General features: G+C 65.2%; 49 protein-coding genes and 1 pseudogene (2 of these 50 only partly in view). 27 read left to right on the top strand and 23 right to left on the bottom strand.

What is annotated here, in order from left to right:
* The 5 genes from BRAD3257_RS29660 to BRAD3257_RS29640 all read right to left on the bottom strand — a co-directional run.
* A protein-coding gene (locus tag BRAD3257_RS29660; RefSeq protein ID WP_122406825.1) for a LemA family protein crosses the window boundary here: on the bottom strand, window positions 1-267 show its start. It extends 294 nt beyond the left edge of the window; 267 of the gene's 561 nt are visible here — the first part of the coding sequence; it begins with the start codon at window positions 265-267; its stop codon lies beyond the left edge, outside the window.
* 138 nt (window positions 268-405) lie between these two features.
* Entirely contained in the window at window positions 406-1,383 is a 978-nt protein-coding gene (locus BRAD3257_RS29655) for a small ribosomal subunit Rsm22 family protein (protein ID WP_122404821.1), read from the bottom strand.
* 110 nt (window positions 1,384-1,493) lie between these two features.
* A complete protein-coding gene (smc, locus tag BRAD3257_RS29650; protein WP_122404820.1) occupies window positions 1,494-4,958 on the bottom strand; it encodes a chromosome segregation protein SMC in 3,465 nt (1,154 codons plus the stop codon).
* A gap of 217 nt (window positions 4,959-5,175) precedes the next feature.
* Entirely contained in the window at window positions 5,176-5,832 is a 657-nt protein-coding gene (locus BRAD3257_RS29645; RefSeq protein ID WP_122404819.1) for a DsbA family protein, read from the bottom strand.
* 127 nt (window positions 5,833-5,959) lie between these two features.
* Window positions 5,960-6,457, bottom strand: a complete 498-nt coding sequence (locus BRAD3257_RS29640) for a DUF721 domain-containing protein (RefSeq protein WP_122404818.1) — start codon at window positions 6,455-6,457, stop codon at window positions 5,960-5,962.
* A gap of 110 nt (window positions 6,458-6,567) precedes the next feature.
* Here BRAD3257_RS29640 and mutY point away from each other — a divergent pair, with 110 nt between their 5' ends.
* Both mutY and BRAD3257_RS29630 read left to right on the top strand, forming a co-directional pair.
* Window positions 6,568-7,668 carry an A/G-specific adenine glycosylase gene (gene mutY, locus BRAD3257_RS29635; RefSeq protein WP_122404817.1) on the top strand — a complete coding sequence of 367 codons (1,101 nt, stop codon included), beginning with the start codon at window positions 6,568-6,570 and terminating at the stop codon, window positions 7,666-7,668.
* Window positions 7,669-7,734: 66 nt separating this feature from the next.
* Window positions 7,735-8,154 (top strand): PaaI family thioesterase, encoded by a 420-nt coding sequence (locus BRAD3257_RS29630; protein WP_122404816.1) that lies wholly within the window; start codon window positions 7,735-7,737, stop codon window positions 8,152-8,154.
* A gap of 245 nt (window positions 8,155-8,399) precedes the next feature.
* On the opposite strand, the gene BRAD3257_RS29625 is transcribed toward BRAD3257_RS29630, so the two are convergent.
* Window positions 8,400-9,677, bottom strand: a complete 1,278-nt coding sequence (locus tag BRAD3257_RS29625) for a flavin-dependent oxidoreductase (RefSeq protein ID WP_122404815.1) — start codon at window positions 9,675-9,677, stop codon at window positions 8,400-8,402.
* Window positions 9,678-9,804: 127 nt separating this feature from the next.
* Here BRAD3257_RS29625 and BRAD3257_RS29620 point away from each other — a divergent pair, with 127 nt between their 5' ends.
* Window positions 9,805-10,425 carry a glutathione S-transferase family protein gene (locus tag BRAD3257_RS29620; protein ID WP_122406824.1) on the top strand — a complete coding sequence of 207 codons (621 nt, stop codon included), beginning with the start codon at window positions 9,805-9,807 and terminating at the stop codon, window positions 10,423-10,425.
* Window positions 10,426-10,530: 105 nt separating this feature from the next.
* Here the strand turns inward: BRAD3257_RS29620 and BRAD3257_RS29615 are convergent, their stop codons facing one another.
* Window positions 10,531-11,454 (bottom strand): LysR family transcriptional regulator, encoded by a 924-nt coding sequence (locus tag BRAD3257_RS29615; RefSeq protein WP_122406823.1) that lies wholly within the window; start codon window positions 11,452-11,454, stop codon window positions 10,531-10,533.
* Between the two features lie 91 nt (window positions 11,455-11,545).
* Here BRAD3257_RS29615 and BRAD3257_RS29610 point away from each other — a divergent pair, with 91 nt between their 5' ends.
* Both BRAD3257_RS29610 and BRAD3257_RS29600 read left to right on the top strand, forming a co-directional pair.
* Entirely contained in the window at window positions 11,546-11,989 is a 444-nt protein-coding gene (locus BRAD3257_RS29610) for a nuclear transport factor 2 family protein (protein ID WP_122406822.1), read from the top strand.
* 531 nt (window positions 11,990-12,520) lie between these two features.
* Window positions 12,521-14,530: a methyl-accepting chemotaxis protein gene (locus tag BRAD3257_RS29600; protein ID WP_162500404.1), complete on the top strand. Its 2,010-nt coding sequence runs from the start codon at window positions 12,521-12,523 to the stop codon at window positions 14,528-14,530.
* 54 nt (window positions 14,531-14,584) lie between these two features.
* Here BRAD3257_RS29600 and BRAD3257_RS29595 read toward each other — a convergent pair whose 3' ends face one another.
* The 3 genes from BRAD3257_RS29595 to BRAD3257_RS29585 form a co-directional block, all read right to left on the bottom strand.
* On the bottom strand, window positions 14,585-15,265 hold the full coding sequence (locus tag BRAD3257_RS29595; protein ID WP_162500403.1) for a glutathione S-transferase family protein: 681 nt from the start codon (window positions 15,263-15,265) through the stop codon (window positions 14,585-14,587).
* Between the two features lie 127 nt (window positions 15,266-15,392).
* Complete coding sequence (locus BRAD3257_RS29590; RefSeq protein ID WP_122404812.1) at window positions 15,393-15,719, bottom strand: hypothetical protein; 327 nt, start codon at window positions 15,717-15,719, stop codon at window positions 15,393-15,395.
* Between the two features lie 189 nt (window positions 15,720-15,908).
* Complete coding sequence (locus tag BRAD3257_RS29585; RefSeq protein ID WP_122404811.1) at window positions 15,909-17,039, bottom strand: site-specific DNA-methyltransferase; 1,131 nt, start codon at window positions 17,037-17,039, stop codon at window positions 15,909-15,911.
* 417 nt (window positions 17,040-17,456) lie between these two features.
* Here BRAD3257_RS29585 and ypfJ point away from each other — a divergent pair, with 417 nt between their 5' ends.
* On the top strand, window positions 17,457-18,398 hold the full coding sequence (gene ypfJ / locus BRAD3257_RS29580; protein WP_122404810.1) for a KPN_02809 family neutral zinc metallopeptidase: 942 nt from the start codon (window positions 17,457-17,459) through the stop codon (window positions 18,396-18,398).
* A 160-nt stretch (window positions 18,399-18,558) separates the two neighbouring features.
* Window positions 18,559-19,122, top strand: coding sequence for a molybdenum cofactor biosynthesis protein B (moaB, locus tag BRAD3257_RS29575; protein ID WP_122404809.1), 564 nt, complete (start codon window positions 18,559-18,561; stop codon window positions 19,120-19,122).
* A 319-nt stretch (window positions 19,123-19,441) separates the two neighbouring features.
* On the opposite strand, the gene BRAD3257_RS29570 is transcribed toward moaB, so the two are convergent.
* Window positions 19,442-20,383, bottom strand: coding sequence for a bifunctional helix-turn-helix transcriptional regulator/GNAT family N-acetyltransferase (locus BRAD3257_RS29570; RefSeq protein ID WP_122404808.1), 942 nt, complete (start codon window positions 20,381-20,383; stop codon window positions 19,442-19,444).
* 55 nt (window positions 20,384-20,438) lie between these two features.
* Window positions 20,439-21,014: a glycosyltransferase family protein gene (locus tag BRAD3257_RS29565; protein ID WP_122404807.1), complete on the bottom strand. Its 576-nt coding sequence runs from the start codon at window positions 21,012-21,014 to the stop codon at window positions 20,439-20,441.
* Between the two features lie 326 nt (window positions 21,015-21,340).
* Here BRAD3257_RS29565 and BRAD3257_RS29560 point away from each other — a divergent pair, with 326 nt between their 5' ends.
* Entirely contained in the window at window positions 21,341-22,180 is an 840-nt protein-coding gene (locus tag BRAD3257_RS29560; protein WP_122404806.1) for an RMD1 family protein, read from the top strand.
* Window positions 22,181-22,307: 127 nt separating this feature from the next.
* On the opposite strand, the gene BRAD3257_RS29555 is transcribed toward BRAD3257_RS29560, so the two are convergent.
* Together BRAD3257_RS29555 and BRAD3257_RS29550 are read right to left on the bottom strand one after the other, a co-directional pair.
* A complete protein-coding gene (locus BRAD3257_RS29555; RefSeq protein WP_122404805.1) occupies window positions 22,308-23,528 on the bottom strand; it encodes an acetate/propionate family kinase in 1,221 nt (406 codons plus the stop codon).
* Between the two features lie 2 nt (window positions 23,529-23,530).
* On the bottom strand, window positions 23,531-25,945 hold the full coding sequence (locus BRAD3257_RS29550; protein WP_162500402.1) for a phosphoketolase family protein: 2,415 nt from the start codon (window positions 25,943-25,945) through the stop codon (window positions 23,531-23,533).
* 210 nt (window positions 25,946-26,155) lie between these two features.
* Here BRAD3257_RS29550 and BRAD3257_RS29545 point away from each other — a divergent pair, with 210 nt between their 5' ends.
* From BRAD3257_RS29545 to BRAD3257_RS29530, 4 genes are all read left to right on the top strand, one after another.
* Window positions 26,156-27,319: a PA0069 family radical SAM protein gene (locus BRAD3257_RS29545; protein WP_122404803.1), complete on the top strand. Its 1,164-nt coding sequence runs from the start codon at window positions 26,156-26,158 to the stop codon at window positions 27,317-27,319.
* Window positions 27,320-27,343: 24 nt separating this feature from the next.
* Window positions 27,344-27,799 (top strand): VOC family protein, encoded by a 456-nt coding sequence (locus BRAD3257_RS29540; protein ID WP_122404802.1) that lies wholly within the window; start codon window positions 27,344-27,346, stop codon window positions 27,797-27,799.
* Between the two features lie 78 nt (window positions 27,800-27,877).
* Window positions 27,878-28,735, top strand: a complete 858-nt coding sequence (rnhB, locus tag BRAD3257_RS29535; RefSeq protein ID WP_122406820.1) for a ribonuclease HII — start codon at window positions 27,878-27,880, stop codon at window positions 28,733-28,735.
* Between the two features lie 219 nt (window positions 28,736-28,954).
* A complete protein-coding gene (locus BRAD3257_RS29530) occupies window positions 28,955-30,463 on the top strand; it encodes a glycosyltransferase family 39 protein (RefSeq protein WP_122404801.1) in 1,509 nt (502 codons plus the stop codon).
* Between the two features lie 125 nt (window positions 30,464-30,588).
* Here BRAD3257_RS29530 and BRAD3257_RS29525 read toward each other — a convergent pair whose 3' ends face one another.
* On the bottom strand, window positions 30,589-31,392 hold the full coding sequence (locus BRAD3257_RS29525) for a uracil-DNA glycosylase (protein ID WP_122404800.1): 804 nt from the start codon (window positions 31,390-31,392) through the stop codon (window positions 30,589-30,591).
* 135 nt (window positions 31,393-31,527) lie between these two features.
* On the opposite strand from BRAD3257_RS29525, the gene BRAD3257_RS29520 reads away from it, so the two are divergent.
* The 5 genes and pseudogenes from BRAD3257_RS29520 (at window position 31,528) to BRAD3257_RS29510 (ending at window position 36,170) form a co-directional block, all read left to right on the top strand.
* Window positions 31,528-33,189, top strand: coding sequence for an electron transfer flavoprotein-ubiquinone oxidoreductase (locus BRAD3257_RS29520; protein ID WP_122404799.1), 1,662 nt, complete (start codon window positions 31,528-31,530; stop codon window positions 33,187-33,189).
* Window positions 33,190-33,465: 276 nt separating this feature from the next.
* Window positions 33,466-34,821 (top strand): annotated as a pseudogene (locus tag BRAD3257_RS29515) (tetratricopeptide repeat protein); the annotation flags it as partial.
* Window positions 34,782-34,994 (top strand): hypothetical protein, encoded by a 213-nt coding sequence (locus BRAD3257_RS42310; protein WP_376707277.1) that lies wholly within the window; start codon window positions 34,782-34,784, stop codon window positions 34,992-34,994. The pseudogene BRAD3257_RS29515 and the gene BRAD3257_RS42310, both read left to right, overlap by 40 nt.
* Window positions 34,900-35,256, top strand: a complete 357-nt coding sequence (locus tag BRAD3257_RS42305) for a tetratricopeptide repeat protein (protein ID WP_407194488.1) — start codon at window positions 34,900-34,902, stop codon at window positions 35,254-35,256. The genes BRAD3257_RS42310 and BRAD3257_RS42305 overlap by 95 nt, the downstream gene beginning before the upstream one ends.
* 29 nt (window positions 35,257-35,285) lie before the next feature.
* On the top strand, window positions 35,286-36,170 hold the full coding sequence (locus tag BRAD3257_RS29510; protein ID WP_162500401.1) for a 4-(cytidine 5'-diphospho)-2-C-methyl-D-erythritol kinase: 885 nt from the start codon (window positions 35,286-35,288) through the stop codon (window positions 36,168-36,170).
* A 100-nt stretch (window positions 36,171-36,270) separates the two neighbouring features.
* Here BRAD3257_RS29510 and BRAD3257_RS29505 read toward each other — a convergent pair whose 3' ends face one another.
* From BRAD3257_RS29505 to BRAD3257_RS29490, 4 genes are read right to left on the bottom strand one after another with little or no spacing between them, the layout of a single operon-like run.
* Complete coding sequence (locus BRAD3257_RS29505; RefSeq protein WP_122404796.1) at window positions 36,271-37,149, bottom strand: alpha/beta fold hydrolase; 879 nt, start codon at window positions 37,147-37,149, stop codon at window positions 36,271-36,273.
* Window positions 37,142-37,774: a LysE family translocator gene (locus BRAD3257_RS29500; protein WP_122404795.1), complete on the bottom strand. Its 633-nt coding sequence runs from the start codon at window positions 37,772-37,774 to the stop codon at window positions 37,142-37,144. Before BRAD3257_RS29500 ends, BRAD3257_RS29505 begins: the two co-directional genes overlap by 8 nt.
* A 44-nt stretch (window positions 37,775-37,818) precedes the next feature.
* On the bottom strand, window positions 37,819-39,081 hold the full coding sequence (gene fabF / locus BRAD3257_RS29495) for a beta-ketoacyl-ACP synthase II (RefSeq protein WP_122404794.1): 1,263 nt from the start codon (window positions 39,079-39,081) through the stop codon (window positions 37,819-37,821).
* A gap of 1 nt (window position 39,082) precedes the next feature.
* On the bottom strand, window positions 39,083-39,598 hold the full coding sequence (locus BRAD3257_RS29490) for a winged helix-turn-helix transcriptional regulator (RefSeq protein ID WP_122404793.1): 516 nt from the start codon (window positions 39,596-39,598) through the stop codon (window positions 39,083-39,085).
* Between the two features lie 326 nt (window positions 39,599-39,924).
* On the opposite strand from BRAD3257_RS29490, the gene BRAD3257_RS29485 reads away from it, so the two are divergent.
* Entirely contained in the window at window positions 39,925-41,091 is a 1,167-nt protein-coding gene (locus tag BRAD3257_RS29485; protein WP_122406819.1) for an IS110 family RNA-guided transposase, read from the top strand.
* A 519-nt stretch (window positions 41,092-41,610) separates the two neighbouring features.
* Here BRAD3257_RS29485 and BRAD3257_RS29480 read toward each other — a convergent pair.
* Window positions 41,611-42,600: an integrase core domain-containing protein gene (locus BRAD3257_RS29480; protein ID WP_160118749.1), complete on the bottom strand. Its 990-nt coding sequence runs from the start codon at window positions 42,598-42,600 to the stop codon at window positions 41,611-41,613.
* A gap of 180 nt (window positions 42,601-42,780) precedes the next feature.
* Window positions 42,781-43,788, bottom strand: coding sequence for a polyprenyl synthetase family protein (locus BRAD3257_RS29475; protein ID WP_122406818.1), 1,008 nt, complete (start codon window positions 43,786-43,788; stop codon window positions 42,781-42,783).
* A 133-nt stretch (window positions 43,789-43,921) separates the two neighbouring features.
* On the opposite strand from BRAD3257_RS29475, the gene BRAD3257_RS29470 reads away from it, so the two are divergent.
* From BRAD3257_RS29470 to glyS, 6 genes are all read left to right on the top strand, one after another.
* Entirely contained in the window at window positions 43,922-44,149 is a 228-nt protein-coding gene (locus BRAD3257_RS29470) for a putative signal transducing protein (protein WP_122404792.1), read from the top strand.
* Window positions 44,142-44,906 carry a tRNA1(Val) (adenine(37)-N6)-methyltransferase gene (locus BRAD3257_RS29465; protein WP_122404791.1) on the top strand — a complete coding sequence of 255 codons (765 nt, stop codon included), beginning with the start codon at window positions 44,142-44,144 and terminating at the stop codon, window positions 44,904-44,906. The genes BRAD3257_RS29470 and BRAD3257_RS29465 overlap by 8 nt, the downstream gene beginning before the upstream one ends.
* A gap of 214 nt (window positions 44,907-45,120) precedes the next feature.
* Window positions 45,121-46,029: a S49 family peptidase gene (locus BRAD3257_RS29460; RefSeq protein WP_122404790.1), complete on the top strand. Its 909-nt coding sequence runs from the start codon at window positions 45,121-45,123 to the stop codon at window positions 46,027-46,029.
* A 105-nt stretch (window positions 46,030-46,134) separates the two neighbouring features.
* Window positions 46,135-46,326, top strand: a complete 192-nt coding sequence (locus BRAD3257_RS29455) for a hypothetical protein (protein WP_028178670.1) — start codon at window positions 46,135-46,137, stop codon at window positions 46,324-46,326.
* 228 nt (window positions 46,327-46,554) lie between these two features.
* Complete coding sequence (locus BRAD3257_RS29450; RefSeq protein ID WP_122404789.1) at window positions 46,555-47,493, top strand: glycine--tRNA ligase subunit alpha; 939 nt, start codon at window positions 46,555-46,557, stop codon at window positions 47,491-47,493.
* Entirely contained in the window at window positions 47,493-49,592 is a 2,100-nt protein-coding gene (gene glyS / locus BRAD3257_RS29445) for a glycine--tRNA ligase subunit beta (RefSeq protein WP_122404788.1), read from the top strand. The genes BRAD3257_RS29450 and glyS overlap by 1 nt, the downstream gene beginning before the upstream one ends.
* A gap of 246 nt (window positions 49,593-49,838) precedes the next feature.
* On the opposite strand, the gene BRAD3257_RS29440 is transcribed toward glyS, so the two are convergent.
* Complete coding sequence (locus BRAD3257_RS29440) at window positions 49,839-50,192, bottom strand: DUF1236 domain-containing protein (protein WP_122404787.1); 354 nt, start codon at window positions 50,190-50,192, stop codon at window positions 49,839-49,841.
* A 226-nt stretch (window positions 50,193-50,418) separates the two neighbouring features.
* Between BRAD3257_RS29440 and BRAD3257_RS29435 the strand changes: the two genes are divergently transcribed.
* From BRAD3257_RS29435 to BRAD3257_RS29425, 3 genes are all read left to right on the top strand, one after another.
* The gene (locus BRAD3257_RS29435) at window positions 50,419-50,574 is read left to right on the top strand and encodes a DUF3096 domain-containing protein (RefSeq protein ID WP_008562090.1); all 156 of its coding nucleotides are present in this window, start codon (window positions 50,419-50,421) and stop codon (window positions 50,572-50,574) included.
* 96 nt (window positions 50,575-50,670) lie between these two features.
* Window positions 50,671-53,610 (top strand): pyruvate, phosphate dikinase, encoded by a 2,940-nt coding sequence (gene ppdK, locus BRAD3257_RS29430; RefSeq protein WP_162500400.1) that lies wholly within the window; start codon window positions 50,671-50,673, stop codon window positions 53,608-53,610.
* Window positions 53,611-54,153: 543 nt separating this feature from the next.
* Window positions 54,154-55,602, top strand: a complete 1,449-nt coding sequence (locus BRAD3257_RS29425) for a cell wall hydrolase (RefSeq protein WP_162500399.1) — start codon at window positions 54,154-54,156, stop codon at window positions 55,600-55,602.
* Window positions 55,603-55,668: 66 nt separating this feature from the next.
* On the opposite strand, the gene nadC is transcribed toward BRAD3257_RS29425, so the two are convergent.
* Window positions 55,669-56,306, bottom strand: partial view of a carboxylating nicotinate-nucleotide diphosphorylase gene (gene nadC / locus BRAD3257_RS29420; protein WP_122404784.1) — the 3' portion only. It continues 241 nt past the right edge of the window; only the last 638 of its 879 coding nucleotides appear in the window; its start codon lies off the right edge, out of view; the stop codon is at window positions 55,669-55,671.

Below are 56,306 nucleotides of genomic sequence, written 5' to 3'. Positions count from 1 at the left end.
CGCGGACACCTGAGCCGGTCCCTGCGCCGCCATCGCCGAATTGCGCGCCTTGATGACATCGTCGAGCGTGCCGCGCTCGTGCGAGGCATAGCCCTTCACGGTCTCGACCAGGTTCGGGACCAGGTCGTGGCGCTGCTTGAGCTGCACGTCGATATCGGCAAAGGCCTGGCCGACGCGCTGGCTCAGCGCCACCAGGCGGTTGTAGGCGCTGAAGGCGAACAGCACGAGGACGACGATGACGCCGAGAACGATCCAGCCGGTCGACATGAAGAACTCCTGAAGCGGGAAGAAGCAGGCGCTAGGGTAGACCAAATTGGCGCAGGGCGAGAGCCCCGGCATGGAGGGAAGGTAAGGCTTGGTCGGACGAGGAACCGTCCGAGTTCAAGGGAAGCACGGCCGGCGGAATTAACTTTCGGACATGATCGCATCGCCCCAGCGCCAGCGCCGGGCGTCGGCATAGGCCGTCTTGTCGCGCCGCGGGACTTTCGTCAGCGCGACCCCAGCCTCGGTGCAGAGCTTGGCCGTGATCTCGGCCTTGCCGACATCCGGCGGCGCCAGCACGCGCGCGGCGCGCGTCGCCGGCGGCGCGCGTGTCAGGGCGACGTAGATGAAGCGCTCGTCCTCGAACGGCACCTCGGCGCCCTTGATCTGGCGATGCGCCTGGGAGCGCGGCAGGCGTTGGGAGAAATGGCACCAGTCGGGCGGGATGAGCGGGCAGGGTCTGTCGTGAGGGCAGGGGGCGGCGACGTGGGCTCCGGCCGAGATCAGTTGTTGCCGGAGCGCGAGGATGCGGGCATAGCCCGCGGGCGTGCCGGGCTCGATCACGACCAACGCATGGCGCGCTTTCGCCCACATCGCTTCCGCAAGCTTGCGCTGGTCGCCTTCGTTGAGCTCGCCAATGACGTAGCTGGCGACGACGAGGTCGGCTTGCGAGACCTCGGCGAGGTTGCCGCCGGCATCGCCGGGAAGATGGCGACACTCCGCGAGGCGCGTGCTGTTGCGCGCCAGTTCCAGCGCGAGCCGGCTCAGCGTGGCGTTGGCGTCGAGCAGCGTGAAATCGCGCAGCGACGGAAAGGCTTCCGCGGCGGCCCAGCTCGCGGTGCCCGGACCTGCGCCGACGTCGAGCAGCGTTTCAGGCGCAAGGCCAGGCGCGATCTCGGTCAGCGCATTCAGGCTGGCGGCCACGGCCGCGTAGGTCGCCGGCATCCGCGCCAGCGCATAGGCGAGCGCATCGGCCTCCGATTTGATGGTGCCGGAGCCGCCGCCGGCGCGATAGGCGGTCGAGATCTTTTGCGATCGCTGTGCGGCGTCGGTCCGCGAGAAGCCCTGGAGCTTGCCGTCGAGGGCGGCCTTGAGTTCAGCGGGGAGAATGGGCGAGATCATGTTTGCCCACCGTCATTCCGGGGCGCGCGCAGCGCGAACCCGGAAGTTCGAGATTGTAGCGCGAGATTCCGGACTCTCGCCCCGCGAGCCCCGGAATGACGCCGGAGATATCACGCCACGTTCTGGTCGAGGATCTCCACGGCCTCTTGCAGGCTCACCGAGACGAGCTGCGAGACGCCGCGCTCGGCCATGGTGACGCCGAACAGCCGGTTCATCCGCGCCATCGTGATCGGGTTGTGCGTGATGATGATGAAGCGCGTGTCGGTCGAGCCGGTCATCTCATGCAAGAGGTTGCAGTACCGTTCGACGTTGTGGTCGTCGAGCGGTGCGTCGACTTCGTCCAGCACGCAGATCGGCGAGGGATTGGTGAGGAACACCGCGAAGATCAGCGCCATCGCGGTCAGCGCCTGCTCGCCGCCCGAGAGCAGCGACAGCGTCTGCGGTTTCTTGCCCGGCGGCTTGGCGATGATTTCGAGACCGGCTTCCAGCGGGTCGTCGCTCTCGATCAAATGCAGCGCGGCCTCGCCGCCGCCGAACAGCTCGACGAACAGGCGCTTGAAGTGGTTGTTGACGACGTCGAACGAGGTCAGGAGCCGCTCCCGCGCTTCCTTGTTCAGGCTCTGGATACCCTGGCGCAGCCGCTTGATGGCTTCGACCAGGTCGTCGCGCTCGGTGACGAGGCCGGTGTGCTGGGTCTCGACCTCGCGCAGCTCTTCCTCGGCGCGCAAATTGACCGCGCCGAGGCGCTCGCGGTCGCGGCGCATCTTTTCGAGGTCTTCCTCGATGTCGTGCAGCGGCGGCAGCTCCGCGCCCGGCTCGATCTCGGCAAGGCCGGCGACGGCCTGCGGCTCGACTTCGAGCATGTCGCGGATCTCGCGCTCGATGTCCTCGAGCCGGCGCCGCGCGCCTTCCATGCGCTCCTCGGCGCGCGCCGTGGCCTCGCGAGCGCTGGAGAGCGCTTCGAGCGTCAGCTTGGCGACGCGATCGGTCTCCGCCATCGCGCTTTCCGCGGCGGCGAGCGCGTCGGCGGCCATGCGGCGGTCGTTCTCGGCGTATTCGATCTCGGTGATCAGCGCGCTGCGCTTCTCGGCGAACACTTGCGGTGCGTTTTCGAGTTCGCTGCGCTCGATCGTGAGTTCGGCGATACGGGCCTGGATGGTGTCGATGTGGGAGGCCGCGCTCTCCTTGCGGTTCTGCCACTCGGTGCGTTCGGCGAGGATCGCCTGCACGCGCCTGTCGGCGAGCTCGGCCTCGCGTGCCAGCGCCTGCGCCTCGGCGCGGACCTGGGCGGCCATGCGGCGGTGGCCCTCGATGTCGCTGCGGACGGCGGCGAGCTGGGTCTCGGTGTCCTCGCTCGACGGCAGCTCGCTGATGCCGGCCGCGGCATATTCGTAGGCGGCCTCGGCCTCGGCGCGATCGGCGGCGAGACGGCTGTGCGCTTCCGACAGCGTCGCCTTGCGGGCGGCGTGGCGGCTGATCTCGCGCTCGGCATTGGCGTGGCGCTCGCGCGCGACGTTGAGCTCGCGCTGCGCGGCGCGCCAAGCTTCGCGGCTGGCACCTTCGGTGCTCGCGGCCATCTGCAGCTCGGACTCGGCGTTTTCCAGCGCCTGGCGCTTGATCTGCGCGTCGATGCGGGCCTGCTCCAGCTCGTTCTCGATATCAACGAGGCGGGCGCGCTCGGCAAGACGCCGTGCGGCGCCGGTCGGGGCGTGCGCCGCGGCGACAAAGCCGTCCCAGCGCCAGACGTCGCCTTCGGGTGAGACCAGCCGCTGGCCAGTCTTGAGCTGCGAGACCAGCTCGGCGCCGCGCTCGCGCGGCACCACGCCGATCTGGGCCAGGCGGCGCGCCAGCTCGGCCGGCGCCTGCACGTGATTGGAAAGCGGCACGGCGCCCTCGGGCAGCTCCGGATCGCCCTCGGTGTGTCCGACATTGGTCCAGCGCATCGGCGCTGACGGATCGATCGGCGCGTCGAGATCGTCGCCGAGCGCGGCGCCGATCGCCTTTTCAAATCCCTTGTCGACAGTGATGCCGTCGATGATCGGCGGCCACAGGTTCTTGGTCTCGCCGTTGACGATCTTGGAGATGGTGCGCGCTTCGGTCTCGAGCCGCTGCACGCGCTTGTCGGCTTCGACCAGCGGCGCGCGCGAGGATTCCAGCGTCTGACGCGCGGCAACGTGCGCGGCTTCGCTCGCCTGCGCCGCGGCTTCGGAAGCTGCCAGCGTCTGCTCCGCGGTCTCGACCAGTGCGGTCAGCTCATCGAGATCGCCGAAGCCGCCGGTCGCCTCAGTGAGCTTCTGCTCTTCCGCGGCGACGTTCGCGATCTCCTGGTCGAGCCGGGCGAGCTTGTCGCGGTGGGTGCGGACGTTGGCTTCCAACTGGTTGCGCTTGGCGGTGAGGTCGGCGAGCGCGGTGGTCAGCTCGGCGAAGCGCTGCTCGGTTTCGGTCAGCACCGCCTCGGCTTCGGCGACGCGCTCGTCGACGCCGGAGCGCTTCTCGACGCGCGACTTGATCTCTTCCTTCAGCTCGGCGTCTTCGGTGTCGAGCCGCTGCAGCGCGACGTCGGCATCCATGGTCTGCTGCTGGGCGCGCGAGATGTCGCCTTCGAACTGGGCGAGGCGGCGCTCGAGCTCGGCGACGCGCTCCTTGGCGCGCTCTTCCTCGCGGTCGAGCTGTTCGCGGGCATTGGTGAGGCGTTGCAGTCCGGCGGCGGCGCGCGCTTCGGCATCGCGCAGCGCCGGCATCTCGGCGGCGCGGATCGCCTGAATGCGGGCGGCTTCGGCCTGGTGCTGGGTGCGCTCGGCCATCTCGCGGACGGCGAGATCATGGGTCTGGCCGGATTCGTTGACGTCGGCATGGGCGCCGATCCAGCGCAGATGGAACAGGGTGGCCTCGGCCTTGCGAACCTTGGCCGCGACCTCGCGGTAGCGCACGGCCTGGCGGGCCTGCTTCTTCAGGCCTTCCATCTGCCCGGAGAGCTGGCCGATCACGTCCTCGACGCGGGTGAGGTTGGTCTCGGCCGCCTTCAGCCGCAGCTCGGCCTCGTGACGGCGGGCGTGCAGGCCGGCGACGCCGGCAGCATCTTCCAGCACGCGGCGGCGCTGCTCGGGCTTGGCCTGGATGATCTCGCCGATCTTGCCCTGGTGGACGAGGGCCGGCGAACGCGCGCCGGTGGCTGCGTCCGCGAACAGGATCTGCACGTCGCGCGCGCGCACGTCGCGGCCGTTGATGCGATAGACCGAGCCAGCCTCGCGCTCGATGCGACGGGAGATCTCGAGAATCTGGCTGTCGTTCATCGCCGCAGGCGCGGTGCGATCGGCATTGTCGATCGTCATCGTCACTTCGGCATGGTTGCGCGCCGGACGGTTGCCGGAGCCGGCGAAGATCACCGCGTCCATGTCGGCGGCGCGCAGCGACTTGTACGAGGTCTCACCCATCGCCCAGCGCAGCGCTTCGACGAGATTCGACTTGCCGCAGCCGTTGGGACCGACCACGCCGGTCAGACCGGGCTCGATGACGAAGTCCGTAGGCTCAACGAAGGACTTGAAACCGTGAAGGCGCAGGCGGGTGATTTTCATAAGCACGCATCTCTGTTGGCAGGCACGAATCCCCCTGCCGGGACAATACCATGGAAGGCAATGTCGCTATCCGGGCGAGTCGCGCGAGGCGCCTCATGCGGCTGGACAATGGCCGCGGTGCGCCGCGAGGGCAACCGGCGAAAGCCGCTTTTCCCAAGGGATTTATGCCGGGAAAGATACGGCTTTCGAGATGCGAATCAGGATCTTGACGAGCGAATCAGCTCTTCAGGAGCGGATTGATCTTCTTGGCGAACTCCTCGAACGAGGCTTCGCCCTTGATCTTCTCGCCGTTGATGAAGAAGGTCGGTGTCGAATCCACCTTCAACACGTCGCTGGCATATTTCTGGTCGGCGGCGATCTTGTCGAGCAGCGCCTGGTCCTTCAGGCAGGACTCGACCTGCGGCTGGGTGAGGCCGGCCTGCTTGCCGATCCGCGTCAGGGTCTCGGTGGTGTTCTTCACCACCCAGTCGTTCTGCTGGCGGAACAGCATGTCGGTGACCGCGAAGTATTTCGGCGCGTCGTCCTTGGCGATGCAGCGCGACAGCATGGAGCCGGCGGCGGCTTTGATGTCGAGCGGGAACTCGCGGAAGATGTAACGCACCTTGCCGGTGTCGATGTATTCCTTCTTGATCTTCGGGAACACCTGCTCGTTGAAGGCGGCGCAGTGCGGGCAGGTCATCGAGGCGTATTCGGTGATGGTGACGGCGGCGTCCTTCGGGCCGAGCGCCATGTCGGGCAGCGACACCGGCTTGGCCACATCGGCGGCGGACTGCGCCATCGCGTCGGAAATGAACCGCAGCGGCGAGATCCCGGCGAGCGCGGCAAGCCCGGTCAGCGACAGCATCGTGGTGAAGGCGCGGCGGGTGATGATCAAGGTCGGCTCCCGGGATTGGCAAGGTTCGCCCGAGGTTCCCCTTCGGGCGGCCTGTCGCTAGCTTGAAACGTCGCCTGAGGCAATGGCAGGCCGCAGGCACGGGTTCAGTTTGGGCGCGGAATGAGGCTCAATTTCGCTTGATGGCGGCCCCGAGCCGCGCCAGCGCCGTCTTCAATTGCTCATCTTCGATGTCGGTGAGGCTCTCCGCCACCTTGGCGACCGCCTTGGGGTCTGGCGGGCCGGGCCGCTTCCGGCCCCTCGGCCGCGACAGGGGGGCCTGGCGGAAGGCCAGCTTGCCGACCGCGCTCCAGCCGAAGAAGCGGTTGACCCGTTCCAGGATCACGTCGGCCGAGTGCTGGATCTCCAGCGCCATCGGCCCCTCGACCCGCAGCACCAGGGTTGCCGGCTCCTGCGGCTGACCCTCGACCGGGCGTGGCCATTGCATCTTGAGTGGCTCGGCATGGGCCGCGATCTCGGGCCCCGCAATCTGCGCCCACCGCGTCACCAGTTCGCGTGCGGCGAAGCCCTGCTTGGCATAGGCCTCGGCAAAGACGTCATTGAGCAGGATCCCGAGCGGTTTTGCGCTGATGGGACCGGGCTTGAAGATGGGGCCGGATTTGGACATGGCGGGCTTTATAGCACCTCGGGCGGGCCACCACGAAGAAAGACGTGGATGCCCGCGACCAGCGCGGGCACGACGTGGAGAGATTGGCATGGGGCCGTTACAGTGAGCGCATGAGCCGCAGATCCGCCCTGAACCTCAAATCGAAACCAATTCGACCGGAGACCTCATCGCGTCCGATGCTGCTCCTGCAATGGTACGATCGCCATCGCCGCCGACTGCCCTGGCGCGCCGCGCCCGGGGAGGCGTCGGACCCTTACCGCGTCTGGCTCTCCGAGATCATGCTGCAGCAGACCACGGTGAAGGCGGTCGGGCCCTATTTCGAAAAATTCGTCGCACGCTGGCCCGACGTTACGGCGCTAGGGCGGGCCTCCCTCGACGACGTGCTGCGGATGTGGGCCGGGCTCGGCTACTATTCGCGCGCACGCAATCTCCACGCCTGCGCGGTGGCGGTGGCGCGCGAGCACGGCGGCGTCTTTCCCGACACTGAGGAAGGGCTACGAGCGCTGCCGGGGATCGGGCCCTACACGGCGGCGGCGATCGCGGCGATCGCCTTCGATCGGCGCACCATGCCGGTCGACGGCAATATCGAGCGCGTGGTATCGCGCCTGTTCGCCGTCGAGGACGAGCTGCCGCAGGCAAAACCTTTGATCCAGCAACTGGCGGCGACGTTGCTGGCGGATTCCCGCGCCGGTGACAGCGCACAGGCGTTGATGGATTTGGGCGCCTCGATCTGCACGCCGAAGAAGCCGGCCTGCTCGCTGTGCCCGCTGAACGAGGACTGCACGGCGCGCGCGCAAGGCTCCCAGGAGACGTTCCCGCGCAAGGCGCCGAAGAAGAGCGGGACGCTCAGGCGCGGCGCCGCCTTTGTGATCACGCGTGGCGACGAACTGCTCGTCCGCTCGCGGCCCGAGAAGGGCCTGCTGGGCGGCATGACGGAAGTGCCGGGCTCGGACTGGCTGGCCGGCCAAGAGGACGCGGCGGCGAAACAGCAGGCGCCGGAGCTGAAGGGGTTGTCGCGCTGGCAGCGCAAGGTGGGCGTGGTCACCCATGTCTTCACGCATTTTCCTCTGGAGCTGGTGGTCTACACGGCGCAGGTGGAAGCCCGCACCCGCGCGCCCGCTGGCATGCGCTGGGTACCGATCGCGAGCCTCGCGGACGAAGCGCTGCCCAACGTCATGCGCAAGGTGATTGCGCACGCACTGGATGTTTGATCGGCCCGTGCTCCTGACAGCACGCTGGCAGCAGCGCTGCGCTATCACGGCGCGATGGAGCCTCGCATGGTCAAGACCGCGCTCGACGATTTTCCAAGGCCGCCCTGCGCCGAGTTGCTCGGATGGCGCCTGCTCGATGCCCGTCCGGAGGAGGGCTGGATCAGACTGGGCTTCGAGGCCAAACCTGAATTCTGCAACCCCGCAGGTTTCATCCAGGGCGGCATGCTTTCGGCGATGCTCGATGACACCATGGGTCCCGCCGTGCTGGTGATGAGCGAGGGGCGGCTCTACACCACCACCATCAGCATGACCGTGAATTTTTTGGCGCCCGCCAAGCCTGGCCCGATCGTCGGCGAGGCCAGGGTGACGCAGCTCGGCAGGACGATCGCGTTCGTCGAGGGCAAGCTGATGGCGGAAGACGGCACGGTGCTCGCGACGGCAAGCGCGAGCGAGCGGTTGCTGGAAGCGGCGAGGGTGGTGAAGTGAGGCGCGACTCCAGCCGCGTGCTCCACTTCCCTTCTTCTCTCATGTCCGCCGAAGCCTTGGCGAAGGCGGATGTGGGAGAAGGTGGCGCGAAGCGCCGGATGCGGGGCATCTGTCCGCGAATTCAAACTAAGAGAGGAATGCGGAAACAACCCCTCACCCAAGGGAGTCCGCGTCTACTGGCGGCGATGCCGTCTCCCACAAGGGCCGAGGGCACATTCATGCGCATCTCGCTTTGAGCGAGAGCATCATGCTCCCGCGCGCGCATCCTTGCTCACGATCGGCGGCTTCGCATTCAGCGCTTCCACCTGGAAGCCCGCAACGCGCTTGTAGTTGGCGGCAACGTCCTCCAGCTCCTGCTGGGACAACACGTCGGTGACCACTTCGTAGCCGTCAGGCGCGCGCTCCTCGACCAGCTGCATCACCTGCTCGGGGCCGTTCTTGCGGTTGAGCAGGACGAGGTCGGCGGTTGCGGGCCGGCGCTCGGCTTCATAGGCGAGCAGCGCTGCTTGCGTCGGGCCATGCGCCAGAATCTCGCGCGTGATGACGCGGGCATCGAGGATCGCCTGCGAGGCGCCGTTCGAACCGATCGGGTACATCGGATGCGCGGCATCGCCCATCAGCGTGACGCGGCCGAAGGTCCATTGCGAGACTGGATCGCGGTCGACCAGCGGATATTCATAGGCGTGCGGGCAGTTCCTGATCAGGCCGGGCACGTCGAGCCAGTCGAACTGCCAGCTCTCGAACCAGGGCAGGAATTCTTCGCGCCGTGCCGTGCGGTTATAGTCTTCGCGGCGCCACTGATAGGTCGGTGGCATGTGGCGCTCCGCGACCCAGTTGATGAGGTGGTTGCCGTTTGCGTCGGGCTCTTTCGAGATCGGATAGCAGACGAATTTCAGGATCTCGTGGCCGGCCATGATCATTGTGCGGCCGGTCAGGAAGGCCTTTGCCGGCGTGACGCCGCGCCAGAGGATGCGGCCGTTCCAGATCGGCGGGCCTTCATTGGGATACAGCTTTTCTCGCGCGGCGGAATGGATGCCGTCGGCGGCGATCAGGATCGCGCCCTCGAAAGTGCCGGCGGCCTTGCCGGTCGCCTTGTCGATGAAGTCGGCGCGCACGCCGTCCGCCGTCTCGGTCCAGCCGGTCAGATGATGGCTGGTGAGGATGTTCTCGCGGCCGAGCCGCTCGACCGCGGTGTCGAGCAGGAGCTGCTGCAGCGTGCCGCGGTGGATCGAGAATTGCGGCCATTTGTAACCGGCGTCCAGTCCGCGCGGCTCGCTCCAGATCGGCTTGCCGTGCTTGGAGAAATAGGCGAGCTCGCGGGTGCGCACGCCGCTGGCGTCGAGCTTATCCATCAGGCCGAGTTCGATCAGCTCGCGCACCGCATGCGGCAGTACGTTGATGCCGACGCCGAGCGGCTTCAGCTCCGCGACGCTCTCGAACACTTTCACGGGAACGCCGATTTGATGCAGGCTGAGCGCAAGGGTCAGCCCGCCGATGCCGCCACCGGCGACGAGTACCGTCATGAGAAAACTCTCCAGTTGCAGGCGTCTTGGCACAGCCGGGCGGAGGTGGGCAACTGCGAAGAGGATGTTGTGCTATGGACCTTGGGGTCGACAGCCGTTATTTTCCAGCTTTCTCATGAGGTCCGACATGCTCAAGCTCTACTACGCCACCGGCACCTGCGCGCTCGCCACCTACATCACCTTGGAAGAGGCCGGCGCCGACTACACGGCCGAACGGCTGAGCTTCAAGGACAACCAGCAGAACAGCCCGGACTATCTCGCCATCAACCCGAAGGGCCGCGTGCCCGCGCTCGTCACCGATCGCGGCGTCCTGACCGAAACGCCGGCGATGCTGGCTTACATCGCGCAAGTGTTCCCCAAGGCGAAGCTCGCGCCGCTCGACGATCCCTTCGAGTTCGCCCAGGTGCAGTCGTTCAACTCCTATCTCTGTTCGACCGTGCACATCAACCACGCCCACAAGATGCGCGGCGCGCGCTGGGCGACGGAGGAGAGCTCGTTCGCCGACATGAAGGCTATGGTGCCGAAGACCATGGCGGCCTGCTTCAAGCTCATCGAGCAGAAGATGTTTCGGGGGCCCTGGGTGATGGGCGAGCAGTACACGGTCTGCGATCCCTATCTCTACACGCTTTCGACCTGGCTCGAAGGCGACAGCGTCGACATCAATGCGACGCCGAGGATCGCTGATCACTTCAAGCGCATGTCGGATCGCCCGGCGATCCGCAAGGTGATGGACGCGCAGAAGGCGTGAAGGCAGCGCGGCTCTCGGGCAAAGACGCAAAGCGCCGTGCCCACCATCTTCGTCCGGCGACAACAGATGGTGGGCAGGCTTCGCTTTGCCCACTCCTTACGAGAGCTACCCAACGCGCCGCTCCTTCTTCGCTAGCTCCCGTCCGGTCTCCAGCATCAGCCGCCGCAGCCAGATCGAGCCCGGGTCCATCTGGGCCCGCGTCGGGTGGAACATGAACTGCTCGTCGATCCCGGGGTCGAGCGGCGGCGTCACCGTGACGAGGCCGAGCTGCTTCGACAGCGCCGCGATCAGCCGGCGCGGCACGAAAGCGACGAGGTCGGTGCGCGCGGCGACGTGCAAGGCTTCGAGATAGCCCGCCACCACCAGCGAGATGTGTCGCTCGATGCCTTTGCTGCGCAGCCAGGTGTCGATCAGGTCCTCAGCGCTGCCGCGGATGATCACGCCGACATGGCGCGCGGCCAGGAACGCCTCGCGCCGTTTCAGCTTCGCTCCAATGGGATGGCCGCGCCGCACCGCCAGCGCGTCGCTGTCAGTGTAGAGCAGCTGGCGGTGAAAGCCCTTGAAGGCATTGCCGATCGAGATCACGAGGTCGATGGTGCGGGCGAATTCGGCGTGGAAGATCGCCGATCCCCGCCAGGGCACGACGTCGATGCGGACATTCGGTGCAGCCCGCGTCACCTTCTCCATCAGCGGGGGCATCAACAGCTCGACCGCGAGGTCCGGCATCATCAGACGGAACTGCCGCTCGCTGCGAGCGGCATCGAATTCGTCAGGGACGAACAGCCCGCGCACCTGGTCGAGCGCCTGCGCCAGCGGCGCGCGCAGGGCTTGCGCCCGCGGCGTCAGCTCCATCCGCGCGCCGGTGCGTACCAGGAGCGGATCGCCGAAGATGTCGCGCAGGCGCTGGAGCGCATGGCTCGCCGCCGGCTGCGACAGCCCGAGCCGTAACGCCGCGCGGCTGACATTGGCCTCGCGCAGCAATGCGTCGAGGGCGGTCAACAGATTGAGGTCAAGCGCATTCAAATTCATGGTGTGAATATATATCATATCTACTATCGATTTGAAGAATTCTGATCGACCAGCGATGATCTTCGCGATGTCACACCACGGAGATGCCGCCATGAACGCGACCGCCAACAAGAAACTGATGCAGGATATCTTTGCCGCTGCCGCCGATCCCGATCCAGCCGCGCGCGATCGCGCGCTGTTCAGCGCCAGCCTTGCCGACGACGCCAAATGGATCGTGACCGGGCAATATTCCTGGTCCCGCACCTTTTCGGGCAAGGAGGCGATCCTCAACGATCTGCACGGCTATGTGCGCACGCGCCTGCGCGACCGCACGCGTACAATCGCCCATCGCTTCATTGCCGATGGCGACGTCGTCGTCGTCGAAGCCAAGGGTGACAACGTCACACCCGAAGGCGTGCGTTACGACAACGACTATTGTCTGGTGTTTCGCCTCGAGGACGGCAAGATCAAGGAGATCCGCGAGTACTGCGACTCTGTTCTGACCGAGAAGGCGCTCGGCCCGTTTCCACAAACGGCCGCGAGAGCCGCGGGCTGACGGCTTGAGCCCGATCTGGTCTGCCGGCCGGCGCCATTCGTTACGGCCTGCGAGGGTCGTATCGGTCTGGCGCAAGCTGGCGGAGATCATCCGGCTGCGGCGAGAGCGCGCGCGGATGCACTGCCAGCTCGCCGCCATGAGCGAGCGTGAGCTTCTGGATTTCGGGATGACGCTGTCGGAGATTGCGTACGAGCTGAAAAAGCCTGTCCGGCGGAAATAGAGAGATCCAAGATGCAGCCTCTATTTATGGGCGCCCGATCGGTACTCATCCTGGCAAATGCATGCACCACGCTGCATGCGGCTGCTGGTCTGCGCGAAAGCCTTGCTCGATTGCCGATAAAATCAGCAAATTATCGTGCGCTGATGCGCATGCCCGCGAAGAATTTGAAGGTTCAATTAAGAAGTGTCCCCCATTGTGTCGCGGTGCAGCGTGGGTCGCCAGGGCGCGGCGTGCGGCTGCCGGAGTGGCCGTGACGATCGCCGGAGCTGTCCGACCCCTCGAATTCAAATGCATCTGGGTGGACAGTGGGAATGCCGAAATTTCGTTTGCGGATCAGGGGACGCCTGTACGCAGGCTTCATGGCCCTGGTGGCGGTCGGTCTCGTGATGGCAGTGGTTGCCGTCTGGAATTTGCGGTACGTGCAGGATCAGGTCGCAAGACAATCCGCCCTCTCCGACAGCACGGCACGGGTGCTGGAAATATCAGCCCATTTGCAGGCGATCCAACGGGCCAACCTGCGCTACGTCTACGACGCCAACGAGCCTGCAATGAAGGAGGCGCAAGAGCGGGAAACCGCGGCGACCGAGCTGCTGCGGGTGGGCGCGCAGGGGACGCTCTCCGAGGAGCGGCGAGCGCTCTACAACGGCCTGATCGACGACATCGCCAAGATGCGACGCCTGCGTGACAATCTCGGGGACGCCGTCAACGAGGTGAGAACCGGCAAGGCGACGCTGCTCCCCAGTGGAGAGGAGCTGGCCGTCAAGATGGGCAAGCTGGTCGACGCGGCGCGGGCTGCCGTCGATGAAGACACGGCGGCCCTGGTCGCCGACCTCGAATCCAGAATCCTTCTTGTTCGGGTCGCAACCTGGCGTTTCCTAGCCGTGCGTGATGTCCAGGGGCCTGCGAATTTCAGGGCGAGTGTGGACAGGGCAGCGCAACGGCTCGCGGCCATCGAAAAGAGCCCGCAGGCGGCGGAGTTGCGCGCCACGCTCACGCCGGTGAAGACCTCGCTCGGAATCTACAAATCGGCATTCGAGACGACGTCCGCCGCGATGCTTCAAGCCGACGAGATCTACCACAAGAACCTCGCGCCCCTCATCGTCGACAGTATCGGCAAGCTCAAGGCCGCGGAAACGACCCTGAAGAAGGACTACCGGGACTCGCGCAACAATGCCGAAGCCGTGATCGCCAGCACGACGACCGTTCAGGAGATCGCCGGCGGGCTCGCCATCTTGTTCGGTGGCATCGTCGCCTTCCTGATCGGGCGCAGCATCGTTGGTCCCCTGACCTCGATGACGCACGCGATGGGGCGGCTTGCCGGCGGCAATCTCGAGGTCGAGATTCCCGGCCGCGGCAGGGCTGACGAGGTCGGCGACATGGCCAAGGCGATCCAGGTGTTCAAGGACAACATGATCGAGACCGAGCGCATGCGGGCCGAGCAGGCCGAGCTCGAGGCGCGGCAGGCCGAGAGTCGCAAGAAAGAAATGGTCCGGCTTGCCGATCAGTTCGAGCAGGCGGTCGGTGAGATCGTGAACACGGTATCGTCGGCGTCGAGCGAGCTCGAAGCTTCCGCAGGCACCTTGACCACGACCGCCGCGCGGGCCCAGGACCTCTCGACGGAGGTCGCCAGCGCGTCGCAGGAGGCTTCGGCCAATGTGCAGGCGGTCGCCTCGGCGACCGAGGAGCTCTCCTCCTCGGTATCCGAGATTGCCCGTCAGGTGCAGGAATCCGCCCGCATCGCCACCGAGGCCGTCGGTCAGGCGAGCAGGACCAACGAGCGCGTCGGCGCGCTCTCCAAGGCCGCCGCCCGGATCGGTGACGTGGTCGAGCTCATCAGCACCATCGCCGGCCAGACCAACCTCTTGGCGCTGAACGCCACGATCGAGGCGGCGCGTGCGGGCGAAGCCGGCCGCGGCTTTGCGGTGGTCGCTTCCGAGGTCAAGGCGCTCGCTGAGCAGACTGCGAAGGCCACCGGCGAGATCGCCCAGCAGGTCTCCAGCATCCAGGCCGCGACGGAGGAGTCGGTCGGCTCGATCAGGGAGATCAGCGGCACCATCGAGCGGCTGTCGGAGATTTCGTCCACGGTCGCCGCCGCCGTGGAGCAGCAGGGCGCGGCGACGCAGGAGATCTCCCGCAACGTCCAGCAGGCGGCCCAAGGCACGCAGCTCGTGTCGTCCAACATCAGCGACGTGCAGCGCGGCGCCTCCGAGACCGGCTCGGCCTCCTCGCAGGTGCTGTCGGCGGCGCGCTCGCTCTCGGCCGACAGCAACCGCCTCAAGCTGGAAGTGGCCAAGTTCCTGAGTTCGGTCCACTCCGCCTGAAGTCTCAAACGCAAGAGGCCACGCGCATGCGCGTGGCCTCGAAGAGCGGCGCGCTCAAGCCACCTTGGTCGTCATGTGCTTGAACATGTTGCTGCGCGCTTCGTCGTCCATCTCGGCCTTGAAGGTGAACTTGTCCTTCAGGGCGATGGCGCGTGCCGCCGCCGGGCGTGCCGAAATCTCGTCGACGAGCCGCTTCACATTCGGGTATCGCGCAAAGGCGTCGTCGCCGAGCTTGAACGGCACCATCCGCGCCCAGCCCCACAGCGCCATGTCGACGATCGAATAGCTGTCGCCCACCATGTAGCGGCGGTCTTTGAGGTGACCGTCGAGAATCTTGTAATGGCGATCGGTCTCGTACTGGTAGCGGTTATGGGCGTAATCGTGGTTCTGGTCCTTCGGCGCAAAATGCTTGAAGTGCACGGCCTGGCCCGAATAGGGCCCGACGCCGGTGGCGATGAACATCAGCCAGGACAGCAATTCGGCGCGGTTCGTGGGCAGGAACTTGCCGGTCTTCTCGGCGAGATAAAGCAGGATGGCGTTCGAGTCGAACACGATGGTGCCGCCATCGTCGATCGCCGGCACCTTGCCGTTCGGGTTGATCTTGAGGAACTCCGGCGTGAACTGCTCGCCCTTGCGGGTGTCGACCGCGACCGGCTGAAACGGCAGGCCGGACTCTTCCAGATAGAGCGCGACCTTGGTCGGGTTCGGCGATCCGTTGAAATAGAATTTGAGCATCACACATCTCCTCGGTGTCTGTTGCCGCGTGCGCACGAGGCGTCGTTGGGCGGGCCTTGTCTTGCCTGAGCCCGTTGCGGGAGAGCAACCGGCGAGTTTGCCGGGCGGTGTCTGCGCGTGGCGCAGATCAGGCGGCGTAACAGAGGCCGATTGCCGCCGTAATGACCATGGCCGTGCCCACGGCCTCCAGCCGCAGGCCGAGCCGCGCGGCGAGATGCATGTCGGAGGCCCGCGCCGCGCGCTCCGATCCGCGCGCGTAGCCGTGAACGATGACGTCATGGTTGAAATTGTCGTGCGCCTCGTTGCTGCTGGCGAGCCCGACGCAGATCACGAGCACGCCGAACAGCGCCAGACCGAAGAAACCGAGAAGCGCGATCAGGAACATCGGAAACATGCCGACCAGGAAGATCGGCAGCAGCGGCACCAGCAGCAATGTCTCGGACTGTCGTCGCATGGAGCCCAACCGGTCAGGACGGGGCTGATCGGGCGAATCTAGTCCTGGCAGGGGCGGCTTTCAACCATCCGCCGCCGTCATTCCGGGCCGCGCCTCTTGGCGCGAGCCGGGATCCATTGGGCCGGATGTGCTGTAGCAGGATGGATTCCGGGTTCGCGTTTTGCGCGCCCCGGAATGACGGAGGGAGGGCTACTCCGCCGCCATGCCGGCGCGGATCTCGGCACGCAGCTCGTCGATCAGCTTGAGACCCTTCTTGGTTTCGACGTGCCAGAAGGTCCAGCCGTTGCAGGCCTGCGCGCCTTGCGCGACCGCGCCGATGCGGTGGATCGAGCCGACCTTGTCGCCGAGCATGATGGCACCGTCGGCGCGCACCAGCGCGCCCAGCTTCTTCTTGGCGTCGAACAGTTTCGTGCCGGGCATGATCATGCCGCGCTCGATCAGCTCGGAGAACGCGACGCGCGGTGCCTCGCGCGCTGTCATGAACGGGGCAAGGCTTGCCTCAGGCAGCGGCTCCACCGCGGCGATGCGTGCTTCCGCGGCTTTCGCATAGGTCTTGTCGCGCTCGAAGCCGATATACGAGCGGCCGAGGCGCTTGGCGACAGCGCCGGTGGTGCCGGTGCCGTTGAAGGGATCGATCACGAGATCGCCTGGCTTCGATGACGACAGCAGCACGCGCGCGAGCAGCCCTTCGGGCTTCTGCGTCGGATGCACCTTCTTGCCGTCGGCGCCCTTGAGACGCTCCTCGCCGGTGCAGAGCGGGATCAGCCAGTCAGACCGCGCCTGCACGTCCTCGTTGGCGGCCTTCAGCGCCTCGTAGTTGAACGTGTAGCCCTTGGCCTTCTCGTCACGCGCGGCCCAGATCATCGTTTCGTGCGCGTTGGTGAAACGGCGGCCGCGGAAGTTCGGCATCGGATTGGTCTTGCGCCAGACGATGTCATTCAGGAGCCAGAAGCCGAGATCCTGCATGATCGCGCCGACGCGGAAGATGTTGTGATAGGAGCCGATCACCCAGATCGTCGCGGATGGCTTCATCGCGCGGCGGGCGGCAAGCAGCCAGGCGCGGGTGAAATTGTCATACGCAGCAAACGAATCGAACTTGTCCCAGTCGTGATTGACGGCATCGACATGGGATTCGTCGGGGCGCTTGAGATCGCCCTTGAGCTGGAGATTGTAGGGCGGGTCGGCGAACACCAGGTCGACGCTGCCTGCCTGAAGCTTCGACATCTCGGCGACGCAATCGCCGACGATGATGCGATGCGACGGAGACTCGAAATTTGTGCGGGGCGCCCTTGCAGACGCCCCGCGACGCGACTCTACCATGACTCAAGAACTCTGATTCAGGCGACGCTGTCGGCGACGCGGGACCAAACAACCGACTGACCGCTACATTGAAGCGGCAAAGTAAAAATCGACTTAACCCGCTACTTTTGTGAGCAGGCCGTGCATCGCCGCTTGTGCGCGTGTTGTCGCGCGCATGCGCCTTGTTTTACAGTGTATTTCGCGTTTGCTCGGCTCGCGGCCGCAATCATGGCTGCAAGATGGCTGCAAATTTCCCTCGGAAAAAATTGCTCGACCCTCGGAAAAAATTGCTGGCACCGACATGCTGTCGCACTAGGCAATTTTTGCCGGCCACGATATTGATAAACGCAACGGAAATTTTACGTGTGTGGCGCGTTGAGCTTTCGCACCATTGTGCGCCGTCGAAACTGAATCAGGGACCCCAGAGGAAAGGCCGCCATGCGCTACGATGACTTCCGCCGCAGCGACGACATCGAGGATCGTCGCGATGAGGGTGGTGGCTTTGGCGGCGGTGGAGGAGGCGGGTTCGGTCTGCCGATGGGCGGCGGCGGGCTCGGCATCGGCACCATCATCGTGCTCGGCCTGATCGGCTATGCCTTCGGCATCGACCCGCGCATCCTGATCGGCGGCGCCGAGATCCTCAGCGGCGGCGGCCATGCGCCGACCTACCAGACCGACCGTCAGGCGTCCTCGGGCAAGCGCGGCGCGCCGACCGACGAGATGGGCAGCATGATCTCCGGCATCCTCGGCGAGATCGACGACCGCTGGAGCGAGATCTTCCAGGCCAGCGGTCAGTCCTATACCGGTCCGAAGATCGTGCTGTTCCGCAACGCCACCAATGGTGGCCGCTGCGGCATGGCGCAGTCGGCGATGGGGCCGTTCTACTGTCCACCTGATCGCACCATCTTCCTCGACACTTCGTTCTTCCGCGAGGTCGAGACGCGCTTCCGCGGCTGCTCCGGCAAGTCGGCGTGCAATTTCACCACCGCCTACATCATCGCCCATGAGGCCGGCCATCACATCCAGAACCTGCTCGGCATCATTCCGCGCGTGACGCGGCTGCAGCAGCAGGCCGGCTCGAAGGCCGAGGCGAATGCGCTTCAGGTGAAGGTCGAGTTGCAGGCGGATTGTCTCTCCGGCGTGTGGGTCAATCGCGAGGCGAAGAAGCGTCCGAACTTCCTCGAGCCCGGCGACATCGACGCCGCGCTGACCACGGCGAGCGCGATCGGCGACGACACGCTGCAGCGCCGGGCCACGGGCCGCGTCGTGCCTGACTCCTTCACCCACGGCTCGGCGGCGCAGCGCAAGCAGTGGTTCATGACCGGCTACCAGCAGGGCACGGTCCAGGCTTGCAACACATTCGGTGCGGGAGCGTTGTAATTCTCGACACCTTGCCCCGGACGCAGCGCAGCGCTTCTTCAGCGGTGCGCTGCAGAGCCGGGGGCCCACAATGCCGGTCTCCCAAGTCTCCGAACTGGGCCCCGGCTCTGCGGCGCGGCGCTGATGCGCCGCACCTTGTCCGGGACACGAAAGACGCAACATGACCTCCATCGACGAAACAAAGCAGTTCATCCCGCTGAATATCGCGGTGCTCACCGTGTCCGACACGCGCGCGCTTGCGGATGACAAGTCCGGCCAGACCCTGGTCGACCGTCTCCTGGCTGCGGGCCATCATCTCGCCGCGCGCGAGATCGTCACCGACGACGTCGAGGCGATCCGTGCCGTCATCCGCCGCTGGATTGCCGATAGCGGCATTGACGTCGTCATCACCACCGGCGGCACCGGCTTTACGGGACGCGACGTGACGCCGGAGGCGATCGAGCCGCTGTTCGAGAAGCGCATGGACGGTTTCTCGATCGCGTTCCACATGCTGAGCCACGCCAAGATCGGGACGTCGACGATCCAGAGCCGTGCCACCGCCGGCGTTGCGGGCGCGACCTACATCTTCTGCCTGCCGGGTTCGCCCGGCGCCTGCCGCGACGGCTGGGACGGCATCCTCGCAGCCCAGCTCGACTACCGCACGCGCCCCTGCAATTTCGTCGAGATCATGCCGCGGCTGGACGAGCATTTGCGCCGCCCGAAGGCGCAAGGCGCGACGGTGTGATGATTGTTGCTTGAATGCTGAGCTAAATGCTGAGCTAAAGCATGATCCGGAAAAGTGCGAAGCGGTTTTCCGGAAAGATCACGCGCAAACAATAACCTAGAGCGCGATGACGATTCATCCAAATCTCATCGCGCTTTAGGTGCGGACCGCTTCCTTCTGCGCTTGTGGGAGAAGGTGGCGCGAAGCGCCGGATGAGGGGTATCCATCCGCATCGGTGAGATATCCCTCACCCGAGCGAGCTTGTGTTTGCTAGTTGACATGCCCTCTCCCGCAAGGGGAAGAGGGCACAGCAACGCGCATCTCGCTCGCTGCGAGATCGTCAGAGATCCCGTTCCCACGTTTCCCCAATCAAATCTTGCCCGAAGCTGTGATGCGGCTCGGTCGCGACCAGGTTGAATCCCGCACTCTTGTAGATCCCGCGCGCGGCGACCAGGATGCTCTGCGTCCACAGAGTCATCTTGCTGTAGCCCCTCTCGCGGGCGCCCTGGATGCATTGCTCGACCAGTGCGCGGCCGACACCGAGTCCGCGTGCTTTCTTCTCCACCTGCAACAGGCGCAGCTTCGCAATCTCGTCCGTGGCCTTGACCAGAAAGATCGAGCCGATCGGCTCGCCTTCCATTTCCGCGATCCAGCAGTGCTCGCGCGCGGCGTCGTAGTTCTTGATGAACTGTGCGCAGATCTCGGCGACCAGCGCCTCGTAGCTGATGTCCCAGTTGTAGTCCGCGGCATAGGCGGCGCCTTGCCGTGAGATGACCCAGCCCATGTCGCCGACGCGATGGCTGCGCAGCACGAAAGCCGCGGGCCGGCTTCGACGCTGCCCCAGCACCGCCTCGATGGTTGCCATGGCCTGCGTGAGCCGCGTTGCATCGTCGGCCGAAAGCTGAGCCAGCATCGCAGCGACCTCGTTTTGCGAGCTCAGGTTCAGCTTGGCGAAAGCCTGGCGGCCCTTGGCGGTGAGGCTGAGCTGGTATTGCCTACGATCCGCGGCCAGGGGTGTTCGCGTGATCAGCCCTTTTTCGTCAAAGCTCTGGACGATGCGGCTGAGATAGCCGGGGTCGAGACCAAGCTCGTTTCCGATTTCTTTTGCCGCAAGGTCGTCGCGATGCGCCAGTTCATAAAGAACGCGCGCCTCGCTGAGCGAAAACGGGGTCTTGCCAAGGTGCTGGTCGAGCACGCCGAGCTTGCGGGTATAGAAGCGGTTGAAGGCGCGGACCGCTGCGATGTGGTCGTCGGAGACCTGTTCGGTCGATTTGGACAGCATGGGATCACCTCGATATTTGCCATTGTCAATTAATTATTTGACGTTGGCAAGTATCTCAGCCGACCATGACGATCCGACTGCGCAGCATGGTCCGGGACGACCGGCCGAGCCGCCGGAGCAGCCGCGCTTCGGAATGGCGGGCGTGGGGCGGGTAGCCGCCGATCCGGTCGTAATGCTCACGCGCGATCAACAGCCCTTGATCGCCGAGTGGACCGACGAGCTTGCGCGCCACGGCCCAGAGAATGTCGCGCAATGCGGTATTTGCGTAGGGCGAACGCGCATAGCGGAACACCGCCGCCCGATCCCGGCCGCTGGTGGCGACGGCCTGGATGAACTGGGTGGTCTCCTCGATCCAGCCGGTTTCCAGCACGGCGCCTGCAGGCAGGAACATGAGCCATGGCGATCGGGCCTGCCGTGCGCCGGCGGCGAGCGCGGCGCCTTGCGAAGATCCCTCGAACCCGATGAAACGGCAGCCCGCCACGTCGGCAACGCGCTCGATGACACCGTTGCGAGTGCCGTCGACCAGCAGAACCTCACGGATGACACCGGCGGCGGCGCCGGGGACCAGCGCGGCCAGGGTTGCGACCGCCGTCTGCTCGACACCGTCGGTCGGAATGATGACGCTCAGCATGATTGAGGCTTCAGGGTCGGCACTTCGGGAGAAGCGTAGCGTTCTAATGATGTTGTCATAAACCCGTAGCGTTGCCGAGTGCAACTTTCCGGCGGCGCTTCGGCATGCGATGGTAAACCCGCAGCCAGTCATCGCAGCCAAATGTGTCATGTGCGGGGTGGAAATATTGCCGAATGTTTCGGCACAAGCTGATTCCGGCGGTATTAAACCGAAGCTTCATGGCGAGATTCGCTGCGCGCGGGCAGTCGGTCCCTCTCAGAGGAGACTTCAGCTTGCAAGAAAGGGCGAATGAAGATGTGCGATCTCGGTCCCGGGAGAGGCCTCACATGAACGCCGATCAACCCGCCGTCAGCATGGTGCCAACGTCGCCGAAGCAGGGGACTGCGCCGACCTTGCGGATCCGCGCGCTGATGCTCGGCGAGCGCATCAATGCTTCCAGCCTGGAGATCGGCACGCTGGTGTCCTCGACGCCGGCCGCCTTCCGCGTCCATGCCGGCCTTGCCGCAATCTTCCGCTACGGCGTCGTGGTGCTGATCGGGCTGCTTCCGTCCGAGGAGAAGGTCCTCGTCGATAATCTGAAGTCGCGTGTGACCGGAGAGCTCAGCCCGTACGAGGAGGAGATCGCACAGGTGCAGCTCTGCAACGATGAGGCCGCCGAGACGATCCAGCCGGGCGGGCCGATCTGCCTCGCCAAATTCTCCGACGACCGGCTGCTGCTGGTCGCGGATGCGCTCGCCAAGAGCACGTCGCTGGCGCGCGACGAGCGCCGCGTCGCCGCGGTCTTCGACGTGATCGAGCCGTTCGCACGGGAGCTCGCCGAAGGCGGCCGCACACCGCGCCGGCGCAAGGGCATTCTGCAATTGATCGGTAATGCACTGCTGGTGCAGCAGCGCGTCGCGGGCCGCGTCGCGGTCGCCGAGAAGCCCGACGTCCTCTGGGAGAAGCCAGAGCTCGATCGGCTCTATTCCCGTCTCGAGGACGAGTACGAGTTGAAGGAGCGCCTCGACACGCTCGAGCGCAAGCTCACCGCGGTGTCGGAGACCGCCAACGCACTGACCGACATCATCGACACCCAGCGCTCGCTCCGCCTGGAGATCGCGGTCGTGGTCCTAATCGTGATCGAGGTCGCGATCGGGTGTTTTCAGATATGGTCGGGGACTCATTAGTGCTCGATGAATTTATCCGCGAGCGAGATGCGCGTGACTGTGCCCTCGCCCCTTGTGGGAGAGGGCAGCGATACCAGGAGACACAAATTCGTTCGGGGTGAGGGGTCTGGCTCCGCGAACTCATTGCTTATGCGAACGCGGACAGAACGCTTCGCCCACCTGGAGTCGCCATCGCTCGCAGCACCCTTGCGCAGTGCCGTGCGATCGTCAGTTCCTCATTCGTTGGAACGACGAACACCTCGACGCTGCCATCGCCCCGGCTGATGCACTCGCGTGCGGCATCATTCGCAGCAGCATCGATGCGCACGCCCATCCAGGCGAGACACTCGCCGATCGCGCCGCGGATCTCCTTGGCATGCTCGCCGATGCCGCCGGTGAAGATCAGACCGTCCAGCCCTTCGAGCGTGGTCGACATCATCGCAATCCCCTGCGCCGCACGGAAGACGAAGAGATCGACCGCCTCTCGCGCCGCAGCCTCGCCGCTCGCCAGCAGCGTGCGCATGTCCGCGGAGGTGCCGGAGACGCCGAAGAGGCCTGACTCGTGATAGAGCAGGTGTTGGACCTCCTCGACCGACATGTTCTCGTGTTGCTGCAGATAGAGCAGCACGCCGGGATCGATCGTGCCGCAGCGCGTGCCCATCACGAGGCCGTCGAGCGGCGTCAGCCCCATCGTGGTGTCGACGCTGCGGCCATTGCGCAATGCGCAGAGGCTGGCGCCGTTGCCGAGATGCGCGATGACGATGCGCCTCGCCGTGAGCTCCGGCGCGATCTCGGCCAGGCGTCCTGCGACATATTCGAAAGACAGGCCGTGGAAGCCGTAACGCCTGACGCCACGCGCCTCGAAGCGCCTGGGAATGGCGAAGCGGCTCGCCGGCGGCGCGAGGCCGTGGTGGAAGGCGGTATCGAAACACGCGATCTGCGTCAGCCCGGGCCGGAGCGCCGCGAGCGTGCGGACTGGCGCAAGGCAGCGCGGCTGGTGCAGCGGGGCCAGCGGTGTCAACGCCTGCAGCTTCGCGGTGAGATCGTCCGTCAGGACGACAGGGCCTGAATAATCCGGCCCGCCGTGAACGATGCGATGGCCGACGGCACGGAGGCTGCGTTCGCCGAACCGGTCCTCGACGAAGGCGAGCACGTCGGCGAACAGATGACCGTCCTCGGCATCCGATGCGTCTCTCCGCGTCTCGACCAGGTCCTCCCCCGCGGCGCTCCTCACGATGAGCCGGGGTTTTGCCTCGTGTTCGTCGAGCTGGCCCTTGCACAGCAGGATGGGATCGGCCGCCGCAATCTCGAACAGGCCGAACTTGATGCTCGACGATCCCGAATTGAGGGCGAGGACCGTGTTCGACATGGCTAGTCGCCGGCTTCGGCCGGCGTGTTGCCGCCGGCGCTATTCGGCCAGACCCAGTCGCGGATCTCAGGCATATCCTCGCCATGCTCGCGGATGTAGCGGGAGTGCTCGATCAGTCTGTCGCGGAATCGCTGCTTCACTTGTGCGGCCCTGGTCGCGAGCCCGGGCACGCGCTCGATCGCCTCGATGGCGAGGTGGTAGCGATCGAGCTCGTTGAGAACGACCATATCGAAGGGCGTCGTCGTGGTGCCTTCCTCGGCAAAGCCGCGCACATGCATGCCGGCATGATTGGTGCGGTTATAGGTCAGCCGGTGAATGAGATGAGGGTAGCCGTGATAGGCGAAGATCACCGGCTTGTCGCGCGTGAACAGGCTGTCGAAGTCGCGGTCGGACAGGCCGTGCGGATGCTGCTCCTTGGGTTGCAGCGTCATGAGGTCGACGACGTTGACGACGCGGATCTTCAGATCCGGCAGTGCCTTGCGCAAGAGATCGACGGCGGCGAGCGTCTCCAATGTCGGCACGTCGCCGGCGCAGGCCATCACCACGTCGGGCTCCTCCTTTTCGTCCTCCGTTCCGGCCCAGGTCCAGATGCCGATGCCGGCATCGCAGTGTGTCGCCGCGTCCTGCATCGACAGCCATTGCGGCGCCGGCTGCTTGCCGGCGACGATCACGTTGATGCGGTTGTAGGTGCGCAGGCAATGGTCGGCGATCCACAGCAGCGTGTTGGCATCCGGCGGGAAGTAGATGCGGACGATGTCGGACTTCTTGTTGGCGACAAGGTCGACGAAACCGGGGTCCTGATGGCTGAAGCCGTTATGGTCCTGCCGCCAGACATGCGAGGTCAGAAGATAGTTGAGCGAGGCGATCGGGCGCCGCCACGGCAGGTCGCGCGTAACCTTCAGCCATTTGGCATGCTGGTTGAACATGGAATCCACGATGTGGATGAAGGCTTCGTAGCAGGAGAAGAAGCCGTGCCGTCCGGTCAGCAGATAGCCTTCCAGCCAGCCCTGGCAGAGATGCTCGCTCAAGACTTCCATCACGCGCCCATCCTGCGCGAGATGCACGTCGTAAGGCTCGATCGGTTCCATCCAGACGCGTTCGGTCGCTTCGAACACGGCGTCTAACCGGTTCGACGCCGTCTCGTCCGGGCCCGCGATGCGGAAATTGCGTTGTTGCGCATTGAGGCGAATGACGTCGCGCAGGAATTTGCCGAGCTCGCGCGTCGCTTCCGCCACGGTGCCGCCGGGCTGCGGCACCTCGATTGCGAAGCTGCGAAAGTCGGGCAGCTTCAGCTCTTTCTTCAGGAGGCCGCCATTGGCATGTGGATTGGCGCCCATGCGCCTGACGCCTTCGGGCGCGAGCGCCTGGAGCTCGGGAATGAGCGCGCCGTTCGCGTCGAACAGCTTTTCGGGCTCATAGCTGCGCATCCAGTGTTCGAGCAGCTTGAGGTGCGCCGGGTTCTCGCGGCAGCTCGCGACGGGCACTTGATGCGCGCGCCAAAAACCCTCGACCTTCTTGCCGTCGACTTCCTTCGGGCCAGTCCAGCCCTTCGGGCTGCGCAGCACGATCATCGGCCAGCGCGGCCGCCCGACGCTCGTGCGCCCGTCACGGGCGTGCTGCTGGATCGAGCGGATACTGGCGAGCGCGACATCGAGCGCATCCGCCATGGCGTGGTGCATCAATTTGGGATCATCGCCCGCAACGAACAGCGGCTCATGGCCGAACCCATGGAAGAGATCGCGGATCTCCGCATCTTGCATCCGCCCGAGCACGGTCGGATTTGCGATCTTGTAGCCGTTGAGATGCAGGATCGGCAGCACCGCGCCGTCATGGGCCGGGTTCAGGAACTTGTTCGAATGCCAGGACGCAGCTAACGGGCCGGTTTCCGCCTCGCCGTCGCCGACGACGCAGGCGACGATCAAATCGGGGTTGTCGAATGCCGCGCCATAGGCGTGCACCAGCGCGTAGCCGAGTTCGCCGCCTTCGTGGATCGAGCCCGGCGTCTCCGGCGCCGCATGGCTCGGAATGCCGCCGGGGAAGGAGAACTGCCTGAACAGCTTGCGCAATCCGTCGGTATCCCGCGCGATGTCGGGATAGATCTCGCTGTAGGTGCCTTCGAGGTAGGTGTTGGCGACCATGCCCGGTCCACCATGGCCGGGACCGCAGACATAGATCACGTTGAGGTCCAGCGCGCGGATGACGCGGTTGAGATGGGCGTAGATGAAGTTCAGGCCGGGCGTCGTGCCCCAATGGCCGAGCAAACGCGGCTTGATGTGCTCGGGTCGTAACGGCTCGCGCAGCAGCGGATTATCGAGCAGGTAGATCTGCCCGACGGAGAGGTAGTTGGCGGCGCGCCAATAGCGATCGAGCAGACCGAGGTCGCTGCTCGCGGCGGCCGTTTTTTGTTGAATTGTCATGTTCCTGTCGGCTTTCACCCAGAGATCGTCACCAACTTTGTTCCGGCGCGATCGATCCCTGTGCGGGATCAAACGAAATCGTCGCGACCGGCGTGTTGCGTGATGTCAAAGGCGCGCGCCCGAAATTTGGGTGGCTACTTTGCATGGGGTTGTTTTCGCGTTTTTTGTTCTTGTTCTTGATTTGTTCCGTTTGCGTGCTATGTTGGGCTCATGAGTCGAGCATCCTCTCGTGCCCTCAAGCACCCGCCGGTCACGGCGCCCTCCGAGCCGGCGGGTGCGCCTTCAGATTTCCCCGAGCTTGGCGTCGCCATCGACCGCGCGCGCCGGCGAGGGCGGGGAGCACAATCCAATGCCACCGGCCGCTACGAGGCCGAGGCGCGCGTCGCTTTCGATGACGGCTGGCAGAGCCTGGAAGAGCTGCCGCCGTTCAGGACCACGGTCGGTGTCGACACCTCGCGCAAGGTCATCACCCGGAACGACTCCCCCGACATCGGCTTCGACCGCTCGATCAATCCGTATCGCGGCTGCGAGCATGGCTGTGTCTATTGCTTCGCGAGGCCGACACATGCCTATCTCGGCCTCTCGCCGGGGCTGGACTTCGAGTCAAAACTGTTCGCGAAGCCTGAGGCACCTTCGCTGCTGGAGAAGGAGCTCGCCGCACCCGGCTACGAGCCGCGGATGATCGCGATCGGCACCAACACCGATCCCTATCAGCCGATCGAACGCGAGCGAAAGATCATGCGCGGCATCCTCGAGGTGCTGGAACGCGCTAGCCATCCGGTCGGCATCGTCACCAAGTCGGCGCTGGTCGTGCGCGACATCGACATTCTCGCGCGGATGGCCAAGCGCAACCTCGCCAAGGTCGCGATATCCGTCACCTCGCTCGACCCGAAGCTGGCGCGCACCATGGAGCCGCGGGCCTCGACACCACCGAGGCGGCTGGAGGCGCTGAAGCAGCTCTCTGATGCCGGCATTCCCACCACGGTGATGGTTGCGCCCGTGATTCCGGCGCTGAACGATTCCGAGATCGAACGAATCCTCGATGCCGCCGCCCACGCCGGCGTCAAGGAGGCCTCGTACGTGCTGCTGCGGTTGCCGCTGGAGGTCCGCGATCTCTTCCGCGAATGGCTGATGGCGAACTATCCGGACCGCTACCGCCACGTCTTCACCCTGATCCGCGACATGCGCGGCGGACGCGACTACGATGCGAAATGGGGCGAGCGGATGAAGGGCACCGGCCCGATGGCCTGGACCATCGGCCGCCGCTTCGAGATCGCCTGCGACAGACTCGGCCTCAACAAGCGGCGCTCCAAGCTGACGACGGACCACTTTGCGCGGCCGAAGCGGAACGGCGACCAGCTCAGCCTGTTCTGACCGGACAAACGGAAGAGGCATAGCGTGGTTAAGGAACTCGCCGTGCCGGTGCCACGACTGACCGTCATTACGTTGGGTGTCAGCGACATCCGCGCGAGTATCGCGTTTTACGACGCACTCGGCTTCTCGCGCCGCCTGAAGGCGACCGGCGAGGCGGTCGCCTTCTACGACACCGGAGGTCCGGTGCTCGCGCTTTATCATTGGGATCGGCTCGCGGCCGACGCATCGGTGCCTGACCGGCCGAGGCCCACGACCTTTCGTGGCACCACGCTCGCCTGGAATTGCGCGACGCGCGGGGAGGTCGATCAGGTGCTGGCCTTCGCCATCGGGAAGGGAGCCGCCTTGCTGAAGGCGGCGCACGAGACCGATTACGGTGGCTATTGCGGCTATTTTGCTGATCCCGACGGCCATGTCTGGGAGGTCGTGGTCGCGCCTGGCATCGAGGTGGGCGAGGACCGACGGGTGCATCTGGCGGAATAGGGGCGGCCAGCCTGAATAACGGGAATTATCCTGGGTTCCAGGTTGCGCTGGCGAAGCCCCTTGCGCACGATCCCGGCCATGATTCGGGACAAGTCCGCCAAGAATCCAGCCAAAGACGCGCCCAAGAAGCAGGCCGCGAAGAAGGCCGCGCCTGACAAGGCGGTCAAGACGCCTGCGGCTGGCGCTCCGCAGGTTGCTGCCGGCAAGAAAGGTATCATTGCCATTGCTCCCCCCAGCTTTCGTCGCGAGCGCGCGTTGATCAAGCGCGGCGTCTGGCCGGTCGCCGGTTGCGACGAGGCCGGCCGCGGCCCGCTCGCCGGCCCCGTGGTGGCGGCGGCGGTGATTCTCGATCCCGACCGCATTCCGCGCGGCATCGATGATTCCAAGCGCCTGACCGCCGAGGAGCGCGAAAAACTGTTCGACAAGATCTGCGCCACCGCGCAGGTCTCGGTTGTCGTCGCCTCGCCCGCGCGCATCGACCGCGACAACATCCTGCGCGCCTCGCTATGGGCGCTGAAGCGCGCCGTGGTGGCACTGCCCGAGACGCCCAGGCACGTCTTCGTCGACGGCCGCGACCGGCTCGACACGGAATGCGATTGCGAGGCGGTGATCGGCGGCGACGGCATCGTGCTGTCGATCGCCGCGGCATCCATTGTCGCCAAGGTTACCCGCGACCGGCTGATGTGCGCGCTGGCGCAGGACTGCCCCGGCTACGGCTTCGAGCAGCACAAGGGCTATGCCGTCCCCGAACATCTCGAGGCGCTCGACCGTCTCGGCCCGTCCATCCATCACCGCAGCTTCTTCGCCCCCGTCGCCGCCGCCCGCGCCAAGCACATGCCTTGGACCGTCGCGCCGGAGCGGGACTTGTTCTCGGTGACCGAGGTCGAGGTACAGATGGACGCGCAAATTGAGATCGACGGATCGGCAACTCTCTAGGACGACGGCCCCGCCGCACCCTCATCCGTCATGGCCCGGCTTGATCCGGCCATCCGCGTGTGGATCTTCGGGCCTTCGCCGCGCCGGCTTCGACCGCGCAGGCGGGATAAGCCCGGGCATGACGAGCACACCAAAGTTGCCACGACGCGCAGCGCCCATTATCAAATCGAATGTGAGCGAATAGGGCCGGCTGGACTGGCTGCATCATTCGGACGTTGCATGCGGTTTACCTCCCTGGTCATCGAGCTCATTCGCGCCCGGCCGCGGCTGATCGTATGGATCGCCGTGCTGCTTCAGGCGGCGATGTGGCTGTTCGTGGCGCTGGTGTTCTACCGCAGCCCGCCCGGCACTCTTGCGACGCTGCTGGCCTTCGGCCGCGAGTACCAGGTCGGCACCGACCTCGGCCCGCCGCTGCCGGTCTGGCTCGCCGACATCGCCTATCGCGCGGCCGGCGGTCATATGTTCGGCGTCTATGTGCTTGCCGAGGTGTGCGAGATCGCGACCTTCATCGCGCTCTTTCATCTGTCTCGCGCCGTGGTCGGCTCCCAGCACGCGGTGCTCGCCGTGCTCCTGACCATGACCGCGCTGGCGTTCTCCTCGTCCGCGCTCGACTTCGGGCCGCTGGTCCTGGCGCGGCCGCTCTGGGCGCTATTGCTGCTGCACTCCTGGCAGATCATCGGCCAGCGCCGCGGCAATGCCTGGTTCGCCTGGTCGATCGAAGCGGGACTCTTGCTGCTGACGACGCCTGCGGCGATCTTTCTCCTCCTGCTGATCATCATCTTCGCGATCTCGACCGCAGCCGGGCGCAGGACGCTGCGCGGGCTCGATCCGCTGTTTGCACTGATCGTCGTCGCCGTGCTGGCGCTGCCCTATGCGGTCTGGCTGATGCGCGCCGAGACGTTGACGCTGCCGGCCTTGCCGCAAGTCACCGAGCTCAGCGCCCGCGCGCTGCATGCGGCCTGGCTGCTCGGAGGATTGGTGCTCGGGGCGGCGACGATTCCGGCGCTGACCTTTCTCAATACCGGGCTGTTCGCCGACAAGGGCGAGGAGCCGCCGATCATCTATCGCCCGCCGGTCGAGCCGCTCGCGCGCAGCTTCGTCTACTTCTTCGCGCTGGCTCTGCCACTCGGCGCGGTGCTGATCTCCGGCTTGATGGGGCTCGACTCCGTCGTCGGCGGCGCCGGTGTCGTGCTGGTCATGTCGGGGCTCGCCGCGGTCGTCGCGGCCGGCGATCTCATCGCGATGCGCCGCGCGCGGATGCTGCGCATGGTCTGGGCTGCCGCCGTCGTCGCACCCGCCGCCGGTGTGGTGCTCGCCGTGCTGTTCCTGCCCTGGACCGGTGCCAACGAGATTGCGACCTCGATGCCGGCGCGTGCGATCTCAGACTTCTTCGACGAGAGCTTTGCCCGCCGCACCAACCATCGCTTGCGTGCCGTCGCCGGCGAGCCCCAGCTCGCCAGCCTGATCGCACTGCATTCCGGCCGGCCGCATCTCTTCATCGACGCCGATCCGGCACGCACGCCGTGGATGAATCGGTCCAAGTTCAGCGAAACTGGCGGCGTCGTGGTCTGGCGCGCCTCCGATACCGCCGGAACCCCGCCGCCGGACATCCTCAAGCGCTTCCCCGGCATCGTGCCTGAAGTCCCGCGCGCCTTCGAATGGCTGGTGACGGGCCGCCAGCCGCTGCTGCGCATCGGCTGGGCCATCGTGCGGCCGAAGGGGACGTGAGGTGCTCTCTCCGCCGTCATTGCGCGGAGCCCTTGCGACGAAGCAATCCAGAGTCTCTCTCCGGAAAGATTCTGGATTTGCTTCGCTGCGCTCGCAATGACGGGGAGAGAGCGTTCTGCCCCTCGCTATCCCGACAGCACCTTCGCGACTGCGCGCAAATCCTGCCAGGCCAGCCGCTTGTATGACGGCGAGCGCAACAGATAGGCCGGATGGAAGGTCGGCAGCGCGCGGATGGTGCGTGCGCCGGTGTCATAATCGAACCAGCGCCCGCGGGTGCGCATGATGCCTTCGCGCGTTCCCAGCAGCGTCTGGGTCGAGGGATTGCCGAGCGTCACCAGCACATCCGGGTTCACCAGCTCGATCTGGCGCTGGATGAAGGGCAGGCAGATCTGCGTCTCCTGCGGCGTCGGCGTGCGGTTGCCGGGCGGCCGCCAGGGAATGACGTTGGCGATGTAGGCTGTGGTGCGGTTGAGCCCTATGGCCCCCATCATCAGATCGAGCAGCTTGCCGCTGCGCCCGACGAAGGGCAGTCCCTCGATGTCCTCGTCGCGCCCTGGCGCCTCGCCGACGAACATAATGCGCGCCTTGGGATTGCCGTCGGCGAACACCAGCCGTGTCGCGGTGTGCTTCAGCGCGCAGCCCTCGAAAGTTTGCATCAACTCGCGCAATGCCTCCAGCGTCGGGGCGGTGCGCGCGGCCTCACGCGCCGAGGCGATGGCGACATCCGGTGCAGGCGCGGCTTCACCACGTATGACCGCGGGCGCGGCGACCGGCCGCGGCGCCTCGAGCGGTGCCGTGCGCGCGGAAGGTGGCGGAGCGTCGATTTCCGCCAGGCGGTCTATCGGTTCCTCCGCAAGCGCGCAGTCGACACCGGCCTCCAGATAGAAGGCGAGCAGCTCTCGGACGGTGGGTGCGGGTTCGGGGATCATGGGAAAGTCTGACTTTTATATCACCTTGGATGGCCTTGCATCCCGGCGGAACGCGATTCCGAGGTTGTCCTACCCGGAAAAATCGGAAACAAGAGGGCGCAAACGACCGAGGACCGTCTCAAGGGCTGAGATCAGATGAGCACCGAAGAACTTCCCCCGCGCGAATCCATGGAATTCGACGTCGTCATTGTCGGCGCCGGCCCCTCGGGTCTGTCGGCCGCGATCCGGCTGAAGCAACTCAATGCCGATCTCAATGTGGTCGTGGTGGAGAAGGGCTCCGAGGTCGGCGCACATATTCTCTCGGGCGCGGTGATCGACCCGGCCGGACTCGACAAGCTCATTCCGGACTGGCGGGAGGATGCCGACTGCCCGCTGAAGACGCAGGTCAAGGACGACCGCTTCTACTGGATGACGGGCGGCGGCGCGATCAAGCTGCCGAATTTCATGATGCCGCCGCTGATGGACAATCATCACTGCTATATCGGCTCGCTCGGCAATGTCTGCCGCTGGCTGGCGCGCAAGGCCGAGGCGCTCGGCGTCGAGATCTATCCGGGCTTTGCCGCGGCCGAGGTGCTCTACGACGAGGGGGGCAAGGTCAGGGGCATCGCCACCGGCGACATGGGAATCGGCCGCGACGGCAAGCCGAAGGATTCCTTTACCCGCGGTATGGAATTGCTCGGCAAGTACACGCTGTTTGCCGAAGGCGCCCGAGGCAGCCTGACCAAGCAGCTCATCAACAAATTCGCACTCGACGCCAAGGCTGAGCCGCCAAAATTCGGCATCGGCCTCAAGGAGGTTTGGCAGATCGATCCCGCCAAGCACCAGAAGGGCTTGATCCAGCATTCGTTCGGCTGGCCGCTCGACATGAAGACCGGCGGCGGCTCGTTCCTGTACCATTACGACGACAATCTCGTCGCTGTCGGCTTCGTCGTGCACCTCAATTACGACGATCCCTATCTGTCCCCGTTCGACGAATTCCAGCGCTTCAAGACCCATCCCTCGATCCGCGGCACCTTCGAAGGCGCCAAGCGGCTCGCTTATGGCGCGCGCGCCATCACCGAGGGCGGCTATCAGTCGGTGCCGAAGCTGAGCTTCCCCGGGGGCGCGCTGATCGGTTGCGCGGCCGGGTTCGTCAACGTGCCGCGCATCAAGGGCGTGCACAACGCGATGGGCACCGGCATGCTCGCCGCCGAGCACGTCGCAGCCGCGATTGCCGCCGATCGCGCCAATGACGAACTCGTCGAATACGAGAATGCCTGGCGCACGTCGTCGGTCGGCAAGGATTTGTTCCTGGTCCGCAACGTCAAGCCGCTGTGGTCGAAGTTCGGCACCGTGCTCGGCGTCGCGCTGGGCGGCTTCGACATGTGGTGCAACACGCTGTTCGGCGGCTCGCTGTTCGGCACCCAGTCGCACCTCAAGCCCGACCGCGCCACGCTCGATCCTGCCAAGAGCCACGCGCCCAGGAATTACCCGAAGCCCGATGGCAAGATCACCTTCGACAAGTTGTCCTCGGTGTTTTTGTCCAACACCAATCACGAGGAGGACCAGCCGATCCATCTGAAGGTGGCGGACATGAACCTCCAGAAGGCCTCCGAGCATGACGTCTTCGCCGGCCCCTCGAATCGCTACTGCCCGGCCGGCGTCTATGAATGGATCGAGGAGGGGGCGGGCCCGCGCTTCCAGATCAATGCCCAGAACTGCGTCCACTGCAAAACCTGCGACGTGAAGGATCCCAACGGCAACATCACCTGGGTTCCCCCGGAGGGCGGCGGCGGCCCGAACTACGAGGCGATGTAAGGGCGGGCTCACTGGTGATCTGACGCACGTTCGCGTGAGAACCCGGCCGCGGCCACCCGCCGCGGCCACGATAAGGCCATAGTAGCGGCGTCTTGGGGCGCGGGTGGCCGGTTTGGGGCGTGCGGAGGCGATCGTCCGGTCCGAATCCTTGCGGCGAAGCGCCAAAAGCGGCATTGTCGGCCTGACGGTTCCGGGTCCCGATGCCACCGGCCGCGTTCGCATGCGATACGGCCTTCTGCTGCAAACCCAGGCAATACCAACTCAAGGCGAGCCCTGATGTTTTCAAATCGTTTCAACCGCTGGACTGCTGCCGCCATCGTCCTCACCGCGATCACGACGGTCCCCGGCGCGGTGCTGGCGCAGACGCCGGATCATCCGGAGAGCACGGCGGCGCAGTTTCCGACCCGAAACGATCTGAAGTCGCTGACCGGTGCCGGCAGCTATCTCGCCGCGCGCCACGCCAGCGTCGAGCGTGACGCGGCGTCCGCCGCCGCATTCTACCGTTCGGCGCTCCGCACCGATCCGAAGAACAACGAGCTGCTCGACCGTGCCTTCATCTCCTCGGTCGCGGACGGCGACATCGACGAGGCGGTCAAGCTGGCCGAGCGCATCCTCACCATCGACAAGACCAACCGTGTCGCGCGTCTCGTCGTCGGCGTGCATGATCTCAAGCTGAAGAAGTACCCTGCTGCGCAGACCAATATCAACCAGTCGATCCGCGGTCCGATCACCGATCTCGTCGCCACGCTGCTGTCGGGCTGGGCCGCCTATGGTGCGGGCGATGCCAAGGGTGGTGTCGCCGCCATCGACAAGCTGGCAGGTCCGGAATGGTATCCGCTGTTCAAGGACCTTCATGCGGGCATGATCCTGGAGCTCTCCGGCAAGGAGAAGGACGCCGGCACCCGCTTCGAGCGCGCCTACAAGCTCGATGATTCCATGCTGCGCGTGACCGAGGCCTATGCGCGCTGGCTGTCGCGCAACAAGGATTCCACCGCCGCGACCAATGTCTACCTGGCCTTCGACAAGAAGCTCGCGCGTCATCCGCTGATCCAGGAAGGTCTGCGCGAGACCAAGGCCGGCAAGAAGATGCCGCCGCTCGTGGATTCCGCGCAGGCCGGCGCCGCCGAAGCGCTCTATGGCATCGGCGCGACGCTGACCCGCCGCGGCGGCGAGGATCTGGCGCTGGTCTATCTCCAGCTCTCGCTCTACCTGCAGCCGAGCCATCCGCTGGCACTGCTCTCGCTCGCCGATCTCTACGAATCGGTGAAGCGGCCGCAGATGGCGATCAAGGTCTATGAGCGCGTGCCCGCGTCCTCGCCGCTCAAGCGCAACGCCCAGATTCAGCTCGCCATCGATCTCGACTCCGCCGACCGCACCGACGAGGCGATCAAGATCCTCAAGGGCGTCACCACGGAGGATCCCAAGGACCTCGAAGCCATCATGGCGCTCGGCAACATCGAGCGCGGCCGCAAGAAGTTCGGCGACTGCGGCGCGACCTACTCGCAAGGCATCGACGTGCTGCCGGCCGGCAACGACAAGGCCAACAGCGTCTGGTACTACTATCGCGGCATCTGCGAGGAGCGCTCCAAGCAGTGGGCCAAGGCCGAAGCCGACATGAAGAAGGCGCTCGAGCTGCAGCCCGACCAGCCGCACGTGCTCAACTATCTTGGCTATTCCTGGATCGACCAGGGCATCAATCTCGACGAGGGCATGAAGATGATCAAGCGCGCCGTCGAGCAGCGTCCCGACGACGGCTATATCGTCGATTCGCTCGGCTGGGCCTATTACCGCATCGGCAATTATGAGGAGGCGGTGAAGAACCTCGAGCGCGCGATCGATCTCAAGCCCGAGGATCCCACCATCAACGACCACCTCGGCGATGCCTATTGGCGCGTCGGCCGCACGCTGGAAGCCAAGTTCCAGTGGTCGCATGCGCGCGATCTCAAGCCCGAGCCGGAAGAGCTGCCGAAGATCGAGGCCAAGATCGCCAATGGCCTCACCGAGGATAATTCCAACTCTTCCGCGGCGCAGGCCGAGAAGAAGAAGGACGACGGCAAGGGCGGCTGAGATCTGGGGCAAGTTGGGGGCTGTCGCCGATGCCGGCGTTGATTGAAGAAGGGCGGGCGAAGGTCAATTTGAGCCTTCGCGTCATCGGCCGTCGTGCCGACGGCTATCATGATCTCGAAAGCGTGGTTGCGTTCGCCGACTGTGCCGACAGGCTCACGCTGGAGCCCGACGGCGAGCTGAAGCTCACCACCACCGGGCCGCTGGCTGCGGCTTGCGGCGACACTGCTGACAATCTCGTGCTCAAGGCCGCCAAGCTTCTGGCCGAGGCTGTCCCTGGCCTGAAGCTCGGCGCCTTCTCGCTCGACAAGGTGCTTCCGGTTGCCGCCGGCATCGGCGGCGGCTCAGCGGATGCCGCAGCGGCGCTGCGGCTCCTCGCGCGTCTCAATGATCTATCGCTCGATGATCCCCGCGTTCAGAAAGTCGCGCTCGCGACCGGCGCCGACGTGCCGGTGTGCCTCCTCTCGCGCGCCTGCGACATGACCGGCGTCGGCGAGCAGCTGTTGCCGCTCGCGCTGCCGAGCATGCCCTGCGTCTTGGTCAATCCGCGCGTGCCGGTTGCCACCAAGGACGTGTTCCAGGCGCTGGGCCTGCGCAACGGCGAGCTTCTGGTTGGCGCTACCTCGGTCCTCGAAGCGCCGGCGTGGCCGGAGGAGGGGGCCTCGATCGCCGATTGGGTCGAGGTTCTCGAAACGGTCGCCAATGACCTCGAAGCGCCGGCGATGCGCATCGAGCCTGTCATCGGCGAGGTGCTGGACGCCTTGCGTACGTCCGCCGGCGTCAAGCTCGCCCGGATGTCCGGCTCCGGCGCGACGTGCTTTGCGATCTACGGCGCACCGGTCGAGACGCACGCCGCCGCCGAAAAGATCCGCCGCGATCACCCCGGCTGGTGGGTGCATGCGGGGACGTTGAGCTAGCTCTGTTCGTCATAGCGAGCGTAGCGAAGCAATCCAAATCTCTCAGCGGTGACAGTCTGGATTGCTTCGCTACGCTCGCAATGACGTGGATATAGTCGAGCTAGCCTAAGCCATCCTCGGCCAATTCCAGAAACCGCCGGATCTCGTCCAACACCTCCTGCGGCTTGTCATGCTGCAGCCAGTGTCCCGCCCCGGCGATGGTCTTGATGCGCGCGTTCTGGAAATAGCGCTCCAGGCCTGCGGCCTTTGCGCCGGCCAGAAAACTTTTGCCGGCATTGAGCAGCAGCGTCGGGCAGGCGATGCGTGACCACAAGGCGACGTGATCGTCGGGCCAGAGCCGGTGCGGCGCGCTGGCACGTTGGTAGGGATCGAACTTCCAGCTATAGGTGCCGTCCTCGTTCCGTCGCGCGCCATGCGTGGCGAGATGCAGCGCGAGGTCGCGCGACAGCCGCCTGTTGTGAAGCACCATCTGCGCGGCCGCGTCCGCTAGAGTCGAATATCGACGCGGCGTCCGGTCGTGCAGCTTGTCGAGTTGGGCCACCCATTTGCCGATGCGCTCATGCACCGGCGGCTTTGGTGCATCCGGCAACATGGTCACGCCGTCGAGGACGACCAGCTTCGTGACCTGCTCGGGGAATGAACCTGAAAAGATCAGGCTCACCATGCCGCCCATCGAATGGCCGATGAGACCGACTTGAGGCGCTGCAATGGTGCGGACGAGCTGGGTAAGATCGTAGACATATTCGGTCAGCGCGTAGCTGCCGCCCCTCGTCCAATCGGAATCGCCGTGACCGCGCAGGTCGGGTGCGAGCACGTGAAAATGCGGCTGCAACGATCGGGCGATGTGATCCCAGCTGCGGCAATGATCGCGGCCCCCATGGACCAGGATCAGAGCGGGCGCGCCCTCGTTGCCCCAGTCGGCGTAATGCAGCCGCAGGCCGTGCGATTCATAGAAGCGGCTTTGCGGGGTGCTAGCCATTTGCCGGCCGCCGCGCCAAGGCAAGCGAGAGGCCGAGGCCCGCGATGAAGACGCCGGAGCCTTGCGTGAGGCGCCGCATCAGCTGCGGCCGTCCGATCAGCTGCGCGCGCGTTGCCGAGGCCATCAGCACCACCACGACGTCGGCGAGTGTGTTCAGTGCCACCGAGATCGCACCGAGCAGGATGAATTGCAGCGTCGGGTTCGATCCCGCGGGATCGAGAAACTGCGGAATGAAGGCGAGAAAGAACGCCGCAGTCTTCGGATTCAGCGCCTCGACCAGCACGCCGTCGCGGAACGCGCGCTTGTCGCCGACGGCTTCGCTCTCGAGCGACTGCGCACGCACGGCGCCGCGAAACGTCCTGATGCCGAGCCAGACCAGATAGAGCGCGCCGACGAATTTCACGGCGGCAAACAGTTCCGCGCTGGCCAGGATGATCGCGGAGATGCCAAGACTGCCGGCCACGACATGGACCATGCCGCCCAGCGCCGTGCCCGCGGTCGAGGCAAAGCCGCTCGCGCGGCCGTCCGAAAGTGTTCGCGCCGCGACGTAAAAAATGCCGGGGCCGGGAATCGCCGCAATTAGGAATGCTGCGGCCAGGAACAGCCAGAAATTGGTTTCGGTCATCCTGTTTTCGTAGCTGAGCGAGCGGCGATTGCAAGGCCTCTCGCTTAGCCCATCCGGCGGAAGATCACGCTCGCATTGACTCCGCCGAAGCCGAACCCGTTGGAGATCGCATGCTGCATCGGCATCGGCCGTGCGGCACCGGCGACAATGTCGATGCCGTCAGCGCCAGGATCCGGGTTTTCGAGATTGAGCGTCGGCGGCGCGATCTGATCGCGCAGAGCGAGCACGGCGAAGATTGCTTCCAGCCCACCGGCCGCGCCGAGCAGATGGCCGGTGGCCGATTTGGTCGCGCTCACCGCAATGCCCCGATTGCGGCCGAACAGCGTGGCGATGGCGCCGAGCTCGCTCTCGTCGCCGGCCGGAGTCGACGTCGCGTGCGCGTTCAGGTGCTGCACATCCGGGGGCGCGAGCTTCGCCTGCCGTAGCGCGATCTCCATGGCGCGGCGGGCGCCGTCGCCATCCGGTGGACCCGATGTCATGTGATAGGCGTCCGCCGTCGTGCCGTAGCCGACGATCTCCGCGATCGGCTTCGCACCGCGCGCGAGCGCATGCTCCAGCGCCTCGATCACCAGGATGCCTGCACCTTCGCCCATGACAAAGCCGTCGCGGTCGCGATCGAACGGCCGCGAGGCGCGTGCGGGTTCGTCGTTGAAGCCGCTCGACAGGGCTCGCGCCGCCGCAAAGCCGCCGAGGCTGACGATATCGATGCAGGCCTCGGCGCCGCCGCAGATCGCGACATCGGCCTCGCCGAGGCGGATCATGCGTGCGGCATCGCCGATCGCCTGCACGCCGGCCGCGCAGGCCGTGACCGGCGTGCCCAGCGCGCCCTTGTAGCCGTATTTGATCGAGACGTGGCCGGCGGCGAGATTGGCGAGGAAGGAGGGAATCGTGAACGGCGACAGCCGCCGCGCGCCGCGCTGCTCGGTGGTGCGCACGGCCTCCGCCATTGCGGGAAAGCCGCCGACGCCGGAAGCGATGATCGTCGCGGTGCGCTCCAGCGCGGCTGCGTCCTGCGGCGTCCATCGGGCTTGCGCGACCGCTTCTGCCGTGGCGAGCAGTGCGAACAGAATGAAGCGGTCCATCTTGCGTTGGTCTTTGGGCGCCGCGGCCTGCGCCGGATCGAAGCCGCCTTCGGCATCATCGGCCTTGTCGGGCACGAGCCCGGCAATGCGCGCCGGCAGCGCCTGCGCCCATTCGGGCAGCGGCCGCAGCCCGCTTTGCCCGGCGAGCAACCGCCGCCACGACAATTCGACACCGCAGCCGAGCGGCGACACTGCGCCCATTCCCGTCACGACGATACGACGCATGTCAGTCTCCGGCCGGCGCGACGGCCGGGTTCATTGCCTTGAGTGAAGCGAGGTGCTTGCGCATGCCGCGGCTGGCGCGTGGCCCGGGAATGGCGATGGTATTGGCGAGCGTGATAGGCTGCATGTTGGCCGCGTCGACCACGACCGGATCGAACGGGCGTGCGCTGTTCCGGTTCGCCAGCAGGATGGATTCGCCTTTGGGCGCGAGATGCTTGTTGCCCCAGGCGAGCAGCGTAGCGATCACGGGAAAGAAATCCCGCGCCTTGTCCGTCAGCACATATTCGTAGCGTGGCGGCCGATCTTGATAGCGGCGGCGCGTGAACATGCCGCTCTCGGTGAGATGGGCGAGCCGCCGCGATAGGATGTTCGGTGCAATGCCGAGGTTTTGCGAGAACTCATCGAACCTCGTCGCCCCCTGAAATGCATCGCGCAGGATCAGGATGCTCCACCATTCGCCGACCGTTTCCACGGCGCGGCCGACGGGGCATTCCAGGATCGAGGGGGATTTTGGCTGCATGGCGGGAAAGTATGGGGGTTACTTGCAAAATGCAAGTGACTGGGTGTGCTAGGATGCGGAGCGAATGAGGCTGGGTTCTGCTGGTGAGACAAAGCGCAGTTGCTGCAAAGCCGGGGCCCATACTGCTGATCGCTGGATGTCGCATGGGGCCCGGCTCTGCGCAGCAGCGTTTCACGCTGCAGCGGGTCGGGGACACGAGAGCGAGCGGTGCCGGACGCGCCACACTCCGTCATTGCGAACGTAGCGAAGATTCCATGGGGAGTGGATAGCGACCAGGTCTGAGGCCAGACTGAGGGTTGCTGAATCCATTCAACCTGGAGACGACGATGTTGCTCGATCATCCTTCCGACGGACTGGCCGCTATCCGCACGCAGTTTGGCGCAATTTTTGTGTCATTGGAACTGAGCCGTTCGACATGGCTGGTCACTTCGCTGTCGCCCTGCAAGGGCGAGAAGATGTCCAAACGCAGCATGAAGGCCGGCGAGCTTTCGGAACTGTTGAAGCTGTTTGCGGAGCTGAAGCGCAAGGCGCAGGCGCGAACGGGTGAGAGCTATCCGATCATCACGATCCAGGAGGCGGGGCTGGACGGGTTCTGGCTTCACCGCGCCCTGCAGCAGGAAGGCATCGAGAGCCACGTAGTCGATCCGGCCTCGATTGCGACGCCGCGCCGGCGCCGGCGGGCCAAGACGGACCGGCTGGATGGCGAGACGCTGTTGCGGACGCTGCTGGCCTACAAGCGCGGCGAGGTACGGGTCTGCGCCATGGTCGTTGCGCCCTCTCCGGCAGAGGAGGACCGCCGTAGGCTGTGCCGCGAGCGAGAGACCTTGATCGCGGAGCGGATCGAGCATGTGAACCGGATCAAGGGTCTTCTGTTCGCGCAAGGGATCTTCGACTACGCGCCGCTGCGGCGAGACCGGCGGAAGCGGCTGGAGGCCTTGCGGACGGGCGACGGGCGCGCCTTGCTGGCGCATCTGAAGGCGCAGATCAGCCGCGAACTCGACCGGCTCGAACTGCTGCTCGACCAGATCACGGCGGTGGAGCGCGAGCAGGATGCGTTGCTGGCCGCGAGCAAGGCGGCGGGGGAGAAGACCGTATCGAACCCGGTGGCAATGCTGCTCGAACTGAAGAGCCTGGGCCCGAACTTCACGGCCGTTCTCTGGTCGGAGGCCTTTTACCGGCAGTTCGCCAACCGCCGCCAGATTGCATCCTATGCCGGCCTTGCAGCCACGCCATGGCGCAGTGGCGGCATCGAGCGCGAGCAAGGCGTGTCGAAGGCTGGCAATCCGCGCCTGAGAACCACGATGATCCAGCTCGCCTGGCTCTGGGTACGCCACCAGCCTCAATCGGCTTTGACCCAGTGGTTCAAGGTGCACAGCCAACGCGGCCGCAAGCGCGCGATCGTGGCGCTCGCGCGCAAGCTGCTCGTGGCCCTCTGGAAGTACGTGACCGCGGGCGTGGTGATCGAGGGAGCCGAGATAAAGGCCGCCGCCTGACACCACGCTCCTCAGCCTCAAAGCCAATCCGCCGAGATTGATCAGCCTCGGCCGATCCGGGTGGACGAACCGATGGATTGCATGGCTTCAAACGCCGTAACGAAGAATGGTCTCGTCCTCTCGAGCCTGCCCGCCGCAAGCGGAATGTTGGTGCAGCCGCCGCCGCGCGGCGACCGAATGTGAGTTTGATCTGGCAAGCAAACCAGATTGCAAAAACCGGCTCGACCCTTGGATCGCCTGACGAAAAGGAGTTATCCGCCCGCTGCCCCGACTGCCAAAGCCTGATGGCGTGCTCGCTCGAGTCAAGGCCAAGTCGCTTCGCGACGGCCCTACGGGCCGACCTTGACTCGATCTGCGCGCGCCATCCTACGTGCTCCACGGTCGGGACGAAGAGCTGGCCTGCAATCGAACAAAGAGCTGAACAAACCGCCTTGACACACCAAATCCCCATGTGAGCAATCCAGAATGTCTTTCGCGGCGGCAGTGTTCGTCGCAACAGCTCCTCGCAATTGTCGATGTTCAATAATTCGCTGATTGGATCGCGGTGGTCTTGGAAGCGGCGAAAGCCTTGGGAGTTTGTCCTGCCAAGGCCTGATGGGGTCTGTGGTTGTTGTAGTAGACGAGGTACTCGAACAGTTCATTGGCGAAGTGGTCCAGGTTGTCGAAGGTCGTACCCTCGATGACGTCGTCATCGAGGGTACGCCAGAAGCGTTCGACCTTGCCGTTGGTCTGCGGCCGATAGGGCCTGGTGTAGCGGTGTTTGATGCCGAGCTCGAGCAGCATGGCCTCGAATGGATGCTCGGCCGGCTTGGTGCGGGCGGCGAACTCGGCGCCGTTGTCGGACAGGATTTCCTGGAAGACGAGCCCATAGGTGACGTTGAGGGTGTTGATCATCTTCAGGGTCTTGAACATGACCGGCAGCGCCTTCTTGGATGTCAGGACCTCGGCCCAGGCCAGACGCGAGCAGCTGTCGATCAGGCTGATGATGTAGGCCGTGACCGGGGGTGGCGCGAGGAACATATCGCGCGGCAATTGATGCAGATCGACGTGGCCCAGCTCCCCGAGCTTGTCCTTGATAATACGGCGTTTCTCCTCGCGCATCGCCGGCGTGCGGCGGTTCAGGCGGTGGCGCTTCAGCACCCGGTAGATCGTGATCGGCGAAGGTACCGTGTCGCGCGTTTCGCGCAAGACGGCATGAATCTCATAACGGTTCATCCCCCGCTTGCGATGGGCGACGATCTCCGCCTCGATCCCTTCCGGCTCGCGCCGTTCCCGCCACTTCGGGCCGCGCCGCCGCGGCAGCAGATCCGCGTCCTCGCCGCTCTGCAGATAGCGATTGTAATACTTGCGGAACGTCTGCGAGCAGGTCCCGTGGTGCCGGTAGAAGTCGCCGACCCGCTTGAACAGCGGCGATCGGCCAGCCTTCACCGCCTCATACTCCGAAATCAGAAAACGCCACTTCTGCAGATAGTTGCGTTCAACCGTTCGGTCATAGCTGTTGTCTCGCATCGGATCGTTCCTCCGCTGGAGCGATCCAATCAGCGAATTAGTGAACATGCACAGCAATGACGCTGTGGAGACAGCGCACACATATCCATCACCGTCACCCTGAGGTGCTCGCCTCTTCGGCGAGCCTCGAGGGATAGGCTAACAATCGCGCGTCGATCGATAAAGAGTAAGCGCCGTCGCCTAATGCGACCGCGCCAAACAGAACGCCACGACCTGCTCCAGCGCGCTCTTCATCGGTGAGGGCGGGAACAGCGCGAGTGCATCGACGGCCATGTCGCCGTAGTGCTGGGCGCGGCTCAGCGTATCCTCGAGCGCGCGGTGCTTGTTCATCAGGCCGATGGCGTGATCGAGGTCGCCATCGCCGATCTCGCCGCGCTCAAGCGCCCGGATCCAGAACGCGCGCTCGGTGTCGTTGCCGCGGCGGAAGGCGAGCACGACGGGCAGGGTGATCTTGCCCTCGCGGAAATCGTCGCCGGTGTTCTTGCCGAGCTTGGCGCTCTTGCCGCCATAGTCGAGCACGTCATCGACGAGCTGGAAGGCGATGCCGAGATTCATGCCGACCGAGCGGCACGCGGTCTGCTCCGCCTTGGGGCGGTTGGCGATGACAGGGCCGACCTCGCAGGCGGCTGCGAACAATTCGGCGGTCTTGCCGCGGATCACGGCGAGATATTCGTCCTCGGTGGTCGCGGTGTTCTTGGCTGCGGCCAGCTGCATCACCTCGCCCTCGGCGATGGTGGCGGCGGCCGCAGAGAGGATGTCGAGCGCGCGCAGCGAGCCGACCTCGACCATCATGCGAAAGGCCTGTCCCAGCAGGAAGTCACCGACCAGCACGCTCGCCTCGTTGCCCCAGAGCATGCGCGCCGACAGCTTGCCGCGGCGCATCTCGCTCTCGTCGACGACGTCGTCGTGGAGCAGGGTGGCGGTATGCATGAACTCGACGGAGGCAGCCAGCTTGATATGGCCGTCGCCGGTGTAGCCGGCGAGATTGGCCATGGCGAGCGTCAGCATCGGGCGCAGGCGTTTGCCCCCGGAGGAGATCAGGTGGTTGGCCACTTCCGGGATCATGGTCACATCCGAACCGGTCCGCGACAGGATCGTGGCGTTGACGCGCTCCATATCGGGGGCGACAAGGGCAACCAGCTCTTCGATCGACGCGCCGGGAGTTTCGAAAGGTACGATGACGGCCACGCCGGTCTCCAATATTTGCCCCGAAAGGGCTATTCTGATGGAAATACAATAGAAACTGGCGGCGGATGCGGCAAGGCCCGCGGAACCATTGACATTTGCCGCTTTAGCGACCTTCAGGCAGGAGACCTGCGTTTTGCGCGAACTGGTTCGGACCAACGATATGGTGCTGGTATCGGCGATTGGCGCGCTGCTCGACGGCGCCAACATCCATCATCTGGTGCTTGACCAGAACATGAGCATCATCGAGGGCTCGCTCGGTATTTTGCCGCGGCGGATCCTGGTTCATGAGGACGACGCCCAGGAGGCTAGGGAGCTCCTCACCGAAGCCGGCCTCAGCCACGAATTGCGCAGCGATGATTGAGGCCACAGATATTACCGAGGACGCCTTTCTCGGCGGGCAGTTGCGCTTGCGGCAGAAGCGATCCGGCCATCGCGCCGGGCATGACGCCATCCTGCTTGCGGCGGCGACCGGCGCCCAGGCCGGAGACCGCGTGGTCGATTTCGGCGCCGGCGTCGGCACGGCGGGGCTCGCGCTCGCTCGGCGCGTAGAGGGGATCAGGCTCAGCCTGGTCGAGATCGATCCGGAACTGGCGGAGCTCGCGCGGGCCAATGCCGCGGCGAACGCGATCGCCGCCGAGACCATCGTGCTCGACGTCACCGCGGATGCGCAGGCGTTTGCAGCAAACGGACTTCCGCCTGACAGTGTCGACGCAGTGCTGATGAACCCGCCCTTCAACGATCCCGCACGCCATCGCGGCTCGCCGGATCAGGCACGTCACGCCGCCCATGTGGCGACGGGGGAGACCCTGCATGCGTGGGTGCATGCAGCGCGGCGTATCCTCCGATCGAGCGGTGCGCTGACTCTGATCTGGCGCGCGGACGGAATCGCGGACGTCATGGCAGCGCTGTCACGCGGCTTCGGCAGCCTCGCGATCCTGCCGGTCCATGGCGAAGCGGGAAAGCCCGCGATCCGTGTTCTGGTCCGCGCAGTCAAAGGCGGCCGGGCTCCGACACGGTTGCTGCCGGGCCTCATGCTCAACGAAGAGTCAAACGTGCCTAAAAAAGAGGTAAGGGATATTCTGGAAGGAAAGGCGGAGGTGACGCTGGCGGAGCCGTGAGGCTTACTGCGGAAGCGATTCCGACTGCTGCTCTTGCGGAGAGGTGAAGCGAATCGCCGTGAAAAGCGCACCGATCAGCAGCATCAGCAGATAAATCTTCATGGCGTTTCCTCCGCTGCCTATTGCAGCTTCCCAACGGAAGATCTGCAAAACACGTTCCAGGCACTTCCAATGACACTCGCGTGATAAGAAATGGTTAATCAGAGGTAACGGCATGGCCGAACATTCGAACGATCGAGAGAGTTCCGGCCTGGCCGACAAGCTCATGCAATATCTCCCGGCGCGCTTCCGCCCCGGTGCGGCGGTGGTGCCGGTGGTGCGGCTGTCCGGCGTGATTGGTGCGGTGACGCCACTGCGTCCCGGCTTGACGCTTGCTGGCGTCGCGCGGGTGCTCGAGCGCGCGTTTTCCTATCGGCACGCCAAGGCCGTGGCGTTGGTGATCAATTCGCCCGGCGGCTCGCCGGTGCAGTCGCGCCAGATCTACTTGCGGATCAAGCAGCTGGCGGCGGAGAAGAAGCTGCCGGTGCTCGTGTTCGTCGAAGACGTCGCGGCCTCCGGCGGCTACATGATCGCCTGCGCCGGCGACGAGATCATCTGCGATCCCTCTTCGATCCTCGGCTCGATCGGTGTTGTCGGCGGCAGTTTCGGTTTTCAGGAGGCAATCAAGCGGCTCGGCATCGAGCGGCGCCTCTACACCGCAGGCGAACACAAGGCGATGCTCGACCCGTTCCTCCCGGAAAACCCCGATGACGTCGTCAGATTGAAGGCGATCCAGCGCGAGATCCACCAGATCTTCATCTCGCTGGTCAAGGAGAGTCGCGGCGCGCGGCTGAAGGGAGCGGACGACGCGCTGTTCACGGGCGAATACTGGGCCGGCGAGAGCGCCATCGCGCTGGGGCTCGCCGACGGCATCGGCGATCTCCGCTCAACTCTTCGTGCCCGCTATGGCGAGAAGGTTCTCACGCCCGTGATCGTGCAGCCGACTGGGCTGCTCTCCGGCCTCTTGGGGCGAAAAGCGCCCGGCGCGGGGCAGCTTTCGGCCCTGGAATCAATGGCCGGCCTGCCGGACGAACTGATCTCTGCGGTGGAGACGCGGGCGATTTGGGCGAAATTCGGGTTCTAGGCTCGGGCCCTCCCGCGCCATTTGGCCCGAGGTGAGCCAATTGCGGCGCAGGTCCATCTGCGCGACAATGTGCGTGGGGGCTGAGCATTGAATAAGGATCGACCGATGCCGCCGTTCGTCGCTTTCGCGGGCGTCCTGGGCGGGCTTGCCGTGGTCCGCTGGGCCTACAAGACCGCTGTCCGGATCAACCAGGAACTGGAGGAGATGCGCCTGTCGCGCGTCGCTGAAGCCGCCCGTATGGGGGATATCCAGACGCTGAAGCGTGACCCCGTGACCGGAGCTTACCGGCCGGGGTAGCCGGCGTTCTTTTTCGCACACCGTCATTCCGGGGGCGGTCGGCGGGACCGAACCCCGGTGCGCGATTGTGCACCTGAGAATCTCGAGATTCCGGGTCCGATGCTCCGGGCGTCCCGTCGCATCGTCCCGGAATGACAGCCATTTCCGCCCCCTTTGCCTTGATTCCCATCCCCGCCGTCGATACGGTCCCGCGCGATTCAAAACCCCCCGCGAGAGCCTGATCTGACGATGGACGCCTCATTGCCCGCCCATATGCGCCCGGAACGCTCGTTCCAGGGCTTCATCCTCGCGCTCCAGCGGTTCTGGGCCGAGCAGGGCTGCGTGATCTTGCAGCCTTACGACATGGAAATGGGCGCGGGCACCTTCCATCCGGCGACCACCCTGCGCGCGCTCGGGCCAAAGCCATGGAACGCGGCCTATGTGCAGCCCTCGCGCCGGCCCAAGGACGGCCGCTACGGCGAGAACCCCAACCGGATGCAGCACTACTACCAGTTCCAGGTGATCATGAAGCCGTCGCCGCCGAACCTTCAGGAGCTGTACCTGAAGTCGCTCGCGGCGATCGGCATCGATTCCGCCGTGCACGACATCCGCTTTGTCGAGGACGATTGGGAGAGCCCGACGCTGGGCGCCTGGGGCCTGGGGTGGGAGTGCTGGTGCGACGGTATGGAGGTCAGCCAGTTCACCTATTTCCAGCAGGTCGCGGGCTTCGAATGCGCGCCGGTTGCGGGCGAGCTCACCTATGGCCTCGAGCGCCTCGCGATGTACGTGCAGGGCGTCGACCGCGTCTACGACCTCAACTTCAACGGCCGTGATGGCGACTCCAAGGTCACTTATGGAGACGTCTTTCTGCAAGCGGAGCAGGAATATTCGCGGCACAACTTTGAATACGCCGACACCGCGATGCTGTTCGAGCAGTTCAAGATGGCGGAGGCTGCCTGCAAGAATTACCTCGACGCCGGCTGGCGCGAAGGCGGCAACAGCAAGCAGCATCTGATGGCGCTGCCGGCCTATGACCAGTGCATCAAGGCGAGCCATGTCTTCAATCTGCTCGATGCCCGCGGCGTGATCTCCGTGACCGAGCGGCAGAGCTACATTCTGCGCGTGCGTGAGCTGGCCAAGGCTTGCGGCGAGGCCTGGATCCACACTGAAGCGGGCGGAGCGGCCTGATGCCCGATCTTTTGCTTGAACTCTTCTCGGAAGAAATTCCCGCGCGCATGCAGGCCAAGGCGGCCGACGATCTGCGCCGCATGGTCACCGACAAGCTGGTTGCCGAAGGCCTGGTCTACGAGGGCGCGAAAGCCTTCGCGACGCCGCGCCGTCTTGCGCTCACCGTGCACGGCATTCCTGCGCGCCAGCCTGATCTGAAGACCGAGCGCCGCGGCCCCAAAGTCGGCGCGCCCGACGCGGCCGTGCTGGGCTTTCTCAAAGCGACAGGATTGAAGTCGCTGGACGAGGCCAAGATCCAGCGCGACCCCAAGGGTGATTTCTACATCGGCTTGATCGAAAAGCCCGGCCGCGACGCAATCGACGTGCTCGCCGAATTCCTGCCCGTCATCATCCGCACCTTCCCCTGGCCGAAATCGATGCGCTGGGGCGCGCGTTCCGGAAAACCCGGCTCGCTGAACTGGGTGCGTCCGCTGCACGCGATCACCGCGACCTTCGGGCTCGAGACCGAAGAGCCGGATGTCGTGAAGTTTGCGGTGGACGGCATCGAGACCGGCCAAACCACCTACGGCCACCGCTTCCTCGCGCCGGCGCCAATTCAGGTGCGCCGCTTCGAGGACTATGAGGCAAAGCTACTCGATGCCAAGGTCGTGCTCGACCCCGAGCGCCGCAAGGACGCCATCCTCACCGACGCCAAGCAGCTTGCCTTTGCGCAAGGTTTCGAGCTCGTGGAGGACCAGACCCTGCTCGATGAGGTCGCGGGCCTGGTCGAATGGCCGGTCGTGCTGATGGGCTCGTTCGAGCCGGAATTCCTGACAACGCCCGGGGAGGTGATCCGCGCCACCATCCGCAATAACCAGAAGTGCTTTGTCGTCAGCGATCCCAAGACGGGCAAGCTCGCGAGCAAGTTCATCCTGGTCGCCAATATCGAGGCGACTGACGGCGGCAAGACCATCGTCGCCGGCAATGAGCGCGTCATCCGCGCGCGCCTGTCGGACGCGAAGTTCTTCTACGAGACGGACCTCAAGACCAAGCTTGAGGATCGTCTGCCGAAGTTCGAGCAGATCGTGTTCCATGAGAAGCTCGGCACCCAGGCCGCGCGCATCAAGCGCATCGAGCGTCTCGCCGCCGAGATCGCGCCTTTGGTTGGCGCCGATGTCGCCAAGGCGACGCGTGCTGCGCATCTGGCCAAGGCCGATCTGCTGACCGAGGTCGTCGGCGAATTCCCCGAGGTCCAGGGCCTGATGGGCAAGTACTACGCCTTGGCGCAGCGCGAGGACGCCTCCGTCGCCGCTGCGTGCGAAGAGCATTACAAGCCGCAAGGCCCTGCCGATCGCGTCCCGACTGATCCGGTCAGCGTTGCGGTCGCGCTTGCTGACAAGCTCGATACGCTGGTCGGCTTCTGGGCGATCGACGAAAAGCCGACGGGCAGCAAGGACCCCTATGCGCTGCGGAGAGCGGCGCTGGGCGTGATCAGGCTGATTGCCGAGAACGCGCTTCGTCTGTCGTTGATGAAGGTGGCGGAGTCCGCGTTCGCCGGCCTCTCGGTGAAGTCCGCCGATGCGCAGAAGCTTCCGAGCGACCTGCTCGCCTTCTTCGCCGACCGTCTGAAAGTCCAGCTTCGCGAGCAGGGCGCGCGGCACGATCTCGTCGACGCCGTGTTCGCCCTCGGCGGCCAGGACGATCTCTTGATGATCGTGCGCCGCGTCGAGGCGCTCGGAAAATTCCTCGACACTGACGACGGAAAGAACCTGCTCGCCGGCACCAAGCGGGCCAGCAACATCCTTTCGATCGAGGAAAAGAAGGACAAGCGGACCTTCGACGGTGCGCCGGATGCTGCGCTTTACAGCCTCGCTGAGGAAAAGGCGCTTGCCAAGGCGATTGGCGAGGTGAAGGCGGGAGCCGGCGCCGCCGTCGCCAGGGAAGACTTTGCTGCCGCCATGAGCGCGATGGCAAAGCTGCGCCCGCCGGTGGATGCGTTCTTCGACAAGGTCCGCGTCAACGACGAAGATCCGAAGGTGCGCGAGAACCGTCTGAAGCTGCTGAACGAGATCCGCAGCGCCACGCGGGCGGTGGCGGACTTCTCGAAGATCCAGGATTGAGGCGAGGCGAGGCCGCGCAATAAGCACCACCGTGCGCGAAGCGCGAACCATGGTGCGCAATTGCGCACCTGAGAATCTCGAGGTTCCGGGTTCGGTCCTGCGGACCGCCCCGGAACGACGGTGCTCCGAAGCACAAAAAAAGCCCCGCCCGGCGGGGGGAGGACCGGGCGGGGCCTGATGTCCGATTAAACACTGCTCGCGCCAGCCTGATGTGACGCGCCGGACATCGAATGGAGCGGCAGCGTTTTAGTCCAGCACCTCGACGATGCGGCGCGAGCGCGGCTCGACCAGCACGGTTTCGCCATTCACGACGGTATAGCGATAGGTCGTGGCGCCGAAGCGTTGCGGCACGTCATAATAGGTGATGCCGCTCTCGGGGAGGATGGCGCCGACCACCACGCGATCCGGAGTGCGGAAGGCTGGCACGCGTTGTTCGATGACGTATTCGCGGAAGGCCGGCCGCTGTTCGACGGCAATCGTCGGGGCGCTGTCGACCACGGCGGGTGCGCGTCCAATGGTGACATCGCTTTGCGCCTGCGCCGCAAGGGGCGAGCCGATCGCGGCCGCGAGCGCTGCAAGAGCAAGAATCCTGTTCCGCATGGATAACTCCTTCGACGTGATTCTGCGGGACGCGCCAGTGGCGCGACTGCTTGCCAATGCGGGCCTTAAGCCAATGTTCCGGGAAAGACCTGCCGCATTCGCGGCAATTTCGGGCAGTTTTCGTGAGTGCCGGGAACTCGCGGCGCGTCTTGCGCATCTCTACTCCCGGAACCTGGCCGGCTATGATCCGCGCGCGATTCGCCTCACCTCCACAGAAAGATTGTTCATGCACATCACCGTCGCCCACATTTCGCCGATCCTGTCGTTGATTGCGGGCGTGCTCATCCTGATCATGCCGCGGCTGCTCAATCTCATTGTCGCGATCTTCCTCATCGTCAACGGCGCGATCGGGCTCGGGCTCCTGAAGTGGCTGCGCTTCTAGGCGTTCACTTTTCGGAACTGTCCGACTTGCGCGGGCGCGCCCAAAATGGTGTAAGGCCCGCGATTTCCCATTCCTCTCGCAGGTTGTGTGCAAGCTATGGCCAAAGCCGCCTCGAAGCCCAAGAAAATCCCAGCGAAAATGCCAGCGAAATCAAAGTCCTCCTCCGTCGCGAAAGCCGCGCCGCCGGCCCGCAAGGCGCTGGCCAAGAGCGCGCCGAAGCCGGTCGCCAAATCTGTTGCCAAGCCCGCTGCTAAGCCGGCGGCAAAGGCCGTGAGGAAGGCGGCTGCGCCGAAGGTCGCTGCGAAGCCTGCACCGAAGAAGGCAGCGCCCGCCAAGGCGGCGCCGGCCGCGGCGAAGGCCGGCAAATGGGTCTACACGTTCGGCGACGGCAAGGCCGAGGGCCGCTCGGAGATGCGCGACCTGCTCGGCGGCAAGGGCGCCAACCTCGCCGAGATGGCCAATCTCGGCCTGCCGGTGCCTCCCGGCTTCACCATCCCGACCTCGGTCTGCACCTATTTTTACGAGCACGATAAGACCTATCCGAAGGAGCTGAAGCCGCAGGTTGAGAAGGCGCTGGACTATGTCGGCAAGTTGACCGGCAAGGTGTTCGGCGACACCAAGAACCCGCTGCTCGTCTCGGTGCGTTCCGGCGCGCGCGCCTCGATGCCGGGCATGATGGACACCGTGCTCAATCTCGGCCTCAACGACCAGACCGTGGAAGCGCTGGCGGAATTGTCTGGCGACCGCCGCTTCGCCTATGACAGCTATCGCCGCTTCATCACCATGTATTCCGACGTGGTGCTCGGCTTCGAGCATCATCACTTCGAGGAAATCCTCGATACCTTCAAGGATAGCCAGGGCTACACGCTCGACACCGATCTGTCCGCCGAGGACTGGGTCGAATTGGTCGGTAAGTACAAGGACGCGGTCGCGCGCGAGACCGGCAGGGAATTCCCGCAGGATCCGCACGACCAACTCTGGGGCGCGATTGGCGCCGTGTTCTCATCCTGGATGAACGCTCGCGCGGTGACCTACCGCAAGCTGCACGACATTCCGGAATCCTGGGGCACCGCGGTCAACGTACAGGCCATGGTGTTCGGCAACATGGGCGAGACGTCGGCGACCGGCGTTGCCTTCACCCGCAATCCCTCGACCGGCGAGAGCAAGCTCTACGGCGAGTTCCTGATCAACGCGCAAGGCGAGGACGTGGTGGCGGGCATCCGCACGCCGCAGGACATCACCGAGGAGGCGCGCAAGGAGTCGGGCTCCGACAAGGCGTCGATGGAATCGGCGATGCCGGAGGCTTTCAAGGAGTTGACGCGGATCTACACGCTGCTCGAGAAGCACTACCGCGACATGCAGGACATGGAGTTCACGGTCGAGCAGGGCAAGCTCTGGATGCTCCAGACCCGCGGCGGCAAGCGTACCGCCAAGGCGGCGCTGCGCATCGCGGTCGAGCTCGCCAATGAGGGCCTGATCTCGAAGAAGGAAGCGGTGACGCGGATCGATCCCGCTTCGCTCGACCAGCTCCTGCATCCGACCATCGATCCCAACGCCAAGCGCGACGTGATCGCGACCGGCTTGCCGGCGTCCCCGGGTGCTGCCTCCGGCGAGATCGTGTTCTCCTCGGACGAGGCCGCCAAGCTTCAAGGCGACGGGCGCAAGGTCATTCTGGTCCGCATCGAGACCAGCCCCGAAGACATCCACGGCATGCATGCCGCCGAAGGCATTTTGACCACCCGCGGCGGCATGACCTCGCACGCGGCGGTGGTCGCGCGCGGCATGGGCAAGCCTTGTGTCTCCGGCTGCGGCACCATCCGTGTCGATTACGGCCGCGGCACCATGAGCATCGGCTCGCGCACCTTCAAGACCGGAGATGTCATCACCATCGACGGCTCGCTCGGCCAGGTGCTCGCCGGCCGGATGCCGATGATCGAGCCGGAGCTGTCCGGCGAATTCGGCACGCTGATGAATTGGGCCGACCAGGTCCGCAAGATCGGCGTCCGCGTCAATGGCGACACGCCTGATGACGCGCGCACCGCGATCAAGTTCGGCGCCGAAGGCATCGGCCTCTGCCGCACCGAGCACATGTTCTTCGAAGAGACGCGCATCCGCACGGTGCGCGAAATGATCCTCTCCGAGGACGAGCAGTCGCGCCGCGCAGCGCTCGCAAAGCTGCTGCCGATGCAGCGCGCCGACTTCGTCGAGCTGTTCGAGATCATGAAGGGCCTGCCCGTCACGATCCGCCTGCTCGACCCGCCGCTGCACGAGTTCCTGCCGCACACCCATGCCGAGGTCGAGGAAGTGGCGCGCGCCATGAACACCGACCCGCGGCGTCTCGCCGACCGCGCCCGCGAGCTCTCGGAGTTCAATCCGATGCTCGGCTTCCGCGGCTGCCGTATCGCGATCGCCTATCCGGAGATCGCCGAGATGCAGGCGCGCGCGATCTTCGAGGCGGCGGTCGAGGCGCAGAAGCGTACCGGCAAGGCCGTCGGCCTCGAGGTGATGGTACCGCTGATCGCGACCAAGGCCGAGCTCGATCTCGTCAAGGCGCGGATCGATGCCACCGCGCAGGCCGTGATGCGCGAAACCAACACCAAGCTGGCCTATCAGGTCGGCACCATGATCGAGCTGCCGCGCGCCTGTCTGCTCGCGGCGGAGATCGCGGAAAGCGCCGAGTTCTTCTCGTTCGGCACCAACGACCTGACGCAGACGACCTACGGCATCAGCCGCGACGACGCGGCGAGCTTCCTCGGTCCGTACGTCGCGAAGGGCATCCTCTCGGTCGATCCCTTCATATCTTTGGATCAGGAAGGCGTCGGCGAGCTCGTCAAGATCGGTGTCGCCCGCGGCCGCAAGACCCGCGCCTCGCTCAAGGTCGGCATCTGCGGCGAGCACGGCGGCGATCCCGCCTCCGTCGCCTTCTGTCACCATATCGGTCTCGACTACGTCTCCTGCTCGCCCTACCGCGTGCCGATCGCCCGCCTCGCCGCGGCGCAAGCCGCGCTCGGGAAGGAGATCGCGAGCCAGGCGTGAGCAACGCACAATTTGAATGCGAGAGAGGCGGGGCCAAAACCCCGCCTCTCTCATTCTACGCAACGCTCTCTCCACACCGTCATTGCGAGGAGCCCTCGCGACGAAGCAATCCAGAATCCCTCGACGAAAAGACTTTGGATTTGCTTCGCTGCGCTCGCAATGACGAGTTCGTGGGACGGCGCCTTTGGGCCTTCACCTCGGCGAAGCCTCGGCGTAGCCGGGTCGCGGGGAATGATACCGGTGATGAGGAAGCGCTTTGCGCGAACGCCAACGCCGGGAACCCATCCCCCGTCCCGTGATGATACGTGCGCGCAAGGGTTCCTTCACCATTCGCGTTGACCAGATGTTTACCGCTTCACGTGGGGCCGCATTTACCAATGCGCCACATCGCCCCGTGAAAACACCTGTCTTCGCTTGCGTGTGCCGCTCGCGCAACGCGGATTAACGCCCCGGCAACCTAAATTGATTACTGACGATAAAGATCGAATTGCACGGATGTACTGAGTTCGATCGGACGAGCGTAAGCGTAGCGTGAGCGTATCGATGTCAGTGTTGCGTAACCATCCGAAGGGCGCGCGGTTCGCGTCCTTCGGTATCGGTCTCTGCATCTTCGCATTGATGCCGAGAGAGACCGGCTATCAGGACATTGCCTCTCTGCTGGCGCGCCAACCCGGCGTCGCCGAGCGTTGGCAGAAGCAGGTGTTCTCCGCGGCGTCCTCGATCCAGCTCGCCACCTACAGCTTTTCGCGCCCCATTGGCACCTCCGCTCCGCAGAGCGCGATGGTTCGGCTCGCGAGCCTCGACGGCCGCGACGTCACCGGCGCGATCAGCCGCAATCCTGCACTTCAAGCGCCGGCGCGCTACCAGTCGTCCGACTTTCCCAAGGTCGATCGCTCCCTGAAAGGTGATCGCCTCGCAATCGTCACGCCGACGCAATCTCCCGAGACGGTCGCGCCAGCTGCGGCGCCCGCCAAGGAAGATCCCGCGACGTCGAACAGCTCGGTGTTCGGCGCCAAGACCGCGGCATCACCTCGGGCGATGTCGCCGGAATCGGCGGCCGCGCTCGACCCCGAGCTCCAGGAAGCGCTGCGCGCACCGCCGCTGCCGCAATATTCCAACCCGCCGCAGGCCAGCGATGCGGCGCCCGCGTTCGCAGTGCAGCCGCTGGAAGCGCTGAAGCGGGCCACGACGCCGGTCGCGCCCGCGCGCGATCCCTTCAGCGTCAAGACCTCGAGCCTGTTCTTCGGCAGCTCCTCGCTTGGCGGCAATCTCGAGACCATTGAGAGCTGGCAGCCCGGGGCTGAGCCGCTGATCGTGACTCCCGACCCCGACATGAAGGTGACGGCCTCGTTGACACCGCCGACGGCGGAGATCGCCAAGGACATCGAGAGCGGCGAGAGCGTTGCTCCGAAGGGCGAGGTCAACGTCGACAACCAGCGCAGCAGATCGCCGGCGGAGCGGCTCGCGCTCGACGACAAGTCGCGCGCGAAGGCGGAGAAGTGCCTCGCCGAAGCCGTCTACTTCGAATCTCGCGGCGAGGCCGTGCGCGGCCAGATCGCGGTGGCGCAGGTGGTGATGAACCGCGTGTTCTCCGGCAAATATCCCGAGACCGTGTGCGGCGTGGTCTACCAGAACAAGTACCGCCATTTCGCCTGCCAGTTCACCTTCGCCTGCGACAACAATCCGGACGTGATCCGCGAGCCCGAAATGTGGGAGCGCGCCAAGAAGATCTCGAAGGCGATGCTGGATGGCCAGATCTGGCTGCCCGAGGTCGGCAAGTCGACGCATTACCACGCCTATTGGGTGCGCCCGTCCTGGGTCGCCGAGATGAAGAAGATGTACAAGACCGGCGTGCACACCTTCTATCGGCCGCGCAACTGGGGCGACGGCAGCGAGGAACCAAGCTGGGGCACCCCGGCCCAGACCGCCGCACTCTCGGCCGAACTCGCGCAGGAAGCCAAGAGCTCGGCCGAAATGGGCGAGCGGCGGTAGCCTACGGCCTGCTGCCGCATGCGCAGCTGCGCTCCCATGCTCCGCTTGCGGGGCGTGGCAAACACATCACGCCTCGATGTCCAACGCGCAGTCGAAGTTCGGCGCCGAATGCGTCAGCGCACCCGCCGATGCGTAATCGACCCCAGTCGCCGCGATGGTCGCGATCGACTCCAGCGTGACGCCGCCGGACGCTTCCAGCTTGAGACGGCCCTCGTTGATCCTGACCGCCTCGCGCAACATCGCAAGATCCATGTTGTCCAGCAGCACGGCGTCAGCCATTCCAGTGTCCAGCACCTCGCGCAGCTGCGCCAGCGTATCCACCTCGATCTCGATCTTGACGAGGTGGCCGGCGTGAGCGCGGGCGCGCTCCAGCACGGGACGGATACCGCCGGCGACCGCGATGTGGTTGTCCTTGATCAGGATGGCATCGTCGAGCCCGAAGCGATGGTTGAAGCCGCCGCCGCAGCGCACCGCGTATTTCTCCAGCGCGCGCAATCCCGGCGTGGTTTTTCGCGTGCAGCAGATGCGCATCCTGGTGCCTTCGGTGCGTGCGACATAGTCCGCCGTGAGCGTGGCTATGCCAGACAAGCGGCCGACGAAGTTCAGCGCGGTCCGCTCCGCCGTGAGAATGGCGCGCGCGGGACCCGAGATCGTCAGCACATGCTGGCCGCGAGCGACCCGCGCGGCATCGCGGACATCTGCGC

The organism is Bradyrhizobium vignae (genome assembly GCF_900324035.1).
Classification (GTDB): domain Bacteria; phylum Pseudomonadota; class Alphaproteobacteria; order Rhizobiales; family Xanthobacteraceae; genus Bradyrhizobium; species Bradyrhizobium vignae.
The sequence above is the reverse complement of the archived record's forward strand: the minus strand, read 5'-3'. Positions and strand labels throughout refer to the sequence as shown.

Coding starts and splice junctions, on each gene's coding strand:
- BRAD3257_RS29655 (WP_122404821.1), bottom strand. CDS start 1,383: ATGATCTCGCCCATTCTCCCCGCTGAACTCAAGGCCGCCCTCGACGGC.
- smc (WP_122404820.1), bottom strand. CDS start 4,958: ATGAAAATCACCCGCCTGCGCCTTCACGGTTTCAAGTCCTTCGTTGAG.
- BRAD3257_RS29640 (WP_122404818.1), bottom strand. CDS start 6,457: ATGTCCAAATCCGGCCCCATCTTCAAGCCCGGTCCCATCAGCGCAAAA.
- mutY (WP_122404817.1), top strand. CDS start 6,568: ATGAGCCGCAGATCCGCCCTGAACCTCAAATCGAAACCAATTCGACCG.
- BRAD3257_RS29630 (WP_122404816.1), top strand. CDS start 7,735: ATGGTCAAGACCGCGCTCGACGATTTTCCAAGGCCGCCCTGCGCCGAG.
- BRAD3257_RS29625 (WP_122404815.1), bottom strand. CDS start 9,677: ATGACGGTACTCGTCGCCGGTGGCGGCATCGGCGGGCTGACCCTTGCG.
- BRAD3257_RS29620 (WP_122406824.1), top strand. CDS start 9,805: ATGCTCAAGCTCTACTACGCCACCGGCACCTGCGCGCTCGCCACCTAC.
- BRAD3257_RS29615 (WP_122406823.1), bottom strand. CDS start 11,454: ATGAATTTGAATGCGCTTGACCTCAATCTGTTGACCGCCCTCGACGCA.
- BRAD3257_RS29610 (WP_122406822.1), top strand. CDS start 11,546: ATGAACGCGACCGCCAACAAGAAACTGATGCAGGATATCTTTGCCGCT.
- BRAD3257_RS29600 (WP_162500404.1), top strand. CDS start 12,521: ATGCCGAAATTTCGTTTGCGGATCAGGGGACGCCTGTACGCAGGCTTC.
- BRAD3257_RS29595 (WP_162500403.1), bottom strand. CDS start 15,265: ATGCTCAAATTCTATTTCAACGGATCGCCGAACCCGACCAAGGTCGCG.
- BRAD3257_RS29590 (WP_122404812.1), bottom strand. CDS start 15,719: ATGCGACGACAGTCCGAGACATTGCTGCTGGTGCCGCTGCTGCCGATC.
- BRAD3257_RS29585 (WP_122404811.1), bottom strand. CDS start 17,039: ATGGTAGAGTCGCGTCGCGGGGCGTCTGCAAGGGCGCCCCGCACAAAT.
- ypfJ (WP_122404810.1), top strand. CDS start 17,457: ATGCGCTACGATGACTTCCGCCGCAGCGACGACATCGAGGATCGTCGC.
- moaB (WP_122404809.1), top strand. CDS start 18,559: ATGACCTCCATCGACGAAACAAAGCAGTTCATCCCGCTGAATATCGCG.
- BRAD3257_RS29570 (WP_122404808.1), bottom strand. CDS start 20,383: ATGCTGTCCAAATCGACCGAACAGGTCTCCGACGACCACATCGCAGCG.
- BRAD3257_RS29565 (WP_122404807.1), bottom strand. CDS start 21,014: ATGCTGAGCGTCATCATTCCGACCGACGGTGTCGAGCAGACGGCGGTC.
- BRAD3257_RS29560 (WP_122404806.1), top strand. CDS start 21,341: ATGAACGCCGATCAACCCGCCGTCAGCATGGTGCCAACGTCGCCGAAG.
- BRAD3257_RS29555 (WP_122404805.1), bottom strand. CDS start 23,528: ATGTCGAACACGGTCCTCGCCCTCAATTCGGGATCGTCGAGCATCAAG.
- BRAD3257_RS29550 (WP_162500402.1), bottom strand. CDS start 25,945: ATGACAATTCAACAAAAAACGGCCGCCGCGAGCAGCGACCTCGGTCTG.
- BRAD3257_RS29545 (WP_122404803.1), top strand. CDS start 26,156: ATGAGTCGAGCATCCTCTCGTGCCCTCAAGCACCCGCCGGTCACGGCG.
- rnhB (WP_122406820.1), top strand. CDS start 27,878: ATGATTCGGGACAAGTCCGCCAAGAATCCAGCCAAAGACGCGCCCAAG.
- BRAD3257_RS29530 (WP_122404801.1), top strand. CDS start 28,955: ATGCGGTTTACCTCCCTGGTCATCGAGCTCATTCGCGCCCGGCCGCGG.
- BRAD3257_RS29525 (WP_122404800.1), bottom strand. CDS start 31,392: ATGATCCCCGAACCCGCACCCACCGTCCGAGAGCTGCTCGCCTTCTAT.
- BRAD3257_RS29520 (WP_122404799.1), top strand. CDS start 31,528: ATGAGCACCGAAGAACTTCCCCCGCGCGAATCCATGGAATTCGACGTC.
- BRAD3257_RS42305 (WP_407194488.1), top strand. CDS start 34,900: ATGAAGATGATCAAGCGCGCCGTCGAGCAGCGTCCCGACGACGGCTAT.
- BRAD3257_RS29510 (WP_162500401.1), top strand. CDS start 35,286: ATGCCGGCGTTGATTGAAGAAGGGCGGGCGAAGGTCAATTTGAGCCTT.
- BRAD3257_RS29505 (WP_122404796.1), bottom strand. CDS start 37,149: ATGGCTAGCACCCCGCAAAGCCGCTTCTATGAATCGCACGGCCTGCGG.
- BRAD3257_RS29500 (WP_122404795.1), bottom strand. CDS start 37,774: ATGACCGAAACCAATTTCTGGCTGTTCCTGGCCGCAGCATTCCTAATT.
- fabF (WP_122404794.1), bottom strand. CDS start 39,081: ATGCGTCGTATCGTCGTGACGGGAATGGGCGCAGTGTCGCCGCTCGGC.
- BRAD3257_RS29490 (WP_122404793.1), bottom strand. CDS start 39,598: ATGCAGCCAAAATCCCCCTCGATCCTGGAATGCCCCGTCGGCCGCGCC.
- BRAD3257_RS29485 (WP_122406819.1), top strand. CDS start 39,925: ATGTTGCTCGATCATCCTTCCGACGGACTGGCCGCTATCCGCACGCAG.
- BRAD3257_RS29480 (WP_160118749.1), bottom strand. CDS start 42,600: ATGCGAGACAACAGCTATGACCGAACGGTTGAACGCAACTATCTGCAG.
- BRAD3257_RS29465 (WP_122404791.1), top strand. CDS start 44,142: ATGATTGAGGCCACAGATATTACCGAGGACGCCTTTCTCGGCGGGCAG.
- BRAD3257_RS29460 (WP_122404790.1), top strand. CDS start 45,121: ATGGCCGAACATTCGAACGATCGAGAGAGTTCCGGCCTGGCCGACAAG.
- BRAD3257_RS29455 (WP_028178670.1), top strand. CDS start 46,135: ATGCCGCCGTTCGTCGCTTTCGCGGGCGTCCTGGGCGGGCTTGCCGTG.
- BRAD3257_RS29450 (WP_122404789.1), top strand. CDS start 46,555: ATGGACGCCTCATTGCCCGCCCATATGCGCCCGGAACGCTCGTTCCAG.
- glyS (WP_122404788.1), top strand. CDS start 47,493: ATGCCCGATCTTTTGCTTGAACTCTTCTCGGAAGAAATTCCCGCGCGC.
- BRAD3257_RS29440 (WP_122404787.1), bottom strand. CDS start 50,192: ATGCGGAACAGGATTCTTGCTCTTGCAGCGCTCGCGGCCGCGATCGGC.
- BRAD3257_RS29435 (WP_008562090.1), top strand. CDS start 50,419: ATGCACATCACCGTCGCCCACATTTCGCCGATCCTGTCGTTGATTGCG.
- ppdK (WP_162500400.1), top strand. CDS start 50,671: ATGGCCAAAGCCGCCTCGAAGCCCAAGAAAATCCCAGCGAAAATGCCA.
- BRAD3257_RS29425 (WP_162500399.1), top strand. CDS start 54,154: ATGTCAGTGTTGCGTAACCATCCGAAGGGCGCGCGGTTCGCGTCCTTC.